Raw genomic sequence first — 46,469 nt, 5'->3', positions numbered from 1 at the left:
TTCGCGTCCCCGCGCCGTTAGAACTACGCTGACGGCGCGGGGACGCGAACTACAAAGTTCGCGCTACGTGTACACGAACCTGAAAACTGCTCTAATAAAAATTTGTGTCAATAGCCAGATGGCCCGTGATGCCTATTGCACCCCGAAGCTGGCCGTCAGGAAGCGGCCGTTGGCCAGGCGCAGGCGGGCCAGGTACCAGCCGGGAAGCAGCCGGGCGGTGCCAATGCTGCCCGTTGCGCCGGCCGCCAGCACGTTCGTGGCCAGGCATTGGCCGGTGAGGGTGTAGATGAGGAGCCCGGCCCCGGCGGCCTGCGCGGCCACGGCCTCGCCCAGGGCGTAGTGCAGGGGCTCGCCGGGGGCCAGCAAGCTGGGGTAGACGGCAAAGGCTTCGGCAGCTCCGGCAACCGCAACCGTGCGTACGGCCGAGAACTGACTGCTACCGTTTGCGTCTACCTGCCGCAGGCGGTAGTACACCTGCTTAGCGCCGTAGTTGGCGAGCTGCTCATCGGTGAAGCTGTACGTGTGGGCCACGGTGCTGGAGCCGTGGCCCGGCACCCGCTTCACAAGCTTAAAGGCCTGGCCATCGGTTGAGAATTCCACGTCAAAATGGTCGTTGTTTATCTCCTGGGCCGTGGTCCAGGTGAGCAGGGCTGCCTGCCCGCGCGCCACGGCCTGAAACGAAACCAGGGTAACCGGCAGGGGCGCGAAGGACTTGGCCTGCCCCAGGCCAAACTGGCCGAAAGTGCGCAAGCTGCTGCGTAGGGCATAGCCATCGGCCACGAGGCGGCCCGCGCCGTTGCCGGGGCTGAGGCTTCCGCCGCCGGCGCTCCAGTCGGTGGCACTGAGGCTGGTGTCCGGCCGCCGAAGCAGGCCGAACTCATTATCAACCAGGTTGGCAAACGGCATCAGGGAGGCCTGCAAGGCATACGTGCCGCTGGCCGGCTGCGCATCGGGCGTCAGCGTCCAGATGCCGGCCGGGTAAACGGCCAGGTAGCGCAGGGCGCTGGGCGTGGTTTCGGTGCAGCTCAGGCCGGCATCGGAGTCGGTTTTGAGGCTGAAGCGGGCATCGAGGAAGCTGGTGCCCGCGAGCTGGCTGCTGAGCAGGTCGAGGCGGGCATACTGGCCCGCCGTGCCCACGGGGAAAGCGTAGGTGGCGCTCACGCCATCGGCAATGCTGCGGCGCAGATTGCCCACTACGTAGCTGCCGATGCCGCTGGTGATGAGGCTGTTGGCTGCCGAATTGGTGTGCAGCCATTTGTACGAGCCCGTGGTGATGAGTCCGGCCGTGAGCGTGAGGCTGGTGGCCGTGCCGGCATCGCTTTGCAGCACTAGGCCGCCGGGGTTGTTCACCACGGCGCGGCCAAAAACGCCGCCGGCCAGGGCCTGGGCACTGCTGCCAACGAACGATACCTGGCTGGCGGGGTCCAGGGTGGTGGTGCCGGTATTCAGCCAGTCGCCGGTTATGGCGAGCTCGGCGGCGCTGCCCAGGGTTAGCTGGCCACCGGGCAGCACGCGCAGGGTGGCCACGGCCGCCCCGGGGCTGTTTAGCACGGGCATCAGCGGGCTGGCTCCCACCGTTACGTTGGTGGTGGCGGTGGGCACGGTGCCGCTGGCCCAGTTCTGGCAATCGAGCCAGTCGGGGCCGGTACCGGCGCCGGTCCACTGTCCGGCCGTGCCATTCAGGGGCCCATCGGTCACCACCGGGAACTTGCCGGCATTAATCAGGACGCTGCAGCTGGCGCTGCTGGTCGCCACGCTTATCACCTGGTAGCTCGTAGTGGCCGTGCTGTTGGGCATTGGAAGGTCGTAGGTGGCATCGGGTACGGAAATGGTCTGGTTGGTGCCGGCCGTGAGGTTGCGCAGCACAACCGTGAGCGGGAACTGGGCCGCCGCCAGCGTAGTGGGCTGCTGGGTGAGCCGGTCGAGGCCCGTGAACGTGAAGCGCAGCGCGTGCGCCCCAAGCTGCGGACATACCTGCTGGCTGCGGGATATGGCCTGCGGCAGGGTGGCAAAGCTCCAGCCGCTGGTATTGCCCTGGTTGTTAGCCTGCTGGCCGGTTTCGAAATAAGCGCCGCCCTGGGCCTGGCTGTCGCGCAGGTAGATGAAGCTGGCGCACACCGTGCCGGCGGGCGTGGCACTCGCCGGCTTGCTCCAGATGAAGGCCTGGCCATTGACGGTGCTTTGCAGGGTGATAACCCGGGTGCCCGTGCCGCTGGCCTGCACGCTGGCCGTCGCCGCAAACGTGGTGGTGGTGCCCCCCCCAAACCGGAAGGTTGAGCCCGGCTCCAGGGTCAGCTGGCTGGTGATGGTATTGCTGCCGGTGAGGAGATTGACGCCGGCCAGCAGCAGGGTGGCAATGGTGCTGTTGCCGCCCACTACGTGCAGGACGCCGGGGCCCATCTGCACGGTGTTGTAAGTGAAGCCGTTGCCGTTGAAAAACGTGCCGGTGCTGAGGAAAATGGTCGAGGTGCCCGCATCAAAGGCGAGCGAAGCCGGCTGGGTGATGGTCCAGTTGCCGGCCGTGATTTCTACGGTGGAGTTGCCCAGGCGCAGGGCGCGGGCGGCAGGGGCGGTGCCGGGCAGGGGGTTGCTCAGCAGGCTGCGCAACCGCACCGGCTGGTTGTTGGTGTGGAAGGTGCCGGCCAGCAGGGTCAGGCCCGCGCCCGCCGTGCGGGGCTGCTGCAACGCATCGGCCAGCCCCACGGTGGCCCCGGGCGCATTGATGGTGAGGGCCCCGCCGAAGGCCTGCCCCGCGCTGGTGATGATGGCCGCCCCCAGCACCAGGGTTTCGCCCAGCAGCTGCTGGCTCATGGCCGGGCTCCAGGCAAGGGAGCCATGCACGCTGAGCTTGTTGGTGCTGATGCCGCTGAACGTGGGCGAATTGGTGGCCGCCGCCCAGTTGAGGCTACGGCAGGCCGCCTGCACCGCATCGAGCGTTACTACCTGGTTGGGAGCGGTGAACGACTCGCCGTCAAAAAGCACATCGTCCAGCTGGTTGGGGGCGCAGTTGCCGCCCGCGCCGCCGCTGCTCAGGGCCCAGTGGCTCTGGGCGCTCCACGGGCCGGTGCCGCCCACCCAATACAGCGTGCGGGCCACCGGGGGGCTGGTAAACACGAGCCCGGTAGTGCTGCCGTTGTTGAGGCTTTGGCTGGCCGTCCAGGTGCTTCCGCCCGTGAAAGCGACATTGCGCAGGGCGGCGAACTGCAGCGCCATGTTGGGCAGGGTGCCACCGGTGGGCTTGCTGAACGTGGCCCCGGCGGTAGCGCTGGCCCCGCTTATGCTCAGGAAGCCGCCGCAGCCCCCCACGGCGTTGAGCTGCGCGTTGCGGGCAAAAGTCTGGGTGGTGCTGTTGAACGTGTAGGCGTGGCCCGGGGCCAGCACCAGCTGCTGGGTAAAGGCGTTGCTGGCATTGATATCGGCCGAGCCGGCGAAGATGAGCTCATTAAACGTGGCCGCCGCGCCGCCGCCCGATACCAGCGAGGGCAGCGACAGCGCCGCAGGGTCGGTGAAGGCCACGGTGTGGTATTGCTGGCCCAGCCCCGCCACAAAGTAGGCCGGCTGGTTGTGGGTGGCGTTGGTGCCAATGCGAATGGTGCTGGTGCCGGCGTTGAGCACGGCCCCGGCCGCCACGTCCCAGGTATAGGTGGTGCGCGCGCCCACGTCGCCCGTGGCGGAGGCGGGCGTCAGGGTGAGCGTGCTGCTGCCCAGGTTCACCACCACCGGTGTGGCGCTGACCGGCCCGCCCCCCGCCGTGCCCGTGCCGAACACCGACGACGTAGCGGCGAAGCCACTGGTGAAGCCCTGCGCGGCAACATCCTGGCCGTTCGTATTCAGTGTGCCGGCCTCTACGTAAAGGCGGCCGTTGGGCGAGGTGGCCCCGGGGGCCAGCGTCAGGGCATCGAGCAGTGTGTAGATGCTGCCCGGGGCCCGGAAATACAGGTTGCCGGTGAGTACCTGCTGGGCCATTAGCACCGTGGGTGCCGGGGTGCCGGCTTCGTAGCCGTAAAAAACCAGGTCGGCGGCCAGGTCCAGCGTCATGGTAGGGTTGAAGGCCAGCGAGCCCCCGATGCCCAGCTGCTGCGGGCCCGGGTTGGCCGCGTCACGGCTGAAAACCGGGGCATTGGCGCCCGTCCAGTCCAGGTCGCGGCAAAAGGCATTGGCGCCGTCCAGGGTCACTATCTGGCCGCTGGCGGCAAAGGAATTCGCGTCGAAATGCACGTTGGTAGCCAGCGAAGGCAGGCAGCTGTTGGCGCTGGCACTGCCGCCGCTGGTCGTTGCCCAGTGGCTGGCGTCGTGCCAGGCACCCGCGCCGCCCACCCAGTACAGGTCGGTTACTGCCACGGTGCCGAATGCTACCCCCTGGGTGTTGCCCCGGTCCAGGCAGGCCGTTGCCGGCATTGGCACGGCACTCCCGTTGAAGACAATATCCTGCACCGCCGCATAGCTGAGGCTGGTGCTGCCCCAGCCCCCGACCCGGTTAAAAACCGCCGCCTTGCCCGGCACGCTCGACTGCAGGCCGACCATGCCGGCGCAGCTGCCGCCCGATACCAATTGCGCCTTCCCGGCAAAGGATACTACCTGCCCGGCCGCCGCCCGCAGCACCACATCGGGGCCCACGGCCAGGGTGCCGCCAATGGCCGCCGCGCTGGTGAGGGTGGTATTGCCATTGATGAGGAGCTTATTAAAGACCGACCCCGCCACGCTAAGGGTGGCCGTGGCCCCGCCCGCCACTTCCACCACGTTGTAGGCCTGCTCGGTGCTGATGAAGGAGTAGCCGTTGGCCGTGGCCCGCACCGTAGTGCCCAGCCGCAGGATGCTGCCGCCCGCGTCAAAAGTCAGGTTTGCGCCCGACATCTCCCAGGTATTGACGGGCGACAGCAGGTTGAACGTGCTGCCATTCAAAAGGATGGTTCGATACAGATTGCCCGTGCTGCGCACGCCATAGCACGATACCTGGGCGTTGCCAAAGTCGATGGAGCCCGTATTAAGCAGCAGGCTGGGAATGGAGCCGTACTGCACCAGGTTGGCATCGCTGGTAAACAGCCAGCCGCCGGGCTTGCTATCGAAGCTCAGCCAGCCGTTGATGGGCACGGCCTGCAAATCGAGTACGTGGCCAGTAGAGGTGGCCAGCAGGCTGATGTTGGCGTCCTGCCGGCCCAGGCCAGTGGCCAGGCGCAGGTCGCCGTTCACCTCAACGGTGCCGCTGCCCACGAGGCGCGCGCCGCCGGTGGTGCCGCCCCGGCCCACCGCGTGCACGGCTCCGGTCCAGTCCATATCGAAGCAGGTGACGGTAGCACCGATGGTTATGGTCTGGTTGCTGGCCGTGAAGGAATTAGCATCGAAATAAACGTTGTCGGTGCTTTGAGGTACCTGGTCGTAGGTGGCGCCGCCGCCGCTGCTGCCGGCCCAGTGGTCCAGGTCGTTCCAGAGGCCGGTGCCGCCCACCCAATAGTAGTTGGCGGCGTGCGTGGCGGGGGCAAAGCCCAGCAGCAGCAGCAACAGCAGTAGCCCGCGCCCGGCCCGGCCCGGCCGGGTTGGTGCGAAAAGAGAGGATAATAGCATCGGAATGAAGGTGTGGTATTTAGGAAGGCAAAATGATGGCGTGGCCGGCTGGCAGGCCCATCGGGAAGGGCAAGCAGCCGCGGGTGCTCCGCAGCACGGTCCGCAAGGCCCACAAAAGTTTATAATCCAGTAGTTGGCAGTGCCGGGCGCAGCGCGGCCGGATAGTACCGTGCCGGCATCGGCAGTCCTTCGTGCTGGGTGGCCACGAGCGGCACCGGAAGCGGCGCCAGCAGGCGCGGCCCGAGCCCGGCCTGCGCGGGGATGGTGGCTACCGCCGGCGGCAATGCCGTGCGGCTCCAGCGGCCCAGCGGCAGCAGGCTAAACAACAGGCCCACCTGCCACAGCCACTTGCGCGAAGTGCTGGGGCGAAATTCTGGGCTGGCGGGGGTTTCTTCGAGCAGTATAGTTGGAGGCATAGCAGGGTTTTTTCCTGTCTGTAGCCACCGCTATACCAACTTTCATTATTACCGCTAAATAACTTATAGTTTGATAGTTACACGTATAAATGCAGGCCTGATGCTCCGTTTTTCAGAATAAATGTCTGAAAAACGGAGCATGGCCTTCCGGACTCAGGCGCCGCCGCTGCGGCGGGCTTCCAGCTCGGCCGACATTGCGAAGATGACCTCGCGCAATTGCAGGTCCACGGCTTCGACCATGGGCTGCAGGTCGTCGTAGGAAAAAAGACCCGCCCAGTTTTCCATCGCATCCATCAGCTCGATGGCGGGCTTAATGTGCAGGTGCCGCAGGCTGGGGCACATCTTATGGGCGGTGGCCTGCAGGCCGGCCAGGTTGCCCACGGCCAGCGCCGCGTGCAGGTCGCGCAGCGCCGTGCGGGTGCTGCTGATAAAGGTTTGCAGCATCGACGCGATAAACTTCTGGTCGCCCTGGCCCATGCTCTCCAGCAGCCGCAGGTCGTAGAGCTGGCGCTGGGGCACAGGGGCCACCTTTGGGGGGGCAGCGGGGGGCAGCGGGCGGCCGGGCGGCCGCAGCACCCAGTCGTAGACGAGCTGCAGGAGCTCATCCTCATAGAAGGGCTTGGTGAGGTAGTCGTCCATGCCGGCGGCCAGGCATTTTTCCTTCTCGCCGCTGGTGGCCGAGGCCGTGAGGGCGATGATGGGCGTGGTCTGGCCCATTTGCTCGCGCAGGTAGCGCGTGGCTTCGAAGCCGTCCATCACCGGCATCTGCACGTCCATCAGAATCAGGTCGAAGCGCTGCTGGCGGACGCACTCAATCGCAAATTCGCCGTTTTCCGCTTCGGTTACTTTGATATGGGCATTGAGAAGCAGCGTTTTGGCCATCAGGCGGTTGTACTCGTTGTCTTCCACCAGCAGGATGTGCTTGCCCCGCAGCTCCTGCGCATTGGGGCTGGTGGCCGACCGGCGCGGCGGCAGGTCATCGACGGTGCCAATGGGCAGCGCCAGGGCGAAGTGCATGGTGGTGCCCTGGTTTTTCTCGCTCTCAATCACAATTTCGCTGCCCATCAGCCGGGCCAGGCTGCGACAGATGCTCAGGCCCAGGCCCGTACCACCAAACTTGCGGGTAATGGACACGTCTTCCTGGCTGAATTCCTGGAAGATATAGCTCAGGTACGCCGGGTCGATGCCAATGCCGGTGTCGCGCACCGTGAATGCCAGCCACACGGCGCCTTTTTCAACGCCGGCCACCTCGCACTCAATGGTTACGGCGCCCTTGCTGGTGAATTTTACGGCATTGCCGGCCAGGTTCAGCAAAATCTGGTTGATGCGGTACGGGTCGCCGAGCACCACGTCCGGCACCAGCGAATCGATAACGATGTTCAGGGCCAGGCCCTTTTCCTCGGCTTTGTAGAGCAGGGTTTTCTCTACCTGGGCGCAGAGGCGGGTTACGTTGAAGCCCACCCGCTCGATGGTCATCTGGCCGGCATCGAGCTTGGTCAGGTCCAGGATGTCGTTGATGATAACCAGCAGGTTCTCGGCCGAAGTGGTGATGGCGTGCAGGTAGTTGCTTTGGCGCGTGGCCAGCGGGGTTTTGGCCAGCAGCTGGCTCATGCCCAGGATGGCGTTCATGGGCGTGCGGATTTCGTGGCTCATGTTGGCCAGAAACAGCTCCTTGGCTTTGGCCGAATACTCGGCCTGCTGCTTGGCTTCGCGCAGGTTCTGCTCCAGCTCCTTCATGTGCGTGATGTCGAGGCTGATGCCAATGGTGCCCATCACAACATGTTCCTGGTCGTAGAGCGGGGCGGCCCCGGTAAAAAGCCACTTCGTTTCGCCATCCTTGGTCACGATGGGCATCTCGTAGGAGCTGCTCATGCCTTGCTCGCGCAGCTGGTATTCCTGCTCTATGTGCGGCAGGGCGCCGTAGGGCATCAGCAACGAAGGCAGCGGGTTGCCGAGCAGCTCTTCGTTGGTGTAGCCAATCAGGTCGCAGTAGTTTGGGTTGGCGTAGAGCACCCGCTTCTCCAGGTCGGTTTCCACCAGGCCCAGCTGCATGTTGTCGATGATGGTGCGGTACTTGGCCTCGCGGAGCTGCAGGCCCTTTTTGACGTTGTAGCTCTCGGTAATGTCCTCAAATTTCCAGAGAAAACCGATGTCCGTATCCCCGTCCCAAACCGGCCCGAACTCGCGCTCCACCACGCGCCCGTTGCGCAGGCGAAACAAGTTGAGCTGCTCTTCCAGGCGGCGTGCTACCTGGGTGGCCATGTCCGGCGCGTTGGCCACCGACTGCGCAATGCAGCTTTGTATCTGCGCTTCCACCAGGTAATAGTCGGTGCCGATGAGCTCCTCGGGCGAAGCCGTGAGCTCAAAGAGCTGGCAGAAGGCCTTGTTGGTCAGCACCACCTTGTAATTCTCATCCACCAGCAGCACCCCGCGCTTGAGCTCCTTAAAGGTGGTGGTGAGGCGCAGGGCCGTGGTAGCCAATGCGTTCTGGACTTCCCGGCGCACCGTGATATCTGCGATGATACCCGTGAAAACAAGGGGCTCGCCTGCTTCATCGCGCTTGGTCACCAGGCCCCGGTTCAGCACCCATTTGTAGCTCCCATCGTGGCAGCGCACCCGGTGCTCGCAGGCAAACAGCTCCTTTTCGCCGCTTTGGCAGGAAGCCCACTCCTGGTTGATGCCGGCAATCTCGTCCGGGTGCACGTAGTCGAGGAGGACGATGCGCTCAATGACCTGGTCGCCGTAGCCGAGCATGCTCAGGCACTCGGGCGATACCGAGCTGCATTTGGTGGTGTAGTGGTACTCCCAGCTGCCCATGCCTATGCCTTCCATCACCAGTAGCTCGCGCACGGTGCTGCTCCGGGCTTCTTCCTCGGCCAGCTTGCTCAGGGTAATGTCCTCGATGCTGCCGCTGAAGTCCGTGCCGTATTCGTCCTGGCCCGAAATGGCCGAGTTGGCGCGACACCAGCGCAAGGGCTGGCCCGGCACCACGAGGCGGCACTCCAGAATGACCGGGGCACTGGCGGTAATGGCCGCCTGGTAGATAGCCGCGTTGGTCAAATAGTCATCCGGATGCACGAAGTCGCTCAGGTGCTCAATGTCATCGATACCGAAAAGAACCTTCAGATTGGGACTGCAATAAGTGAACCGGCGCAGGCCGTCGTTGTCCTGGCGCACGCGGTAGAGCACGCACGGCGCATTCTCGGCCAGGTTGCGAAAATGGGCTTCGCTCTCGGCTAGTTGCTGCTGGGTCTTGCGGTCGAAGGTAATGTCCCGCAGCAGGCCCACATACAGCCCAACGGCCTGCTTGTCATCCACGATGGGCTGCATTTTCAGCAGCAGCCAGCTGCGCTTGTGCCGGGGGCGGGGGTCGGGTATCTCAAACTCAAACGCCTCGCCCCGGGCAATACTCGCGGTCACGGTGGCCTCAATGGTTTTATCGGGCCGCAGGTCGGGCGGCAAATGCGCAATGGAGCAGCCCAGCAGCTGCGCCATTGTGCACTGGCAGTGCTCCAGAAAGCCCTCGTTGGCCCAGGTAATGATGCCCTGGGGGTCGGTGTGCAGCATGCCATCGAACACGCGCTGAGCCTGCTGCAGAAAGGTGGCATGGTCCCGGATGCCGGGCGGCAGCGTTGGCGTCACGGCCGCCTGCTGGGCGCGCAGCGCAGCAATTTCGGCATCGCGCTGGCGCAGCGTGTGCTCGAGCGTGGCACGGGTAGTCTTGGGGGGCATGGGCGCGGTCAGAAGAAATGGAAACGCGGGCCGGCTATACTTCGCCGTCCTGTATCATCTTGTAAATCGTGGACTTGCCCACGTCCAGGGTTTGGGCCACCTGCGGCACGTTGCCGTCGTACTTCTCCAGGTAGTGCCGCACAATGGCGCAGGTGTAGGCCCGCAGGGTTTTTTCCGAGCTCAGGAAACTGGTGTCGCGCCCGGCCGGGGCAAACATCACGTCGGCGGGCGAAATCTCGGGGCCGTTGCTGAGCACGGCGGCCAGCTCCACAATGGTTTTCAGCTCGCGCACGTTGCCGGGGTAGGCGTAGGCCCGCAGCTTGTCCAGCGTGTCGGGGGCCAGCACCAGGGCGGGCTTGCCATACTCGCGGCAAAACTCGTCCACGAAGTATTTGGCCAGGTACAGCGTGTCCTGGCCGCGCTCGCGCAGGGGCGGCAGCAGCAGCGGCAGGCCCATGATGCGGTAGTACAGGTCTTCGCGAAAATTGCTTTTCTGCACTTCATCGGCCAGGTTCTTGTGCGTGGCCGTGATGAGGCGCACATCGAGCTTGATGCGCTCGTTGCCGCCCACGCGCTGCAGCTCGCGCTCCTGCAGCACGCGCAGCAGCTTGCTCTGAATGGCGGGGTTCAGGTCCCCGATTTCGTCCAGAAACAGCGTGCCGCCGTTGGCCTCCTCAAACTTGCCGATTTTGCGGGCCACCGCGCTGGTGAACGCGCCCTTCTCGTGCCCAAACAGCTCGCTTTCCAGCAGCTCGGTGGGAATAGCGGCCATGTTCACGGCCACAAACGGCTTGCGGTGCCGCCCCGAGTTCATGTGGATGGCCTTGGCCACCAGCTCCTTGCCGGTGCCCGTTTCGCCGGTGATGGAAACGTTGACCGGCGTTTGGGCGGCTTTCTCCATCAGCCCAAAAATGCGCTTGATGGCCGGGCTGTTGCCCTTCATGATTTTGCTGAAATCGTACTTGGCCTGGAGCTGGCTTTCGAGGCTTTTCACGCGTTGGCGCAGGCCGTTGGTTTCGCGCAGCTTCTGCACGGCGTTCCAGAGAAAATCCTTGGTGTTGTCGTCCTTCACCAGGTAGTCGGACGCGCCCATCTTGAGCAGGTGCACGGCCGTCGCAATCTTGTCCTGCGCACTGATGACGATGAGTGGCACCTCGGGCCAGCGCAGCCGCAGGGTGCTCAGCAGCTTGTCGCCGCTGATGTCGGGCAGCGAAAAGTCGATGGTCACCACATCGGGCAGCAGGTGCATGTTGTCCAGGCATTCCTGCCCCGACGTCCAGAGGTGAACCGTATTTTCCGGGTTGAGGGAAAGGTGGTAGTGCAGCAGTTGCCCGTACCAGGGGTCATCTTCAACGATGAAGATGATGAAAGGTGATTCCATAATTGGCTTTGCCGGCTCAGTAAGGTGGCGCGATACGCCTTCAGGGTCAATTAGCTGCGGTATACACTAATCAGCCGGGCCGAAACCCCCCAACCTTATAAAAGGCCGGTACAGATGAAAGATGAAAGTACGTAATAAATATCCGTTAACTTAATGATAAAAGTTGGCGGTATTTATATTGAATTTATATTTTAATATAAAAATCGGTATTTGCTATTAAAGCGTTCAACGTAACAAAAAAAACGATGAATGTTATTTAAAACCCGATGAAAAAATTAAACATGATTTTTTCATGAAATCGGTTTATGTGTTTTATCCAAATGGGCACAAAGGTAGCATTGGGTGAGAAACGACGAAAGCGGCGGGCCTGCTTTGCTCAGCCTTACACCTCGTCGTCATAGAACATCTTCAGGGCCGCGTACTGGCCCAGCTGGTTAGCCACCAGGTCGGCGGGCGGCAGCTGGCTGAGCTGGGAGTGCAGGCCGGCTTTGGCGTTCTTGCGCACCATGCCGGATACTTTGAGGATGAGATAGTTGTATTTGCGGGCGATGACGGCCCAGTTGTAGCGGCGGTTGGCCACGCTCTGCATCTGCTGGCCCAGCTCCAGCCAGGTCACCATGCTGGTGCCTTTGATGTGCTGCATCAGTTCGGCTTTGGTGGCGAAGTAGATGGCTTTGTTCTCAGTGGTGGCCTTGTTGAACGAGGCGTGGAAGGCCAGCACGGGCCGGCCCAGGCTCATGGCCTCTACCAGCGAGGGGTTGGTGCCGCCGGCGCTGTGGCCGTGCACGTACACGGCGCAGTTGCTGCGCAGCACGTCGAGCTGCTGCTGGTTGTAGATGGGGTCGAGCAGGTGCAGGTTGGGGTAGGCCCCGTTGCCGAACTCGGCAAAAATGCGCCGGCCGTAGACGCTGTTCTTCCAGTTGCCCACGATGACGAAGGTGTAGCTGGGCAGGGCAGCAAAGGCCTCCAGCACCATGCTCACGTTGTTTTCGGGCTCTATGCGGCACACCTTGAAGGCGTAGGGCTTGGCCAGAAACGGGTACTGCGCCCGGGCCTCGTCGGTGATGGGCTGCGGGCGGGCGTGGTCGCCGCCGTATTCGATAACGCGGCTCCGCGTGCTGTAGGCGCGGGCCGTGTAGTCCTGAATGGCGTCGTTGTCGGAAATATCGGCGTGCGAGTACTTCACCGCCAGGTTTTCGGACCAGCGCAGAAACCGCTTGGCAAAGGGGCTCCACTTCTCGCGCCGCCACTCGATGCCATCGATGGACACAATGATTTTCTTATTGGTAAACCAGCGCACGAAGGGCAGCATCAGCGCCCCCGGCACGCCCAGCACCAGCAGCACATCGGCAAACAGCACGGCGTGCAGAATAGACAGACAATCGTAGATAATGCTTTGTACACCATTGGCTTGCAGGGGCAGGTACACCAGCTTGGCGCCTTCGTAGTGCGAGCGGCGCTCGGCCTTGGGGTAGGTTTTGCCGCTGCAATACACCGTGAGGTCGTGCTGCTCGTGCAGGTACTTGACGAGGTAGGCCGTCAGGGTCTCGAAGCCGCCGTAGCAGGCCGGCAGCCCCACGGTGCCGATGATGGCAACTTTCTTGTGCGTATTGGTGGACATCAGTAAAATTCGAACGGAGGAGGGAGGCAAAAGGACTTGCGATAGAAAAACGGGGCAGTGGGGCGGCGGTCAGGCCCCGGCCAGCGTGCCCGGCGCCATGGGCACCGGCGCGGGAGCCGGGGCCGCAGCCCCGGCCTGTTCGGCGCGGAACGTGGCGAGCACCTGCCCGGCAAAGCGGCTGGCGGCAAAGCTGGCGGCCCGCTGCCGGGCCGCGGCGGCCATGCGCACGTAGCAGGCACTGTTGTAGGCCAGCAGGCCCAGGGCCTGCTGCAGGGCCTCGAGGTGGCGGCCATTGATGGCAAATCCGGTGTGGGTGTGCACGTTCACTTCGGCCACGCCGCCCACGGGCGGCACAATCACGGGCCGGCCGTAGCTCATGGCCTCCAGAATGGTCATGCCGAAGGTTTCGACCCATTCATCGGGCCGCGAGAGGTTCACGACCACGGCGGCGCGCTGGTAGTGCGGGTGCATGTCGTGCGCCGCCGGGAAAAGCGTGAGGTTGTTTGGCACCGAAATCTGGTTCCGGTAGCTGGCCACGGCGGCGGGCGCGGCGTTCAGCACCAGCTCGAACCGCAGCGCGGGCATGGCGCGGGCCAGGGCAACGAATTCGGGAATGCCTTTATAGTCGCGCAGCGAGCAAGCCATGAGCACCACGAAGGGCTCGGGGCTGCGGTTGGGCAGGGGCGTCTGGCTGGCTTTGGCAACGAAGGCGGGCGCTAGGGCGTTGTGCACCACGGCCTGCCGGGCCACTGGCAGCGCCAGCGCCGTGCGCACGTGCTCCGACACGCACAGCACTTGGTGGGCCGTGCGGGCGGCCACCGCGCACAGCAGCCGCCGCAGCAGCGCGGGCCGCAGCGACACTTCGTGCAGGTGGTACACCACCCGTGCGCCCCGGCAGCGGGCCGCCAGCGCCGCCCCGGCCGGCAGCAGGGTGTTCACGTACACGGTGCTGTCGGCGGTGGCCAGCCGCAGCACTTTCCAGAACAGCAGCCCCTGCACCAGTACAAAGTTGAGCAGCGTGCGCCACGCGCTGGCCGACCAGCGGTAGGCCAGCGCGTGGGTGGTCACGCCGGGCAGGTCGCTCAGGAACCCCGGTGCGCCGGGCGTGGCCGTGAGCAGGTCGATGGCATAGCCGGCCTCGGCCAGCACTTCCAGCGACTGGCGCAGCACCAGCGGGCTGCCGCTGCGGTCGTTGAGCAGGTGAACGGCAATAATGTGGGGCTTTTTCATGCGGCTAGCACTTGTTGGTACACGCGGTGAAGCTGGTGGCCGCGCCGCTCCCAGGTGTGGTGCTGCGCCACGTGGCGGCGGGCCAGGTCGGCCTCGGCGGCTTGCAGCAGGGGGGAGTGGTGCAGGCGCGTGAGCTGGGCGGCAAAGTCCTCCACATTGGCCGCGAAGGAGCGGTAGGGCACTTTGAGGGTGGAGGCAGCCGGGGTAAGCTCGCCGGGGCCGTCGTTCTCGTAGCAGAGCACGGGCACGCCGTAGCTCATGGCCTCGGCCACCACCATGCCGGCCCCCTCGTGCGAAGGGAAAAAGAACACCGACGCCTGCTGGTACAGTGTGAGCAGCTCTTCGCGGGCCAGCCAGGGCCGAATTACCACGCAGTCGGTCAGCTGATTATCAGCGAGCAGCTCGTTCAACCGGCCTTCCTCCGGGCCGCTACCGATGAGCAGCAGCCGGGCCTCGGCGCGGGCGGCGGCGGGTAGGGCGTGGTAGAATTTGGCGAAGGCCAGAATCACCATATCAAAGCCCTTGAGCGGTACCATGCGGGCCGCAATCATGGCCGTGAAGCCGATTTTGAGCGTTGTTTCGGCGTTCAGCTCCCCTGCGGCGGCCGGCAGGTCAATGGCCACCGAGGGCATAATTTCAAAAGCCGAAGCGGGGCGGCCCAGGCGGTGACCGGCGGTCGAGTTCATGCACAGCACGCGGCGGGCGGTGCGGCGCGTCAGCCACAAAAAAGGGTCGAGGTGCCAGAAAAAATGCTTCAGGCTGCCAATGAGGCGGTCTTTGCAGAAGGCCACCGCGCCGTAGCGGGCCAGGTGGCTGGCCGGAATGGGCGGGTGGTGCCCGATGGGCCCCCACACCAGCGGCCGGCCCAGCAGCCAGAGGAAGCTGGGTGTCCAGTCGTTATGGAAGTTGAGGTTGTGCACCACGTCCACGGCCGGGCGGCGGGCGCGCAGCCACAGGGCCAGGCCCAGCTGCCACATATAGAAGTAGATGAGCGAGAGCAGCGGGCCTTTTTTCCACCAGCGCGTCCAGGCGGGCAGGTCGAAATAGAGAAACTCTACGCGGGCGGCCTGGGCGGCCACGGCGGGGTTTTCGGCCAGGTAGCGCACAATGTGCGGGCCGTTGTTGCGGCGCGTCACGGCCACCACTTTCTGGAAGCGGGCGGCCTGGAGGATGAAATTCCAGCCCATGCCGTCTTCCGAGCCTTTGTAGGGATTGACGGCGTAGGCGGTGATTAATACGGTGTTCATGCGAGTGCGTTGACTAATTCGGCGGCGGCGGTTTCGGCCGGTTCGCGGTAGGCGATGATGCGGGCCGGCACGCCCGCCACCACGCAGCCGGCCGGCACCGGGCGCGTGACCACGGCGCCAGCAGCCACCACGCAGCCCGCGCCAATGGTCACGCCGTCGAGCACGGTTACTTTGCTGCCAATCCAGCAGTTGGCTCCGATGCTGATGCCCTGGCGCACCACGCCCTGCAGGCGGATGAGCGTGTCGAACTCGGCGTGCCGGTGGTTTTCGGGGTGGCAGCTGAAGTACTGGCCGATGATGCAGTCGTCGCCGATGCTCAGGCCACCGCCGCCGCCCAGGTAGGCAAACTCGCCGATGCCCACCCGGCTGCCCACCCGGATAAACCGGCCCGGCTCGCTGAGCGAAGTCGAGACAATGACCTGACTGAAAGCGCCGATGCTCACGTTGTCGCCCAGCGTCAGCCCATCAGTACCCAGGCCGCTGAAGCGCACGTTATCGCCCGTTTTCAGGAACTTCCCAAAGCGAATGAGCCCCAGGTACTGAAACCGGACGCCCTGGCCCAGCATGGCCCCGCCGCTGGCCCGGCCGCGCAGCCACAGTTGGCCGCCGCGCAGCAGGCTCAGGGCCGTCTGGAAGCCGAAGCCCAGCAGCACGGCGCTGCTCACGCGGGGGTGCAGGGCAAAGTGCGGGTTGCGCCGGCGCACCCATTTTTCGAGGAGAGATTTCATGGTGGCCGCTTAAATTTCCTGCTGGATGTACTGGCCAATCAGGGCCAGCGTGGTGTCCAAATCCTGGTTTTCGATGGGCACGTAGCGCGAGTCGCGGTAGCGGGCCCCAAGCTGGCCAAACAGCGTTTTGTACTGCTGCGTGAGCTGGGTGATGGTGCTGGCCGAAAGCTCCTGCTTGCGGCGCAGAATCTCCTGCGGGTCGGCGTAGAGGAAGAAGTTGAGCCGGGGCTTATTCACCAAGGCGTAGAGCGCTTGCGTGAGGCGGGCGGGCAGGTCGATGTTGCTGCGCCGGCCGTCGTTGATGAAGTCGAAATAATACCGGTCGTAGAGCACGACGTGGCCGCGCCGGGTGTGCCGGAGCCAGATAACGGCCTGGCCAAAAACATAATCGACATAGTAGTAGGCAAAGCGGGCCAGCGACGAGCCCAGGCTGTAGTTCTGGCCCTGGCGGGGCAGGTTCTGCACGCTGCGCGCCTCGGCACCCTGCTTGCCATACTTCCAGGCGCTGATGATGGGCAGCACCGACGGCCGGTGGCGGATGACCACCACGCGCTTGCGCCACTTCTTTTCGAGCCGCTCCTTCACGTGCTCAATCACCGTGGACTTGCCCGCGCCATCGACCCCGCTGAAGGTGATGATGAGGCCGCCCGGCCGCCCAAACTCCACCGCCGTGCTCAGCAGGTAGCGTAGGCCGCGCGCCCAGCGGTGGAGCCGGCCATTGGCCTGGGCCTGGCGCAGGGTGAAGGCCAGGTGCTCGGCCTTGGCCGGCACGTACACGCTGGCCTCGGCCAGGCTGTGGAAGGTGAGGCCGTAGGCGGCGGTGAGGTGGGCCAGCAGCGCCGCCTGCTGCCCGGCGGCCAGCTGCTGGAAATGCCGCAAATGGTTCAGCGGCAGGTTGCTCTGGTTGAGCCAGTAGAACAGCCAGGTGTACACAAAATCGTCGCGTAGGCTGGGCACGGGCACGCCGGCCACGGCCCGCTCGGCCTGGCTCAGCACGGCCTCGGCATCGAGCAGGCGCAGCTCCATGCGCTCGAGCTGGTGCAGCAGGTCGACGGACAGCAGGGAGCCATCCTGAAACAGGCAATCGACGGACTGCATGTGCGCGGCCGGCCGCAGCACCGCCGATTGCGCCAGCGGATAATGGCGCAGGAAGTGCACGCCCGCTTCCATATCGGCTTCCTCCAGCAGCAGGTCGAGGTCGGAAGATGGGGCGGGGTAGTAGGCGTTGGCGGCGCGGGGCTTGAGCACCACGCCGGGCTGGCCCAGCAGCTGCACGTAGTCGAGCAGGTCGAAAATGGCCAGCTGGCGGTGCTCCATGGCGGGGGCCAGCTCCAGGGTGAGCAGGGCGTTCCAGCCGTTCAGCAGCCAGCTCACCTGCGGGTGCCAGGCCGTTTGGGCGTGGTAGAGCAGCGCCCCGGTTGCCACCTGGTGCAGCAGATACAGCTGCCAGGCCACGCCTAACTCGGCCGCCGGCACCGTGGCAAAGTGCCGCTGGGCCGTGGCCAGCGCCTGCGTCCGGATATCAACCGCCGACCGGCGCGTGGTGAGCAGGGCCTGCTGCACCTCAAAATGGAACAGGTCGTAGAGCAGCGAGGCTTCGGGCAGGGCCAGCTCCAGGTCGTAGATGGCCAGCTTCTCGGGCCCCAGCCAGCAGTTCCAGGGCGTGAAGTCGCCGTGGGCAAAGCCGACCGAGATTTCCTGGTTGGGGTCGAGGGTGGCGAGCAGGTGCCGGAGCTTGGTGCGCAGGCCGAAGGGCACCCGCGTTTCGCTCAGCTCCTGCAGCTCGGCTACCTGCCCGGTAATGCTTTCCCAGCAGTTGCTGGCGGCCAGGGGCTGCCGCGTGCCCGTGGTGGCCAGCAGTTCCTGGAGGCAGCTGGCGTGGGCCGGCCCGAAGCGCGTGGCGCGCCGGGCGCCGGGCACCTGCACGCTGCTTTGCAGCAGGTGGCCGGGCTCGTAATCGAGCACCCGGGGCAGGTCGAACCGGGTGAAGCCGCGCTGGTTCAGGTGGAGCAGGGTAGTGGTTTCGGCCTGCACTTTTTCGGCCGAAACGGGGCCCAGCGGCAGCTTGGCAAACACCAGCTGGCCGGGGGCCAATGCGTAGCAGCACACCGCCTTGCGGTTGGGGCCGGGCGTACCGGTAAACAAGGCAAAATCGGCCCGGGGCCACACCTGCTGGCCGGTTGCCGCAAACTGCCCCGGCAAACGCCGAAAAAACACCCCCTGCAGCCGGCAGAAAAACACCAGCCGCACGAAGGCGCTAAACAGCCGCGCCTTGGGCGATGCCGCGTTGTACAGCTCCAGAAACAGGGGCTGCCGCAGGGTGGTGGGCCACAGCCAGCGCAGGCTGCCGTCGGGGTTGGGGCAGCCCCGCAGGCGCACCCCGCCAGTGGCTACCGGAGCGTAGCCCAGGCGGGCCAGCAGCGCGGGCAAATCGGCCGGGTCGGTGGTGTGGTCGGAAACGGGTAGCGAATGAGTCATGCCAGCCCCAGGGCGAATGGGGTGCCAAAGAAAATATAATTTTTAAGTAACTGAAAATTAATGCTTTAATAATGGTGTCCTTGGCCTCATCTCCACCGTGTGGAGAGGCTTTCCAGCATCTGGAGTGGTAGTCTGGCGCGCTTCTTTTGCAACAAAGCAGGATGGGAGAGGCGGGCCTGACGATGGCGGACCTCATGCGATAGCAGCTGAGTGCAGCAGGGGAGCCCTGAAGCGGGGCCTGAAACGCGTGCGTTTCAGACGGCTCTTTGCGGGTGGGCAGCCTGCTGTTGGCGGCGAGGCGTTGGTGGCGAAATCCGGGAATTATTAATTTTTGAAGCCCGGCTGGGTCGATGCCTGGTCAACGAGCGTTGTCCCAGCCGGGCTTCAGCGTTCTGGTCACCCGGTTCTATTACCGATACGTCGCCTCTCTGAGGCTGCCGGCCGACGGTCTGCCAGTTGGGTTTAGTGAGCTGTGCTGGCAATACGCGCAGCAAAGTAAAGGAGCCAACTGCCCACGCTCCAGATGTTGGATGCTTACTCTATAAGATGGAGTTTTTGCAGGATAGATGTATTTATAAATAATTGATTTTAAAATACATATCAAATAAAAATCTTTTGGCACCCCGTTAGCCTTGCAGCCGGCAGGCCAGGCCCGCTGCTTCAGCTGGGGCGTGCTATGGTAGCCCGCCCCCAGGCACTTTCTCCTGGTATATCCCTCTCACTATTACAACTGAACATGCAAACCCAGGCCCACTTCCAAACCGTTCCCCTGAACCCTGGTCATCTTATGGCCGCTGAAACAATGCCTCCGGCAGCGCGGCCGCTATATGATTTTTCCGGGCTGGGCAAGCTGGCTAATAACCCCGCGTTTGTGCGGGAAATGCAGTCGATGTTTGTGAACAAGGTGCCCGGGCAGATTGCGCAGCTCAAAGCGACCATCGAAGATGAGGACTGGGTGACCATTGCTTACCACGCCCACAGCCTGAAATCCACCTTCGGCAACCTGCGCATCGAGCCCAGCACCGGCCTGCTTAAAGAGATGGAGCTCATTGCCTTCCAGCACCGCGACAAGCTGGAGCTGCTGGCCATTCTGCGGGTGGTGGCCACGACGACCGACGTGGTGGTGCGGCTTTTTGAGCAGGAGCTGCGCCTGGCGGCCTGACGGTATGAACCAGGAAAACATCATCATGCTGTGCCAGCAGGACTGGGACCTGAAGCTGGGGACCAACGCCCGCAACCTGGCCCGGGAGTTTGCCCGGCACAACCGGGTGCTGTACGTGAATATGCCCCTGGATGTCAGTGCGTTGGTGCTGGGTTTTCGGCGGCCGGCGGTGCGCCAGCGCTTTCGGGTGCTGCTGGGTTGGGCCCAGGGGCTTACCTACGTTGAGCCCAACGTGTGGCTGTGCACCCCCAATTGCCTGGCGCTGTCCATCAACTGGCTGGCCTCGGCCCGCTTGTTTTCGATGGGTAATAAGCTGAACGCGTGGCTGCTGGCCCGTAGCATTCGCAAAGCTGCCCGCACCCTGGGCTTCGATGCGCCCTACCTGTTGCAGGACGGCCTCATCTTCCAGGGCACCGAGTTGAAGCGGCTGCTCAGGCCCCGCAAGTTCATTTATTACCTGCGCGACTACATGGTGACGGTGCCGTATTTCCGGCGGCACGGGCCGGCGGCGGAAGCGCGGCTGTTGCAGCAGGCCGACGTGGTGGCGGCCAACTCGGCGTACCTGACCGACTACGCCCACCGCACCAACCCGCACAGCTACGACATTGGCCAGGGCTGCGTGCTGGCCCTTTACCAGGCCGAAACCCGGCACGAAGTGCCCGCCGACCTGGCCGCCGTGCCGCTGCCACGCATCGGCTACACCGGGTTTCTGACCACCGTGCGGCTCGACCTGGAATTGCTGCTGGCCCTGGCCCGCAAGCGCCCCGACTACCACCTGGTGCTGGTGGGCCCCGAGGACGCGGACTTCCGGCAAAGCGCCCTGCACGGGCTACCCAACGTGCATTTTCTGGGCAATAAAACGCCCGCGCAGCTGCCGGCCTACGTGCAGCATTTCGATGTGTGCATCAATCCGCAGGCCGTGAACGACGTGACGCAGGGCAACTACCCGCTCAAAATTGACGAGTACCTGGCCATGGGCCGGCCCGTGGTGGCCACCCGCACCCGCACCATGGAAGTGTTTGCCGACTACGCCTACCTGGCGGGCAACCAGTACGAGTGGCTGGCCCAGCTGGCGCAGGTGCTGGTAGCGCCCGACCCCGAGCGCGCCGCCCGTGGCGTGGCCCTGGCCCAAAGCCACACCTGGGCGGCCAGCGTGGCCAGGCTCTACGCCGCCGTGCGGGCCGTGAGCCCGGCCCCGGCGGCCCTGGTGCCGGCCCTGGCCCCGTCTTGCTAACCATTGTTTCCCCAACGCTTACCACCTTCGCCTACCCCCTTATGCCAAGCAAAATACGAGTACTGGAAACCATTCGGCAGGGGCAGGTTGGGGGCGGCGAAACGCACGTCCTGGACCTGGTGCAGGCCCTGGATAAGTCGCAGTTTGAGCCCGTGGTGCTCTCGTTCACGCCCGGCCCCATGATTGACCGGCTCATGGCCATGGGCGTCAGAACCCACGTCATCCACACCGAGCGGCCCTTCAACGTTGCCACCTGGCGGCGGGTGAAACGGCTGCTGCGCGAGGAGCGGATAGACCTGGTGCACGCCCACGGCACGCGGGCGCATTCCAACACGTTTTGGGCCGCCAGGCAGCTGGGCCTGCCCGTCATCTACACGGTGCACGGCTGGTCGTTTCACCTCGACCAGAAGCCGCTGGCCCGCAAAGCCTGTCAGCTGGCCGAGAAGCTGCTGATGCGGCAGGCCGGCACCACCATCTGCGTATCGGAAAGCAACCGGCGCGACGGGCTGAAATTCAGCGATATGACCCGCGCCGTCGTCATCAAAAACGGCATCAACCTGCACCGCTTCAACCCCAGCCTGCGCACCTACAACGTGCGCGCCGAGCTGGGCATTGCCCCCGACGTGGTGCTGGTGGGCTACATCGCCCGCATGACGGCCCAGAAGGACCCGTTCACCATGCTGCGGGCCGTGGCGGCCCTGCCGGCGGGCCTCAACGTGAAGTTTTTGCTAGTGGGCAACGGCGACCTGAAGGCCGGGGCGCAGCAGCTGGCCCGGGCGCTGGGCATTGAAGCGAAGGTCATTTTTACCGATTTCCGCCAGGACATTCCCGACGTGCTGCAGGCGCTGGATATCTACTGCCTGCCTTCGCTGTGGGAAGGCCTGCCCATTGGCATTCTGGAGGCGATGGCCATGGGTAAGCCGGTCATTGCCAGCAGTATTGAGGCCACCAAGGAAATTATTGAGCACGGCGTGAACGGGCTGCTCGTGCCCATTAAAGCGCCCGCGCAGCTGGCCGCCGCCATTCAGCAGCTGGCCAGCAGCCAGGAGCTGCGCCGCACGCTGGGCGCGCACGCCTACCAGACCATTCAGGCGGGCTTCACGGCCGAGGCCATGACCCGGCAGGTCGAGCAGCTCTACCTGCAGCAAGTGCCGCGCAGTGCGGGAGGGGAGCGAAAGCAGCGCCTTAATCCGGCATTTGAGCTGGCCATCGAATACAAGTGAAAACAGCTGACCGGCTGCCGGTTACCCGATTTTATAACCTTCTGCAAACATGAAAAAAACTTTACTGGTCGTCGACGACGAGCCTACTATCCAACTCATTCTGAAGCGCTATTTCGAGGATGAGTACCTGGTGGTGCCGCAGCCCAACGGCCAGGCGGCAATGCAATGGCTGGACGACGGCCACGAGGTGGACGCCATTGTGGCCGACTACGAGATGCCCGTGATGAACGGCCCGGCCTTTATCAAGCGCCTGCGCACCAGTGTCTTGCACCGGCACGTGCCCCTCATCATGCTTTCGGGCAAGGAAGAGAGCAGCAGCAAAATCCAGTGCCTGCGCCACGGGGCCGACGACTACATGGTGAAGCCCTTCAACCCCGAAGAGCTGGACCTGCGCCTGAAAAACATGATGCGCAAGCTCAGCTTTTAAGCCCCGCGACCGATGACCAAGGCCCTAAAAACCGTCGTTTACCTCTCGGCCGATGCCGAGGAAGCCGCCCGCTTCCAGCAGACCTACGCCGACGACCTGGTGGTGCTGCACATCGACAGCGCCGCCCGCATGGTGGCCCTGTGCCAGCAGCCCGAACGCGCTTTTGAGGCCATCATCGACGCCGCGCCCCTCACTTCCCGCCTGGGGCTGGAGCTGATGCGGCTGCTGAAAAAGGAGCTGGCCGTGGCGTGCCCCATTTTCTGGCTGGCTAACGCCGACCTGACCCCGGCCGCCCATACGCTGCTGCTGGGCATTGCGGAGGTATTGCCCCCGCATATGGCCCACAAGGAGCTGCTGGCGCGCATTTATTTCGTGAACCGGGCCGCCGCGCCCGAAGCGGCCAGCCACTACGCCTTCCGCAAAACGCCGGGCAAGCGCGCCTTCGACATTGTGTGCGCCGCCACGGCGCTGGTGCTGCTTTCGCCGCTGCTGCTGGTGGTGGCCGCGCTGGTGCGGCTCGAATCAAAGGGCCCGGTGTTTTACTTTTCGTACCGGGTGGGCACGGGTTACAAGGTGTTTAAGTTCTGGAAGTTCCGCTCGATGCGCCCGGATGCCGACCAGCTGCTGGCCTCGATGAAAAGCCTGAACCAGTACGCCGTGGCACCTGCTGCGGCCCCAGTGGCGGCGGCGGGGCTGTGCGCGGCCTGCGCGCTCGGCGGCACGGGCCGGTGCCAAAGCCTGCTCTTCAACGACACGGGCGCAGCGATTTGCGAGAAGCAGTACTGGCTCGATAAAAAGGCGCAGGGCGGCGCGGCCTTCGTGAAAATTGCCAACGACCCGCGCATCACCCGCGTGGGGCATTTCATCCGCAACACCAGTATTGACGAGCTGCCGCAGCTCTGGAACGTGCTGCGCGGCGACATGGCCATTGTGGGCAACCGCCCGCTGCCGCTGTATGAGGCCGAAAAGCTGATGACGGACCAGTTTGCGGCCCGGTTTATTGCGCCAGCGGGCATCACAGGCCTGTGGCAGGTGATGAAGCGCGGCAAGGGCGGCGAGATGTCGGAGGCCGAGCGCAAAGGCCTTGATAATGAGTACGCCCGGCACCACTCGCTGCGCAAAGACCTCGAAATTCTGCTGCGCACCATTCCGGCGCTGTTCCAAAAGGAGAACGTGTGATGAAGCCATTTGTGCTGCTGTTGCTGGGCCTGCTGGGGCTGGTGCTGCCGGGCCTGGGCCAGGCAGCGGCACCACCGCCGGAGGCGTGGCAAACTGCTTTTTTCGAGAATCCGGCGGTGGCGCTGCCGCTGCTGGTGGCCGCCGCCGTGCAGCACTCGGCCGCGCTCGAAGCCATTAAAACCGACCAGCGCATTACGCATGAAGACCTGCAAATGGCCCGCAAGGCCATTCTGAGCAGTATTATCCTCTCAAATAACTTCGGCTACGGCAACATTGCCAGCGTGACTGTGGCCGACCAAAGCCTGCTGCCCAACGCCGGCACCACCTCGTCGCAGACGCATTATTCCACGGCCATCAACCTGAACCTGCCGCTGGACCGGCTCCTGAGCCGGCGCAACCAGATAAACCGCCAGCAGCTGCAATACCAGAAGCTCGAGCACTTGCAGCAGGCCCAGGAAGACGGCCTGCGCCAGTCCATCATTGAGCTGTACCAAAACGTGCTGCTCGACCACAAAGTGCTGGCCCTGCGCCAACAGGCTTACTACTCGGCCCAGATAAACTACCAGCTGGCTGAGAAGCAGTTCAAGGCCGGCGAAATGCTGCTTGGCGAGGTGTCGCAGCTGAATGACCGATACATAAACGCCGCCATCGAGCAGCAAAATGCCCGCAGCCGGTACGAAACCGCCTTCATGGTCCTCGAAGACTTCGTCGGCGGCAAAATCTCCGTCCTGATGACCGCCCCCGCCAAATGAGCCCCACCGACATCCTGCGCCTCCTGTTGAAAAACTGGAAACTGCTGCTCGCGGTGCCGTTGGCGCTGGGCGGCTCGCTGTTTTATTTCACCCGCCACGAGGCCAAATCCTACGCTTCGGAAACCACTATTTATACCGGTATTGCCTCGGGCTACTCGCTCACGGGCAACTCGGAGAGCGACTATTTCCGAACCAGCAACGCCTTCGATAACCTGCTGTCGCTGATAAAATCGCGCGAAACCAAGGAGCAGGCCGCCTGCTACCTGCTGGCCAGCCACCTGCAACTGAAGGAGCTGGACGCCACCCAATTGAGCTGGGCCTCGCTCTCGCGGATGCGGGCACTGCTGCCAGCCGCGCTGCGCCGGCAGCTCACCGGCCCCACGCTGGCCGCCACCCAGCGCAACGTGACGGCCTACGCCAGCGCCAACGACACCAACGAGCTGTACCGCCTGCTGAACTCGCACGACCCCGTGTATTCGGTGGAGGCGCTGGGCAAGGTGAATGCCACCCGCATCAACAGCAGCGACCTGATAAAGCTGGAGTTGGAAACCGAGGACGCCGCCATTTGCCGGGCCACGCTGGCGCTCACCACGCAGGTGTTTCTGGCCGAGTACCGCAGCCTGCGCATGAGCCAGACGGCCGCCGTAATCCGCTACTACGAGGTGGAAAGCGAAAAGGCCCTGAAGCGCCTGAACGACGCGGAGGAGAAGTTCCTGGTCTTCAACCGCGACAACAACATCATCAACTACTACGAGCAGACGAAGTACATCGCCGGCGAGCGGGAGTACCTGTACTCCGACATCAACAAGATTGAGATGCAGTACGCGGGGGCCCTGGCGTCCCTGGCCGCCGTGGACAAGAAGCTGGCCGGCCGGGGCGCGTCGCTGCTCAGCAGTGCCGAATTGCTGCGCCAGCGCAAGCACCTGGAAAGCCTCAATACGGAAATAGCTAACCAGCAGCTGTTTGCCCGGCAGCAGGAAACCGATGCCGCGCCGCGCACCCAGCAGTTGCAGGTGCAGGCCGCCGAAACCGTGCTGGCCATCCGCACCACCCTCAACGACCATTATGCCCAGCTCAACTCCGTGGAGGGCATTCCCAGCAAGGGCCTGCTCGATGAATGGGTGAAAAACATGCTGGAAGCCACCGAAAACAAGGCCAAGCTGGAGGTGATGGGCCGCCGCAAGGGCGAGTTTATGGCAGAATACCACAAAATGGCCCCCCTCGGGGCCATGCTCAAGCGCATCGAGCGGGAAATCGACCTGACCCAGAAAACCTATTTCGCCCTGTTCACCAGCCTCAACGACAGCAAGGCCTCGCAGCAAAACAATGAGCTGACCACCAATCTCAAAATCGTAGCGCCGCCTTTTCTGCCCTCGCAGGACAAGGGCGGCAAGCGCCTAATGCTGGTGGCGGGCGGGGCGTTTGGCGGCTTTTTCTTTGTGGCGGCCACCCTGCTGGGCATGGGCCTGCTGGATAAATCGCTGCGGATGCCCGCGGTGGCGCAGGCACAGACCGGCCTGCCGGTGCTGGGCCTGCTGCCGGCGCACCCCACCCACCCCTTCAAAAAAACCAAAAAGCCCGCCCAAGCCTCCAAGCTCCGCGACCACAGCTACGAGCACGCCGCCGCCGAGCACCTGGCCCGGCAAGTGCTGCGCCGGGTGAGCGCCGTGCCCGCCCGGCCCTTTGTGGCCGGCGTGCTGAGCCCGTTGCGCCAGGAGGGCAAAACCACGGTCGTTCAGTCATTGGCTCACAGCTGCAATGCCGGCGGCCTGCCCACGCTGGCCCTCTACCCCGAAGGCACCGACGCCGGCCCGGCCAACGACTATACCCGCTACTACTCGCCCGCGCAAGCCACCCTGCACCGCTGGAACCTGGCCGAGCTCACCCAGCCCCGCGCCGCCGATGTGCAGCTGGTGCTCATCGAATTCCCGGCCCTGCTCGAAGCCACTTACCCCGTCACCCTATTCCCGGAATTGAGCCTGGTATTGCTCACCCTCAAAGCCAGCCGCAGCTGGAAACCCACCGACCAGCAAGCCGTGGCCGACCTCCGCGCCGCCACCGCCGCGCCAGTGGAAATCGTGCTCTGCGGCGTGGCCCGCTATGATAGTACGGACTTGATTATCCCCATCGAAAAGAGCAAAACTGCTTGAAAAACAGACTGTCATGCAGAGCACAGCATCTCGCGTGCCACCACTAATCCCTGACGATTGAATTACTGCCACACGCGAGATGCTTCGCTGCGCTCTGCATGACGGTCAATTAAGCTTACCAATCCCACTCCAATCCCCCATGAAAGCCCTGTCCCTCCCCATATCCCTCAGCCCCGCCCTGGGCCGCCAGCTTTTGCTGCCGGGGGCCGTGCTAGTGGCGCTGGGCACGGGCTGGCTGGCTAGCCGAATGGGCATTATGATACCCGGCCTGCTGGTGGGCCTGCCCCTTGCGGTGCTGTGTCTGGCGGCGCTGTTTCAGCATCCGCGCCTGGGCGTGGTGGCTTTTATCGTGTATTGCTTTCTGGTGATGACCATCAACCGGCACCTGAAGGGCGCGCCGTTTGGGCTGGGCATGGACGGTATTCTGGTGCTGGTGTGGCTGGCCGTTATCTTCCACCGCAACCGGGAAGTGGCCGACTGGTCGCGGGTGAACAACGACCTGTGCAAGCTGGGCCTGGCCTGGTTCGTCATCACGGTGTTCGAAATTGGGAACCCCGCCGGGGCCAGCATTCTGGGCTGGTACTATGAGATGCGCGGCACCACGTTCTACTGGTTTCTGAGCGTGCCGCTGGCCATGATGCTGTTCTATCGGGCCAAAGACCTCAAGCTTTTCCTCACGCTGGTCATCTTCTTCTCGGTAGCCGGGGCGCTCTACGGCCTCAAGCAAAAGGCCTTCGGGCCGGATGCGGCCGAGCAGTTCTGGCTCGATTCGGGCGCGGCCAAAACGCACATCCTGTTCGGGGTGCTGCGGGTGTTTTCGTACTACAGCGAGGCGGCGCAGTTCGGGGCGTCGCAGGCGCACGTTTGCGTGGTGTGCCTGGTGCTGGCGCTGGGCCCGTTCAAGTGGTGGAAGCGGGTGGTTTTCGGGATTGCCAGCGCCCTCTGCCTGGAAGGCATGCTGATTTCGGGCACGCGCGGGGCCATGTTCGTACTTATCGCGGGCGTGTTTATGTACCTCGTGCTCAGCAAGCAGGTGAAGGTGCTGGTGCTGGGCGGCGCGCTGGCCGTGGGCGCGTTTGGGGTGCTCAAGTACACCACCATCGGCAACGCCAACCCCAGCGTGGCCCGCATGCGCACCTCCCTCGACCCCAACGACCCCTCGCTGCAAGTGCGCCTGCGCAACCAGGCCAAGCTGCGCGAGTACCTGGGGCCCCGGCCCTTCGGCGGCGGCGTGGGCGTGATTGGCATGTGGGGCGAGAAGTACAACGCCGATAAATACCTCTCCACCATCGCGCCCGACAGCTACTTCGTGAAAGTGTGGGCCATGTACGGCATCGTGGGCTTCCTCATCTGGTTTGGCATGATGCTCTACATCCTGGGCAAAAGCTGCGGCATCGTCTGGCGCATCCGCGACCCGCTGCTGCGGCAAAAGCTGCTGGCCCTCACCGCCGGGTTCATGGGCATTCTGATGGGCAGCTACGGCAACGAAGTCATGAATCAGATGCCCTCGGCCATGATTGTGTACATCGGCTGGGCCTTCGTTTTTCTGGGGCCGGCGCTGGATAAGGGGTATGCGGAGCGTCATGCTGAACAGCCCGTCATGCAGAGCGCAGCGAAGCATCTCGCGTGCAATGATGACTCAATTAGTAGAATTAGTGGCGGCACGCGAGATGCTTCGCTGCGCTCTGCATGACGGCTTTTTACCCGACATCACTCCCAATCCCGTCCCCATGCAGCCCCTCGTTTCCATCATCACCGTCAACTACAACCAGCCCGGCATCACCTGCGAGCTGCTGGCCTCGCTGCGGCTGCTGACCTATTCCAACTACGAAGTGATTGTGGTCGACAACGCCTCGCCCACGCAAAGCCCGGACCCGATAGCCGCCCAATTTCCGGAGATAAACCTCATCCGCTCTTCCCACAACCTGGGCTTCGCGGGGGGCAATAACCTGGGTGTGGCAGCGGCCCGGGGCAAGTACGTTTTCTTCCTCAACAACGACACCGAAGTGGCCCCCGGCCTGCTGGAACCGCTGGTGGCGCTGTTCGAAACCAACCCGCAGGCCGGCATCGCTTCTCCCAAAATCCGCTACTACCACTCCGCCGGCCTCATCCAGTACGCCGGCTGCGCGGGCATAAACCCCTGGACGGGCCGGGGCCGCACCATTGGCAGCCGCGAGCCGGATGTGGGCCAGCACAACGGCTCCTTCGCCACCGGCCTGGCCCACGGCGCGGCCATGATGCTGCCGATGCGCGTCATCCGCGAGGTGGGGCTGATGCCGGAGCTGTACTTCCTCTACTACGAGGAGCACGACTGGTGCCAGATGGTGCGGCGCGCCGGATACGAATGCCATTACGTGGGCGCGGCCACGGTTTTGCACAAGGAATCGGTGTCGGTGGGCAAGGCCTCGGTGCTGAAAACCCACTACATGTACCGCAACCGGCTGCTGTTTATGCGCCGCAACGTGCGGGGCTGGCAGCTCTGGAGCGGGGTTCTGTTTTTCCTGCTGGTGGCCGTGCCCAGGCATTCGCTCTCCTTCCTGCTCAATGCCCGGCACGACCACCTGCGGGCCCTGTGGCGCGGCCTGCGCTGGCACTTGCAGCCGCATAATGTTCATCACAACCACTTTCTTTCCGTCTGAACGCCATGACTGTGGTATCTGATTTTCGGCCACTGCTGGTGCAGCGGCTGGCCCTGCTCCAGCAGCAGCAACCCGACTTGAGCAAGCTGGGCCTGGCCTTCGGCGTGGTGCGTGATTTGGGCGCGGGCCTGCTGAAGATGGCGGCGGCCCGCTTCTACCTGCATAATACCCAGCTCGGCAAACAGGTTTCGGTGAAGGGCCGGCCGCTGTTTCGCAACGCGGGCCGCGTCATTCTGGGCGACCAGGTACGCATCTGGTCTGATATTCAGCGGGCTAAAATCTTCGTGAGCCGGGGCGCGGTGCTGCGCGTGGGCGACAACTCACGCATCAACGGCGCGCACATTTCCGTCAGCATCGGGGTGGATATCGGCCGCAACGTCCGCATCGGGCCCAATGTCGTCATCATGGATGATGATTTTCACGATGCTGCCAGCCACTTTTCGGCTGGCAAAACCGGGGCCATCCGCATCCACGACAACGTCTGGATTGCCATGGGCGCCACGGTCCTCAAGGGCGTGACGATAGGAGAGGGGGCGGCCGTGGCCGCCGGCGCGGTGGTCACCAAAGACGTGGCACCCTACACGCTGGTAGGCGGCGTGCCGGCCAAACCCATCAAAAACCTGCGCCATGAATAGCCTGCTTTTCTGGGCCGGCCTGCCGCTGTACGTGGCCGCCGCCTACCTCCTGCTAAACGTGTTGTACCTGCTGGCTTTTGCGCTGGCGGGGCACCTGCCGGCTCGCCCGCGCCTCGCCAGCGCCGTAAGCGGCCCGCCCCGCCGCATGTGCGTGCTCATGCCCGCCTACCACGCCGATGCCGTAATTCGGGAAACCGCCCCCGCCGCCCTGGCCCACGCCTACGCCGGCCCCGCCGATGTCTGCGTCGTTGCCGACGGCCTGCAAGCCAGCACGGTAGCTGCGCTGAAGACCGACGGCGTGAACGTGGTCGAGGTCAATTTTGCCCAAAGCACCAAGGGCAAGGCCCTGCTCGCCGCCCTCACCGCCCTGCCCGCCGACCAATATGATGTGGCAGTGATTCTGGACGTGGACAATGTGATGGGGGCTGATTTCCTGACGCAGGTGAACGACGCTTTCGCGGCCGGCAACCGGGTGGTGCAGGGCCACCGCACCGCCAAAAATCTGGATTCACCATTTGCCGTGCTCGATGCCTGCAACGAGGAAATTAATAACCACATTTTCCGGTTGGGCCACGCCCGGCTGGGCATGTCGCCGTCGCTCATCGGCTCAGGCATGGCCTTTGAATACGACTACCTCAAAAGCCTGCTGCAGGACATCGGCGACACGCCCGGCGAGGACAAGGAACTGGACTTCCGCATCCTGCGCGACCGGGTGAAAATCGCCTACCTGCCGGAAGCGTTGGTGTATGACGAAAAGATTGGCAGCGCCGCCGTGTTCGGCACCCAGCGCACCCGCTGGATGGCCGCCCAGTGGGAGTTCCTGCTGAAGTATTCCGGCGAAGGCTTCCGGCAGCTGGGGCGCGGCAACTGGGAGTTTTTCGACAAAATAGTGCAGACCGCGCTGCTGCCCCGGGTGCTGCTGCTGGGCCTGCTCACGCTGCTGGTGCTCATGTCGTGGATACTGCCTTTTGGCCCCACGCCGGGCTTTTGGGCGGCGCTGCTGCTGGGCACCGGCGCTGCGCTGCTGCTGGCGCTGCCCCGCCGCCTCTACAGTAGGCAGGTGGCGCTGGCCGCCGCGCACCTGCCGGTGGCGCTGGGGGCCATGGCGCTGGCCCTGCTCCAGCTCAAAAAAGCCAAAACGTCCTTCCTGCCCACGCCGCACGCCGCCACGGCCAGCCGCCCCACTTAGCTCGCCTCATCATGCCCTGGGAAATCATCGCCCTGCCCGCCCTGCTTTGCCTCGGCTATGGCTTCTGGAAAGGCCTGCGCGCCAGCCAGGACGAGGAACCCCCGGTCTGACCGCCCTAGGCGGTCTGACCGGTTGTCGCCAGCACGTTCCGGTAGACAACGACAACAACCGGTGGCATAAACAACGACAACCGGTGGCATAAACAACGACAACCGGTCGCATAGACAACGACAACCGGCCGCAATAAACAACGACAACCGGTCAGACCGCCTAGGGCGGTCAGACCGGGGATATGCCTCCCGCTATCCCACCATTCTCAACTAACCCAATGGCCGCAACTCTTACCCCAGCCAGCCCGACTGCCACCCCAGCTGAGCCGCAAAAAGGCAGCTTTGCCAGCCGCATCAAGCGCGACCCGCGGCTGAAAAAGCTGGCCGCGTACCTGCTGTTTCAGCCGCGGCGGGCGCGGCCCCGCTGGTGGGTGAAGTGGCTTGCCAACCCCTTCGTGCACACTTATGGGCGCGGCTCGCTGCTGCGCCGCGTGCGCCGCGATTTGATTCCCTTCAATGCCTTCGTGCTGGGCGCCGATTCCATTATTGAAGACTATACCACGGTGGCTAACGGCATGGGCGGCATCGTGATTGGGGCGCGTACCCTGGTGGGTATCGCCAACGTGCTGATTGGCCCGCTACGCATCGGCAACGACGTGATTATTGCCCAGAACGTTGTGTTTTCGGGCATGAACCACGGCTACGCGGACGTGACGAAGCCCATCCGCTACCAGCAGTGTACGGCGGCCGAAATTGTGGTGGAAGACGACGTCTGGATTGGGGCCAACGCCGTGATTACGGCCGGCGTGCGCATCGGCAAGCACGCCGTGGTGGCCGGCGGCAGCGTGGTCACCAAGGACGTGCCGCCCTACTCGGTGGTGGGCGGCAACCCGGCGCGCATTCTACGCCAGTACAGCGCGGCCACGGCAATGTGGGAAAAACCCACCGGCCTGGCGCCGAATCTCGGCCGCTGAGCGGCGCGGCCAATCAATCATTCCACTAAAAATCATCGAACGATGCTAACCTTCCTTTTCTGGCTGTTTCTGGCCGTGGTGCTGTATACCTATCTGGGCTATGGGCTGATAGTCTGGGCCTGGGCGAAGCTGGCGCGTGGCCGCCGGCCAGCCCTGCAGCCTGCTTTCGAGCCCGAGGTCACGCTGGTAGTGCCGGCGTATAACGAGGCCGATATCCTGGCTGCCAAAGTCCGCAACTGCCTGGCCCTGGATTATCCGGCCGAGAAGCTGCAGCTACTGTTCATCACCGACGGCTCCGACGATAATTCGGGCGAGGTACTGGCGCGCTTTCCCACCGTGCGGCACCTGCACCTGCCGGCCCGGGGTGGCAAGTCAATGGCCGAAAACCGCGCCATTCGCTACGTGAGCACGCCCTGCGTGGTCTTCACCGACTGCAACACCCTGCTCAACCCCGAGGCCGTGCGCGAACTGGTGAAGCATTACGCCGACCCGCAAGTGGGGGCCGTGTCGGGCGAGAAGCGGGTGCAGGCCGACGGCAGCCCGTCGGGCGCGGGGGAGGGCCTGTACTGGAAATACGAATCGCTGCTCAAGCGCTGCGACTCGGACATTCACAGCCTGATGGGCGCGGCGGGCGAGCTGGTTTCCTTCCGCACCGAGCTCTTCAAGCCGCTGGAAGCGGATACCATTCTCGACGATTTCGTGCAGTCTATGCGCATCGTGAACGCCGGCTACCGCGTGGTGTACGAGTCCCGGGCCTATGCCATGGAGCCGCCGTCCTTTTCGCTGGGGGAGGAGATGAAGCGCAAGGTGCGCATCTGCGCGGGCGGCTGGCAGGCCATGAGCCGGCTGCCGGCGCTGCTCAACCCGCTGCGGCAGCCGGTGGTGGCGTTTCTGTACGTGTCGCACCGGGTGCTGCGCTGGAGCCTCACGCCACTGCTGCTGGCGCTGCTACTGCCGCTGAACGGCCTGCTGGCCATGCACCAGGGCGGCTGGTACGCCATCCTGCTGGCGGCGCAGCTGGGGTTTTATGCGGCGGCCGGGCTGGGCTGGCGCTTGGCGGCGCGGGGCCGGGCGGCGGGCCCGCTGCTGGTGCCGCTCTACTTCACGATGATGAACGTGGCTGTGTTCCAGGGCTTCTGGCGCTTCGTGCGCAAGGCCCAGCCGGCCGCCTGGGATAAGGCCCAGCGCGCCGCTGTAGCCACCGCGCAATAGGCACCCAAACAGGAGGTCATGCTTCAGGCAGCGGCCCCCGCTTATCACCGACCCAAAGCACGTCGCCTGGGTTTATATCAACCATAAACACTTGAAATAATGTAAGATAATCCGAATTTGGCCCGGACGCGGAAGCCGTGCTCCCGGTCGCCATCGTCGTTACCCTCACCACACTTTTTTAAATGAATTCACACTTTCCCTATCCAAATCATGCGTACCCTCACCATCATTCTCGCCATCCTGTTCTTCGCGCCAACTGCTAACGCCATCAACATTTTAGGCTTCGGAAAGCCTTCGGCCTATCAAAAGCATGTTCGTAGCTACATGAAGAACGGCCGCAGCATGCGTCGTCCGGCGGCCCACTAAGCCACCGATAAATAAGCCGCCCCAATCAATCGACTTTCCCTGAGCTGACAGGCTTGTTGCGTTCCAACGCGGTAAGCCTGTCAGCTCAGGGAAAGTTTCGGTCCGGCCCGGATAGCCGCAAAGCACTTTTTACTCTGATTTCCTGCCGCATGAAAATTCCCTTCCTCAACAAGCTCAAGCCATTGCTGCGCAACAACCAGGCGCTGTCGCTGGCCGGCAATCTGGTGGCGTCGGGGCTCACGGTGGTGTCGGTTTCGCTGCTGTTTCGGGCCTTGCCGGTACAGGAAATCGGGGCCTGGGTGTTCTTTATTTCTATTTTGGGCCTGGGCGATGCGCTGCGGGCCGGGGGCATCACCACGGCGTTTATTCGCTCGTATTCGGGCGCGGCGCGGGCCCGGGCGGCCGAGGTAGTGGGCTCGACCTGGGTGCTGGCCCTGCTCATCACCGGCACGCTGATTGCGCTGGCGCTGCTGGCCCGGCTGTGGCCCGGCCCGGTGGCCAATATCAGCCTGGCGCTGTTTATTAAGTGGTTTCCGGTCACGTTTGTGCTCACGCTGCCGTCGTTTTTGGCGGCGTGCGTGCTGCAGGCCCAGCTGCGGTTCGACAAGCTGCTCTACCTGCGGCTGCTCACGCAGGGCACGTTTATCCTAGGCATTATCACGCTCATGCTGCTGCACCAAACCACGCTGGAGCGGGTGCTGTACTGCAACCTCGCGGCCGCCGCGCTCACCAGCCTCGTGGCCCTGCTCATGGGCTGGACGCGCATCGGCGACCTGCCGGCCCGCACGGCGGCCTGCGTGCGGGAGCTGAGCCATTTCGGCAAGTACAGCGTGGGCAGCTACATCGGCTCCAGCCTGCTGCGCAGCTCCGATACGTTCATCATCAACTTCCTGCTCGGGCCGGCCCCGCTGGCGGTGTACAACCTGGCCCAGCGCTTCATGGAAATTATTGAAATTCCGCTGCGCAGCTTCATGGCCACGGCCATGCCCTCGCTCTCGGCCGCCTTCAACCAGGGCGATACCCCGGAAATGGCCCGCATTATCCGGCGCAACGCGGGCCTGCTCACCTGGCTGCTGCTACCCGTGATAGTGGCCACCGTGCTACTGGCCGACGTGCCGATTCGCCTCATCGGGGGCAGCAAATACGCCGGCACCGAGGCGGCCAACCTTCTCCGCATCGCCATTGCCATGGCCGTGCTTTTTCCCATCGACCGCTTCAGCGGCGTGGCCCTCGACGTGCTGAACAAGCCCCGCCTGAACCTGCTGAAGGTGCTGCTGATGCTGGCCGTGAACGTGGCCGGCGACTTCATCGGCATTCATTTCTGCCACAACATCTACGGCGTGGCGCTGGCCAGCCTGCCCACCATCGTGTCCGGGTTTGTGTTTGGCTACTTTCTGCTGAATAAGTCCCTGCCCATTGCCATTCCGGACATCCTGCGAGATGGGCTGCTGGAAATCCAACGCCTGTTCCGACGCCTGTCGGGCCGGGCCATGTTGGCACCCGCCCCCGAAGCAGCAGCCTGGGATATGAGTCGCCCCACGCCCACGCCCAACCGCTAATCGACTCTCCACATGCGTATTGCCCATCTTATTCTCACGCACCAGGGCCCCGCGCAGCTGGCGCGCCTGCTCGCTGCCCTGACGCACCCCAATGCCGATTGCTACGTCCACGTCGATAAAAAAGCCGATTTGGCGCCCTTCGCCTTCCTGCAAAACCAGCCCGGCGTGTTCTTCACCCGCACCCGCCTCGACGTGCAATGGGGCGGCTACAGCCTGACCAACGTGGTGCTGGCGGGCAGCCTCGAAATCCTGGCCCACCCCGCCCGATACGACTTCATCAATGTGCTGAGCGGCCAGGACTATCCGCTGAAATCGGCCGAGCAGATTCATCGGTTTTTTCAGCAGCAGGCAGGGCAGTCCTTCATCGAGTGTGAGCCGCTGGGCTCGGCCTGGTGGCAGGCCAACGCGCGCCGCGTGGAGCGCTATCACCTCACGGAATTTCCGTTTGCCGGGAGCCACGCCGTGCAGAAAGTCCTCAATGCCCTACTGCCCAAGCGGCGGTTTCCTTTGCCCTACGTGCTGCACGGCGGCAATATGGGCGGCTGGTACACGCTCAGCCGCGCCGCCGCTACCTACCTGCTCGCCTTCCTAGACCGCCAGCCGCGCCTGCGCCGCTTTGCCCGCCTCACTTGGGGCTCCGACGAGTTCCTGATTCACACCATCCTGTATAATTCGCCGCTCCGCCCCACCATTGTCAACGACAACATGCGCTACATCGACTGGGCCGGCGGCGGCCCCAGTCCCCGCACCCTCACCCGCGCCGACCTGCCGGCCCTGCTGGCCTCGCCCAAGCTCTGGGCCCGCAAGTTTGCGCTGGCGTCGGACCCCGCCGTGCTGGATGCGCTGGATGCCGCGCACCGCACCTCAGCGGCCCTATGGCCCATGGGCCCGGGGCTGGCGGCATAGGCCGGGCCCCCCGCTTGTACTTCAGCTGTGCGCTGAAGGGTTGTTCTTTGCCGTTCCGTTTTTTTCCTGCCGATGCCTTTTACCCTGTTTCACGTTGCGGCGGTGCTACCGCTGCTGCGCCACCACAAAACCCGGCTATCGGCTACGGGACTGATTATCGGCAGCATTGCCCCCGATTTTGAGAAGTTTCTGCGGCTGGGACTGCACAACGGGCACAGCCATACCTGGGCCAGTATTCTGTATTTCAGCTGCCCCATTTCGCTGGGGCTGGCGTTTCTGTTTCATGGCGTGGTGCGCGACCCGCTGATTGCGCACCTGCCCCGATTCCTGCGGCAGCGGCTGGCGCGGTTTCAGCACGGAGATTGGGGGCGCTACTTCCGCCGGCACTACGCGGTGGTGCTGCTGAGCATTATCATCGGGGCGGCCACGCATCTTGTCTGGGACAGCTTCACGCACCGCCGGGGCCAGCTGGTGCCGTACTTGCCGTGGCTGAAAGCGCACCTGCATATCGGGCCGTTTTCGCCGGCGGTGTTCGTGGTGCTCGCGGTGTTGACGTCCACCCTCGGGGCCGGGCTGCTGCTGCGGTTTGTGTGGCGGCTGCCCCAGCTGGCGGTGGCCACCGTGCCGGCCGGCACCATTGGGCGCTACTGGCTGCTGGCCAGCGGCACGGCCCTGGCGCTGCTGCTGCTGCGCCTGCTACTGGCCGATTTTGCCCTCGATAATTTCGAGATTGTCGTCACCGCGCTATCGGCGGCCATGACGGGGGTGGTGGTAGCGTCCGGGGCTTCGATGCGGCGGTAGCGTGCGGCACTGCGCAACGCGGCCTGACCCCGCGCTTATTTCTTGCCGGCGGCCAGCTCAATGGCCATCGTATAGGTACTGGCTTTGCCGAACGACTCGCTGATTTCGTCTACGGCGGCGCGGCTGCTCAGGCGCTTGGGTCTGATATTGAGGAAGGTGCCGTCTTCGCCCACCAGTAGGTAGGTGGGCACGTCCTGCAGGGCATAGGCCTGCGCCAGGGCTGAGCGCAGGCCACCGCCAAGGTGCAGCTGCACGCCGGGCAGCTTTTTGGCGGCCACCAGCTGGCGCCAGGCCTGCTCGTTTTCATCCAGCGCAATATTTATAAAGACAATGTTCTTGCCCTCGAACCGGTGCATCAGGTCCTGGGCATAGGCCAGGTCGCGCAGGCAGAGGCCGTTGGTGGTTTTCCAGAAGTTGAGGTACACCAGCTGGCCCACAAAATCGTGCAGGTGCACGGTGTCGCCGGTGGCCGAGGCCAGCGTGAAATCCGGGGCCGGCGCGCCAATGGCGAAGTCCTTGTGCTGGTTGAAATCGGCCAGCAAGCCGGGGTAAAACGGCGTTTTCAGGTCGTAGTTGCGAAAGTCGGCCAGCATGGTGGCGGCCTGCTTCACGTGCCCAAAGCGGAAGGATTCCTGCAGCACCCGGCCCAGAATAACGGCCCGCGACTGGCCGGTAAGCTTCTTGCTGGCCAGCGCGTAGCAGGCGGGGTAGAAGTCGGGGTCGGTGCGCTGGTGGTGGTCCTGGGCCACGGCAAAATGCACGTAGTTGAGCAGGAATTCGTGGTAGAGCTCGCTCTGTGCGGCGTTGGGCTCGTTGAGCAGGCCGGGCTCGCGCAGAAAATTGTAGTAGTTGGGGGCCATTTTCAGGCGGCCTTCGGTGTTCACTACCTGCTCGCGCAGGTCCTGAAACGTCAGCTTGTCGTTGGCGTAGGCGTACACCACTTCGGCGTGGGCATAGTTGTAGAAATCCTGCGTGAACGACTGCTTAGCCGCGTGGTCTTCCAGAAACTCGAACTCGTGCTTGCGGCGATACTCCAGAAAGGACAGGAACGGCGCTTCGTAGAGCTGAATATTGTCGGGTAGTACCTGGAAGCCGTCGTTTTCCACAAACTGGGCATCGGCTTCCACCAGGTAGTTGTTGGCGTTGGCGGCCTGTTGGCGGTGGCGCTGCTCGTCGGTCAGGCTGGCGCCGTTGCGCAGCTTGGTGGCCAGGCCCGTGGGCACGTTGTTGGCTTTAAATTTTAAGGTGCCGGCCATGTCGCTGCCCTTGAAGCGCACGTCCATGTCGGTGCCGGGGTCCAGAAAGAGCGGGGCCACGTCGTCGCCGTACACCAAATCGGCCTTGGTGGGGCCGCTCACGGGCACGGCCAACCGGAACTCGCCCTTGCTGCTCAGGCGAACGCGGAATAGTTTTTCCGCCGGCTCAAGCAGGTTCTCGCGCAGCGACACCACCACCGAATCGGTGGTAGCGCCGCTCACCCGGCCGGTGAGCACGGCCAGGCCGGCTACGGCGTTGCCGGCCTGGCCATAGCTCAGTAGCGGAGCAGTCAACAGGCAAGTAATCAGTGCTAAAAATGTGCGTAAATGTATAAATGCAGCCATGTAAATAGGGTGGTAAAAAGAAAGGGGGTAGTCATAAGGTGGCGGCCCGGCTTCCAATCGGAGGATTATGCGATGCCGCGACAGGTAGCGCTAATGCAGGCCAGCGGCTGAAACCGGGGAAGCGGGGTGCCCGCCGGTGGTCACGACCGGGCCTGCGGCCACCAGCAGCGGCCGCAGGCGGGTAGCCGCCGTGTCGAGCTGCTGCCGAATCTGGGCCAGGGCCATGCGCAGGGCCAGGGCATCGGACAGGCCGGGGGCGCTGCCCTGCGAATAGCCGTAGTACATCGCCACCCGCACCCTGGCCTGCCCGTGGCCTTCGTATTCGCCCAGTACTTTGCCTTGCAGGTCCCGGATTTGCACCCGGGCCGTGAGGGTGGTCTGGTAGGTTTCCAGCGGCAGGCCCACAAGGCTGGGCGTGAGCATGGTAAGCAGCTGAACCACTTGCAGCACACGGCCGGTACGCTTCACCTCAACTTCGGGCACCTGCAGCAGGGCCGAGCCCAGGCTGGTCATGCTGGTTGGCTCCGCCACGTTGCGGTAAATCTCGTTTTGGAACAAGCGCAGCCGGTCATCGTGCGATGTGCTGTCGGCGTTGCTCAGCGCATCCGTTGCCACAACGGGCTCCAGGGGTGGCAGCAGGTGGGTATTGACAGCCGAAGGCAGGTGCTGCAGCACGTGGCCGGGTGCCACACAGGCCACCGCGGCAAAGGCCAGCAAGCTGCAACGAAGAAAAGCTGTGATTTTCATGGCAGGAGATGACAAATTCCAAAGCACCGTGGTAGACCAGTGCCGGGTATTTCCGATGTTAGCAGCTAAAATTCAATGTATTAAGTAGTTAATAATTGGTAGTCAGACAGAAACCAATGGACTGATTTTTAGATAGCTGAAATCTGATTACTGACTACTTAATACCGACTACCTCCTTAGTAGCGCAGCAGCTTCAGGAGCTTGGTGTAGAGCTCGGCTTCTTCGAAGGGCTTGGCCAGGCAGTCGTTCATGCCGGCGGCGCGGTAGCGCTCGTGGTCGGCGTGGAAGGCGTTGGCCGTGAGGGCCAGGATGGGCACGGCGGCCCGCGCCGGCTCGGGATGGGCCCGAATGATGGCCGTGGCGTCCAGGCCGCTCATGCCGGGCATCTGAATGTCCATCAGTACCAGGTCGAAGGGCTCCTGGGCAAACCGGGCCACCCCGCTGGCGCCATCCTCGGCTTCGGTCACCACCACGCCCCATTCCTGCATGGTGCACCGGGCCACGAAGCGGTTGATGTCGTTGTCTTCCACCAGCAGCACCCGCAAGCCGGCCAGCACGCCGGTGTCGAAGGCTTCCGCCAGGCTTTCTGCGGCCGGCACCACGGCCTTGGCCAGCGTGAGGCTGAAGGCGAAGGAGCTGCCCACGCGGGGGGCGCTGGTTACCGTCAGCTCACCGCCCATCTGCTCTACCAGGCCTCGGCTGATGCTCAGGCCCAGGCCCGTGCCCCCAAAATGCCGCGCCGTATCGGCGTAGGCCTGGGTGAAGCTTTCGAAGATGCGTGCCTGCACTTCGGGGAGCATGCCCAGGCCCGTGTCGGTCACGCGAAACCGCACGGTGAGCGTGTCGGCGGTTTCGCCCAGTAGCTCGCTCTGTACTTTCACCCGTCCGCCCGCCGGCGTGAATTTGATGGCGTTGCTCACCAGGTTCAGCATAATCTGGTTCAGGCGGTGGGCATCGGCCTGCACCATGGGGTAGGGGCAGGTGGCGCTCAGCGGCTTCCCCTCGAAGCGCAGGCCCTTTTCCAGGGCCTGCAAGGCCAGCGGCTGTAAGGCATGCGTCACCGAATCACACAGATTAAACGATTCCAGATTCAGCTCCAGCTTGCCGGAGGCGATTTTGGCCATGTCGAGCACATCGTTGAGCACCGCCAGCAGGTGCTGCCCCGAACGGCGGATGATGCGCAGGTACTCCTGCTGCTCGGGGCTGAGGGACGTTTTAGCCAGCAAATTGGCCACGCCCAGCACGCCGTTCATGGGCGTGCGGATTTCGTGACTCATGTTGGCCAGGAAGTTTTCGCGGGCCAGCACGGCGGCCTCGGCGGCTTCCTTGGCCCGCTTTAGCTCCTTGCTGGCCAATACCCGCTCGGTAATATCGTGGCCGTGCGATACAATGTAGGGCTCCTGGCCAGGCTCGCGCACCACATAGTTGTGGTAGTGTAGGTAGCGCAGCTGGTCGCTGCCGCGGGGATGCACCGGTAACACCCCCGCTGCCTCACCGGTGCGGGCAATCTGCTCCAGGTAAAATGAAAAGCCCTCGCGGTCTTCCTCCGTCATGTGCACGGTTACCGACGTGCCGACCATCTTGGCCGCATCTTCGCACAGCAGGCGGGCCAGGGCCGGATTCGCGGTGATGACTGTGCCCTGCATGTCACAGGTGCCGATGAGGGCCTGGCTGTAGTTCATCAGGTCGCGGTACTGCTTTTCGCTGCGCTCCAGGGTTTGCCGGCTATGCTTCAGGGCCGTGATGTCAGTGCTCACGCCCAGTACGTGCACTGTGCCATCGGGCCGGTGCAGGGGGCGCTTCACGGTATAAAACCAGTGGGTGGTGCCATTGAGCAGGGTGTGGGGCTCTTCGACGGCTATTTGCCGGCCCGTGGCCAGCACCTGCGCGTCGGCGGCCGCGTACCCGGCCAGCTCCCGGGCCAGCACGCTATCCGGGGGCACGGCGTCGGGCCTCGCCATGCCGGAGCTGGCCATCAGGCTCTGCATGGCCGGGTTCTGAAAAACCAGTTTCTGCTTCGTATCCCGCACAAAAACCAGGGCGGGAATGGTGTCGAGCACCTGCTGGGTAAACTGCTGATGCTCGGCCAGCTGCCGCCGCACGTTTTCGCGCTCCGAGATGTCGGAAAAATACAGGTTGACGTAGCCTTCCCGCGGAAACGGCATCACGGCCACGCTGTATAGCGACTCGCCCATCGATACTTCGAGCTGCTGGGCCGTGGCCTGCGCCAGGGCGGCGGCGGCGGCGCAGCGCAGCTGCTTCTGCAGCCGCACCTGCTCGGGCCGCGACAGGCGCAGGCCCACGCGCCGGGCGGCCGGGTTGGCATAAAGCTGCTGCTGGTTGGCCCCGATGCGCACAATCGGGCTGGGGTTTTCGTAGAGAATATTGGAAATCGACTGCAGGGCTGCCAGCTGCTGCTGCTGCTCACTCACGTCGCGCAGCGTGAGCAGCCAGGTACCGGCCGGGCCCGCATCAGCCGCCGCCGGCCTTAGCTCACAAGCCAGCACCGCGCCGCCCTTGAGCCGGAGCAATCCCGGCCGGCCCTGGGGCAGCGTGTGCGGCGCGTGCTCGGCCCAGCGCACCAGGTCGGCGGGCGCGGCCACCAGGGGCTGCACCTGGGCCGCCAGGCCGCGCAAGGGCTGGCCGTGCCAGGCGGCCGGCGCATCGGCCAGCCCCAGCAAGCTGAAAAACCGCTGGTTGGCCAGCACAATGGCCCCCGTGGCATCCAGCAGCAGCAGGCCTTCGTGCAGCCGGTTGGCGAGCTGATCCACCAGCTGCTCGCCCTTGCGGGCCTGCGCCAGGGCCGCCGTGAGCTGCTGAATGCGCTGCTCGGCGGCCGCCAGCGCCGTGCGGCAGGATGGGGCCGCAGCCGGGGGGCAAAAGGTAGGTTTCATGGAGCAAAAAGTTGGGTTGGCGAACGCACCTTTAGCCCGGAGTTACCGCCGGTAAGCAGGTGGCCGATGAGGGTGCAAAGGGCTGCCCTGCCCAGGATGAGGCAGGGGAAAAGCATAGGAAAAATTCGTGGATAACGCCGCGGGGCCACTGGCCCGGCGGCCGGCCATCAGCCGATAAACGCCTGGAGCAGCGTCTGTAGGCGGGTATTGACGACGGAGAGCGCGGGCAGCGGATGCTGGGTCCTGATTGCGCCGAGCACCCGCTCCACTTCGGGCGCTTCGGCCAGGTCAAAGTCCATGCTCCATTCGGCAAACTGGCGCCTGGGTAAGAGGCCTTCGCTCACCGTTTCTACCTGCGTGTGCCGGGAGTCGCACTGAATGCGGGCATACAGCTCCCGAATCTCGGCTTCGGGCCCTTCTATCACCTGCACAAAAATGCCCTCGCTGTAGAGCAGCAGCCCCGTAATATTCTTGCGGGAATTGTGGAGGCGGGCCAGCGCGAGCATCTCCCGCAGCTGCGCCTCGCTGGGGCGATAGGTGGCCCGGCTGCGGTACAGGAGCTGGTACACGTTGGTATCCAGCAGCACCACAAGCTGGGCGAAGGTGATGTCGCCCCGTTGGTAGCGTGCCAGCTGCTGCCGCGCGTAGCGGTGCGATGCCGGCGGCGGAATATTGGCCGTGAGGGCTACTATCCAGGCCACCGCGCGGCGGCGCTGGTCGGCGCTATCATCGAAGTCGGAGGGCGAATCAGGCATGCGGAGCAGGGGCAAAGGGGGTGTTTTCGAATGGCAGGAGCGTGGTTTAGGTAATATACTGGTGGAAACAGTAACGGTTGGGCAATTGAGTGCGCCTGGGGTCAGCTCAGGCTACGGCCAGGGCCAGCTCGGGGCGGCGGCGGTGCAGCCAGAGCTGCTCGCCGGGCGAGAGCCGGGCGTGGTAGTGCAGGCTGCCGAAAAAGATGAGGAACTGATAGAACAGGATGCCATAGTTCGTCATGCCAAAAATGCCGAACTCGGTGAAGGAATTGATGAGAATGGGGATGAGCAGGCCCGCCCCCAGCAGCCGCACCTGCGGGTCGGCCTGCCGCACGAAGGCCCGGATGGTGAAGCCCAGCTGGAGCATGGCAATGGTGAAGCCCACCAGCCCCAGGTTCAGCAGCACCTGAATGAAGGTGTTGTGGGCCATCTGGGCGGCGTAGGTGTGCACGCTCTGGAAATACTCGCCGTAGCTGATGCGCATGAAGCCGTAGCCCAGCAGCGGCTCGCGGGGCAGCGCCTCCGTGAGCAGCGCGTGCCAGAAGGGCAGCCGGCCGGTCATGCTCAGCACTTCCTCCAGCCCGCCCTGCTTGATGAAGAGCAGCGGTACCAGGGCCACTACGCCCAGCAGCACGGCCGCATTGGCAGCCCACTTAATACGCGGGTTGCCCGCCTGCCTGATATGGAAAAACAGCACCAGCACAAACCCCACCAGCGACGAGCGCGACCCGGTGAGCACCAGCGCCAGCAGCAGCAGCCCGATTTTAACCACCGTGAGCACCGTGCGGTGGTGGCGCTGCAAGTCAAACATGAGGCAGGCAATGCCCACCACGCACAGCATGCCCAGCTCGTTGGGATTCATAAGGTAGCCGCCCAGGCGGGCCTCCTCGCCGCCGTGGGTGAGGCGGTAAAACACGTCGGGCGCTACCAGCGCACCCACCAGAAACACCAGCAGAATCACGAACACGGCATTGCCCAGCACGTGGTAAAAGCGCACCTGGCTATCCGGGAAAAACTCCTTGAGCAGCAAAAAGCACTTCACGAAGTAGTAGGCAAACACGAGGCTTTCCATGTCCATCATCCACTGCAGAAACGAGTAGCCGGGGTTGCGCGACCAGAGCAGCGAGGCCAGCCCCAGCGCCAGGTAGGCCCCGTAGAGCAGCGGCACCGGGCTGTTGCGCCAGCGAAACGAGTCCACCGCGCCCCGGCGGATTATCAGCGAATACGCGCCGATGACGGCGGCCGTCATGCCCAGGCGGGTCACCAGCTTCAGGATACGGGTGACGCCAATGTCATCGTTCCAGGCAAAAAAGCCGGCGAGCTTGATGAGCACAATCAGGGTGAGCAGCCCGCCCATGGTGCGCAGAAACACCCGGTGCGGCGCGGCGGAAGGTAGAGGTTTGGCCATAAATAAGTTAGGCCGCGAGGGCTTCCTGGTACATTTGTTCGTAGGCGGGCAGCAGGTTGGGCCAGCTGAAGGCGGTGCGCACCATGCGGCGGCAGCGCAGGGCCAGCGCCTCGGTTTCGGCCGGGGCAGCGGCCCATTGGGCGTACAGGCGGTGCAGGGCATCGGTGAGCAGGGCCGGGCTGGCGGTGGCCAACACTTCGCCGCAGCCAAACTCGCGCACGTAGCTGCCCAGGTTGGTGGCCTCGGTCACCACGCACGGTATGCCCAGGGCCACGGCTTCGAGCACGGCGGTGGGCAGGCCCTCGTAGTGGGAGGTGTGAGCAAATACATCGAGCTGGCCCAGCAGGGCAATTTTCTCATCGCCGTAGCGGCTGCCCAGCAGCTGCACCGAGCCTTCCGGGGCTTCGGCGGCCCAGTCGGCCACCAGTTGGCGGTCGGGGCCGTCGCCAATTACCCACAGCTCGGCCTCGGGCACCAGCCGGGCAAATTCGGCGAAGCCGGCCAGCAGGCAGTCCAGGCCCTTGTGGTTGTCATCGAGCCGGCCGCAGAAGCCCACCCGGAAGCGGCCCCGCGCGGCCGGAAACAGGGGCAGCACCGCCTGGGGCGGCTCAAAGCCGTAGGGCATCAGGCTGGTGCGCACGGTGTGGCTCATGTGCTCCACGCCCGTTACCTCGCTCAGGCCCAGGCAGTGGACCCGTGCCGAGTGCCGCAGCAGGTAGCCCTCAAACAAAAATGCGTAGGCCAGCTTGGTGAGCCAGCTTTTGCGCCGGGCCGCCGGGCTGTAGCTGCCGTGCGGCGTGAGCACATACGGGATGTCGAGCGCCGTGAGCCGCCGCGCCAGCGTATAAAACGCCGGAATAAACGCCCCGTGCAAATGCACCACCGCCGAGCCGCGGCTCAGCTCGTCCAGAGCTGCCAGCAGCGCTTTGGCCACCCCAAACGGGTTGCGCTGCGCCGGAAACAGCCGGGTCGCAAACTCGCGGGCCGGGTAGTTTTCGCTGAGGTCGGCGGTGATGCCCCACACGGCCACATCGGCCCCGGCGCGCTGCTGCTGGGTGGCCAGCGCGTGCACCACCTTGTTCACCCCGTTCATGCGTTCGGGGTTGGCTTTGCCGAGGATTAAGTGAATGATTTTCATGGTAGTTACTAAGTGACGAGCAGTAGGCTTGGGTGCGCGCTGTTCGGCGTGGCAATTCGTTTGGCAGTGGCTAAGGCCAACGCGGTGCCAGAACTTGTTAATCGAATTAATGTATTGATATTCAGTAAGTATTGATATAGATTTGATTGAAATAGCTCCACTTTTCAGAGTATCGTCTGAAAAGTGGAGCTATTTCAATCAGCCCCCACAATTGTTGTTTTTCAGGAGCTACGCAAAGCAGATTCACTGAGCCCCGACGGGCGACATATTGTTGGTAAAGGATTGTTAGCCAAGATGTAGATACGCAACGCCTTGCATCTTTACACCCCATACTGCTTATCACCTGACCACCGGCGCGGTGCGGCGCAGGGCCAGCGCCCAGTAGCCGCCCAGCACCAGCTGGGCCAGCAGCCAGCCCAGCACCACGCCGCTGGCCTGGTAGTGCCCCGTGAGCCAGCGCACCGATAGCAGCGAAGCCACGATGCTGAGCACGTAGCCCACGAAATAATGGCGCGAATCGGCCTGCAGGCGGATGGTGAGCCGGAGCGGGTACACCAGCAGAATCACCACGTAGAGCAGACAGCACCAGCGCAGCAAATCAGCGTACTGGCTGCCGCCCGCCGGACCGAAGCGCGCCACCAGCGGCCCGGCCGCCAGGGCCAGCAGCGCCAGTACCGGCACGGCCGCCAGCAGCATCTTGCGGGCCAGCGCCGCCCGCTGCTTGCCAAACAGCTGGGGCGCTTGGTAGAAGCTCTGGCTGAGGCGCGGCAACGCATAATTCTCCACCGCCTGCAGCCCCAGGTTGAAGATGCCCATGGCCGTTTGGGCCAGCCGCAGCACGCCCAGCATGGCCGGCGAGCCCGCCCAGCCCGCAAACACCAGCAGCACGTTGGCCGAGCCCCACTGGAGCAGCGACGTGGGCAGTAGCCAGCGCGCCTGCCGCCAGTGCCGCCGCCCAAAGCGGCGCAGGCCGCGCAGGCTGGGCCACGCGCCCAGCACCCGCCCGCCCAGCAGCAGCGCCGGCACGGTGGTGAGGCCCACGGCCCACATCACCTGGGCCAGCGTGGCCGGTT

The 46,469-nt window shown here is 64.0% G+C and carries 33 protein-coding genes (1 of these 33 running past the window's edge); 17 read left to right on the top strand and 16 right to left on the bottom strand.

Annotated features, from left to right (window positions below):
- Positions 1-132 precede the first annotated feature (132 nt).
- From HBN54_RS09790 to HBN54_RS09750, 9 genes are all read right to left on the bottom strand, one after another.
- Positions 133-5,562: a beta strand repeat-containing protein gene (locus tag HBN54_RS09790; protein ID WP_168673003.1), complete on the bottom strand. Its 5,430-nt coding sequence runs from the start codon at positions 5,560-5,562 to the stop codon at positions 133-135.
- 119 nt (positions 5,563-5,681) lie between these two features.
- Positions 5,682-5,978, bottom strand: a complete 297-nt coding sequence (locus tag HBN54_RS09785) for a hypothetical protein (RefSeq protein ID WP_168673002.1) — start codon at positions 5,976-5,978, stop codon at positions 5,682-5,684.
- 153 nt (positions 5,979-6,131) lie between these two features.
- The gene (locus HBN54_RS09780; protein WP_168673001.1) at positions 6,132-9,710 is read right to left on the bottom strand and encodes a PAS domain S-box protein; all 3,579 of its coding nucleotides are present in this window, start codon (positions 9,708-9,710) and stop codon (positions 6,132-6,134) included.
- Between the two features lie 34 nt (positions 9,711-9,744).
- Positions 9,745-11,091, bottom strand: a complete 1,347-nt coding sequence (locus tag HBN54_RS09775) for a sigma-54-dependent transcriptional regulator (RefSeq protein WP_168673000.1) — start codon at positions 11,089-11,091, stop codon at positions 9,745-9,747.
- A gap of 382 nt (positions 11,092-11,473) precedes the next feature.
- Entirely contained in the window at positions 11,474-12,712 is a 1,239-nt protein-coding gene (locus HBN54_RS09770; RefSeq protein ID WP_168672999.1) for a DUF1972 domain-containing protein, read from the bottom strand.
- A gap of 69 nt (positions 12,713-12,781) precedes the next feature.
- Positions 12,782-13,942, bottom strand: a complete 1,161-nt coding sequence (locus tag HBN54_RS09765) for a glycosyltransferase family 4 protein (RefSeq protein ID WP_168672998.1) — start codon at positions 13,940-13,942, stop codon at positions 12,782-12,784.
- On the bottom strand, positions 13,939-15,189 hold the full coding sequence (locus HBN54_RS09760; RefSeq protein WP_168672997.1) for a glycosyltransferase family 4 protein: 1,251 nt from the start codon (positions 15,187-15,189) through the stop codon (positions 13,939-13,941). Before HBN54_RS09760 ends, HBN54_RS09765 begins: the two co-directional genes overlap by 4 nt.
- Positions 15,186-15,917, bottom strand: a complete 732-nt coding sequence (locus HBN54_RS09755; RefSeq protein WP_168672996.1) for an acyltransferase — start codon at positions 15,915-15,917, stop codon at positions 15,186-15,188. The genes HBN54_RS09760 and HBN54_RS09755 overlap by 4 nt, the downstream gene beginning before the upstream one ends.
- Positions 15,918-15,926: 9 nt before the next feature.
- The gene (locus tag HBN54_RS09750) at positions 15,927-18,395 is read right to left on the bottom strand and encodes a nucleoside/nucleotide kinase family protein (RefSeq protein WP_168672995.1); all 2,469 of its coding nucleotides are present in this window, start codon (positions 18,393-18,395) and stop codon (positions 15,927-15,929) included.
- A gap of 787 nt (positions 18,396-19,182) precedes the next feature.
- Between HBN54_RS09750 and HBN54_RS09745 the strand changes: the two genes are divergently transcribed.
- The 17 genes from HBN54_RS09745 to HBN54_RS09665 all read left to right on the top strand — a co-directional run bounded on the left by HBN54_RS09745 (position 19,183) and on the right by HBN54_RS09665 (position 36,853).
- Positions 19,183-19,557: an Hpt domain-containing protein gene (locus HBN54_RS09745; protein ID WP_168672994.1), complete on the top strand. Its 375-nt coding sequence runs from the start codon at positions 19,183-19,185 to the stop codon at positions 19,555-19,557.
- Between the two features lie 4 nt (positions 19,558-19,561).
- Positions 19,562-20,791 (top strand): glycosyltransferase, encoded by a 1,230-nt coding sequence (locus HBN54_RS09740; protein WP_168672993.1) that lies wholly within the window; start codon positions 19,562-19,564, stop codon positions 20,789-20,791.
- Positions 20,792-20,832: 41 nt separating this feature from the next.
- Complete coding sequence (locus tag HBN54_RS09735; RefSeq protein WP_168672992.1) at positions 20,833-22,014, top strand: glycosyltransferase family 4 protein; 1,182 nt, start codon at positions 20,833-20,835, stop codon at positions 22,012-22,014.
- 49 nt (positions 22,015-22,063) lie between these two features.
- The gene (locus HBN54_RS09730; RefSeq protein WP_168672991.1) at positions 22,064-22,441 is read left to right on the top strand and encodes a response regulator transcription factor; all 378 of its coding nucleotides are present in this window, start codon (positions 22,064-22,066) and stop codon (positions 22,439-22,441) included.
- A 12-nt stretch (positions 22,442-22,453) separates the two neighbouring features.
- Entirely contained in the window at positions 22,454-23,620 is a 1,167-nt protein-coding gene (locus HBN54_RS09725) for a sugar transferase (RefSeq protein ID WP_168672990.1), read from the top strand.
- Positions 23,620-24,372 carry a TolC family protein gene (locus HBN54_RS09720; RefSeq protein WP_168672989.1) on the top strand — a complete coding sequence of 251 codons (753 nt, stop codon included), beginning with the start codon at positions 23,620-23,622 and terminating at the stop codon, positions 24,370-24,372. The genes HBN54_RS09725 and HBN54_RS09720 overlap by 1 nt, the downstream gene beginning before the upstream one ends.
- Entirely contained in the window at positions 24,369-26,522 is a 2,154-nt protein-coding gene (locus HBN54_RS09715) for a GumC domain-containing protein (RefSeq protein WP_168672988.1), read from the top strand. The genes HBN54_RS09720 and HBN54_RS09715 overlap by 4 nt, the downstream gene beginning before the upstream one ends.
- A 139-nt stretch (positions 26,523-26,661) precedes the next feature.
- Positions 26,662-28,215, top strand: a complete 1,554-nt coding sequence (locus HBN54_RS09710; protein ID WP_168672987.1) for an O-antigen ligase family protein — start codon at positions 26,662-26,664, stop codon at positions 28,213-28,215.
- 37 nt (positions 28,216-28,252) lie between these two features.
- Positions 28,253-29,161: a glycosyltransferase family 2 protein gene (locus HBN54_RS09705; protein ID WP_168672986.1), complete on the top strand. Its 909-nt coding sequence runs from the start codon at positions 28,253-28,255 to the stop codon at positions 29,159-29,161.
- Positions 29,162-29,166: 5 nt separating this feature from the next.
- Positions 29,167-29,796 (top strand): acyltransferase, encoded by a 630-nt coding sequence (locus HBN54_RS09700; RefSeq protein ID WP_168672985.1) that lies wholly within the window; start codon positions 29,167-29,169, stop codon positions 29,794-29,796.
- Positions 29,789-30,985, top strand: a complete 1,197-nt coding sequence (locus HBN54_RS09695) for a glycosyltransferase (RefSeq protein ID WP_168672984.1) — start codon at positions 29,789-29,791, stop codon at positions 30,983-30,985. Before HBN54_RS09700 ends, HBN54_RS09695 begins: the two co-directional genes overlap by 8 nt.
- A 328-nt stretch (positions 30,986-31,313) precedes the next feature.
- Positions 31,314-32,009: an acyltransferase gene (locus HBN54_RS09690; protein WP_168672983.1), complete on the top strand. Its 696-nt coding sequence runs from the start codon at positions 31,314-31,316 to the stop codon at positions 32,007-32,009.
- A gap of 42 nt (positions 32,010-32,051) precedes the next feature.
- Positions 32,052-33,221 (top strand): glycosyltransferase family 2 protein, encoded by a 1,170-nt coding sequence (locus tag HBN54_RS09685; protein ID WP_168672982.1) that lies wholly within the window; start codon positions 32,052-32,054, stop codon positions 33,219-33,221.
- 210 nt (positions 33,222-33,431) lie between these two features.
- On the top strand, positions 33,432-33,587 hold the full coding sequence (locus HBN54_RS09680; RefSeq protein WP_168672981.1) for a hypothetical protein: 156 nt from the start codon (positions 33,432-33,434) through the stop codon (positions 33,585-33,587).
- 149 nt (positions 33,588-33,736) lie between these two features.
- Entirely contained in the window at positions 33,737-35,146 is a 1,410-nt protein-coding gene (locus tag HBN54_RS09675) for a lipopolysaccharide biosynthesis protein (protein ID WP_168672980.1), read from the top strand.
- 12 nt (positions 35,147-35,158) lie between these two features.
- On the top strand, positions 35,159-36,052 hold the full coding sequence (locus tag HBN54_RS09670; protein ID WP_168672979.1) for a beta-1,6-N-acetylglucosaminyltransferase: 894 nt from the start codon (positions 35,159-35,161) through the stop codon (positions 36,050-36,052).
- A 72-nt stretch (positions 36,053-36,124) separates the two neighbouring features.
- Positions 36,125-36,853 (top strand): DUF4184 family protein, encoded by a 729-nt coding sequence (locus tag HBN54_RS09665; protein ID WP_168672978.1) that lies wholly within the window; start codon positions 36,125-36,127, stop codon positions 36,851-36,853.
- A gap of 35 nt (positions 36,854-36,888) precedes the next feature.
- On the opposite strand, the gene HBN54_RS09660 is transcribed toward HBN54_RS09665, so the two are convergent.
- The 7 genes from HBN54_RS09660 to HBN54_RS09630 all read right to left on the bottom strand — a co-directional run.
- Complete coding sequence (locus HBN54_RS09660) at positions 36,889-38,403, bottom strand: TlpA family protein disulfide reductase (protein ID WP_168672977.1); 1,515 nt, start codon at positions 38,401-38,403, stop codon at positions 36,889-36,891.
- 141 nt (positions 38,404-38,544) lie between these two features.
- The gene (locus HBN54_RS09655) at positions 38,545-39,201 is read right to left on the bottom strand and encodes a hypothetical protein (RefSeq protein ID WP_168672976.1); all 657 of its coding nucleotides are present in this window, start codon (positions 39,199-39,201) and stop codon (positions 38,545-38,547) included.
- 176 nt (positions 39,202-39,377) lie between these two features.
- Positions 39,378-42,095, bottom strand: coding sequence for a PAS domain-containing protein (locus tag HBN54_RS09650; protein ID WP_168672975.1), 2,718 nt, complete (start codon positions 42,093-42,095; stop codon positions 39,378-39,380).
- A gap of 167 nt (positions 42,096-42,262) precedes the next feature.
- Positions 42,263-42,850 (bottom strand): BLUF domain-containing protein, encoded by a 588-nt coding sequence (locus HBN54_RS09645; RefSeq protein ID WP_168672974.1) that lies wholly within the window; start codon positions 42,848-42,850, stop codon positions 42,263-42,265.
- A gap of 106 nt (positions 42,851-42,956) precedes the next feature.
- Positions 42,957-44,258, bottom strand: a complete 1,302-nt coding sequence (locus tag HBN54_RS09640; protein WP_168672973.1) for an O-antigen ligase family protein — start codon at positions 44,256-44,258, stop codon at positions 42,957-42,959.
- A gap of 7 nt (positions 44,259-44,265) precedes the next feature.
- The gene (locus tag HBN54_RS09635; protein WP_168672972.1) at positions 44,266-45,396 is read right to left on the bottom strand and encodes a glycosyltransferase family 4 protein; all 1,131 of its coding nucleotides are present in this window, start codon (positions 45,394-45,396) and stop codon (positions 44,266-44,268) included.
- Between the two features lie 339 nt (positions 45,397-45,735).
- A protein-coding gene (locus HBN54_RS09630) for an MATE family efflux transporter (protein ID WP_168672971.1) crosses the window boundary here: on the bottom strand, positions 45,736-46,469 show its 3' portion. Its footprint extends 541 nt past the window's final position; the window shows 734 of its 1,275 coding nt (coding positions 542-1,275); the start codon falls outside the window, past its right edge — the gene reads right to left on this strand; its stop codon occupies positions 45,736-45,738.

This window comes from Hymenobacter artigasi, assembly GCF_012275535.1.
Classification (GTDB): domain Bacteria; phylum Bacteroidota; class Bacteroidia; order Cytophagales; family Hymenobacteraceae; genus Hymenobacter; species Hymenobacter artigasi.
The sequence above is the reverse complement of the archived record's forward strand: the minus strand, read 5'-3'. Positions and strand labels throughout refer to the sequence as shown.

Excerpts from the sequence above, each read along its gene's own strand:
- HBN54_RS09790 (WP_168673003.1), bottom strand. The coding sequence starts at position 5,562 with ATGCTATTATCCTCTCTTTTCGCACCAACCCGGCCGGGCCGGGCCGGG.
- HBN54_RS09785 (WP_168673002.1), bottom strand. The coding sequence starts at position 5,978 with ATGCCTCCAACTATACTGCTCGAAGAAACCCCCGCCAGCCCAGAATTT.
- HBN54_RS09780 (WP_168673001.1), bottom strand. The coding sequence starts at position 9,710 with ATGCCCCCCAAGACTACCCGTGCCACGCTCGAGCACACGCTGCGCCAG.
- HBN54_RS09775 (WP_168673000.1), bottom strand. The coding sequence starts at position 11,091 with ATGGAATCACCTTTCATCATCTTCATCGTTGAAGATGACCCCTGGTAC.
- HBN54_RS09770 (WP_168672999.1), bottom strand. The coding sequence starts at position 12,712 with ATGTCCACCAATACGCACAAGAAAGTTGCCATCATCGGCACCGTGGGG.
- HBN54_RS09765 (WP_168672998.1), bottom strand. The coding sequence starts at position 13,942 with ATGAAAAAGCCCCACATTATTGCCGTTCACCTGCTCAACGACCGCAGC.
- HBN54_RS09760 (WP_168672997.1), bottom strand. The coding sequence starts at position 15,189 with ATGAACACCGTATTAATCACCGCCTACGCCGTCAATCCCTACAAAGGC.
- HBN54_RS09755 (WP_168672996.1), bottom strand. The coding sequence starts at position 15,917 with ATGAAATCTCTCCTCGAAAAATGGGTGCGCCGGCGCAACCCGCACTTT.
- HBN54_RS09750 (WP_168672995.1), bottom strand. The coding sequence starts at position 18,395 with ATGACTCATTCGCTACCCGTTTCCGACCACACCACCGACCCGGCCGAT.
- HBN54_RS09745 (WP_168672994.1), top strand. The coding sequence starts at position 19,183 with ATGGCCGCTGAAACAATGCCTCCGGCAGCGCGGCCGCTATATGATTTT.
- HBN54_RS09740 (WP_168672993.1), top strand. The coding sequence starts at position 19,562 with ATGAACCAGGAAAACATCATCATGCTGTGCCAGCAGGACTGGGACCTG.
- HBN54_RS09735 (WP_168672992.1), top strand. The coding sequence starts at position 20,833 with ATGCCAAGCAAAATACGAGTACTGGAAACCATTCGGCAGGGGCAGGTT.
- HBN54_RS09730 (WP_168672991.1), top strand. The coding sequence starts at position 22,064 with ATGAAAAAAACTTTACTGGTCGTCGACGACGAGCCTACTATCCAACTC.
- HBN54_RS09725 (WP_168672990.1), top strand. The coding sequence starts at position 22,454 with ATGACCAAGGCCCTAAAAACCGTCGTTTACCTCTCGGCCGATGCCGAG.
- HBN54_RS09720 (WP_168672989.1), top strand. The coding sequence starts at position 23,620 with ATGAAGCCATTTGTGCTGCTGTTGCTGGGCCTGCTGGGGCTGGTGCTG.
- HBN54_RS09715 (WP_168672988.1), top strand. The coding sequence starts at position 24,369 with ATGAGCCCCACCGACATCCTGCGCCTCCTGTTGAAAAACTGGAAACTG.
- HBN54_RS09710 (WP_168672987.1), top strand. The coding sequence starts at position 26,662 with ATGAAAGCCCTGTCCCTCCCCATATCCCTCAGCCCCGCCCTGGGCCGC.
- HBN54_RS09705 (WP_168672986.1), top strand. The coding sequence starts at position 28,253 with ATGCAGCCCCTCGTTTCCATCATCACCGTCAACTACAACCAGCCCGGC.
- HBN54_RS09700 (WP_168672985.1), top strand. The coding sequence starts at position 29,167 with ATGACTGTGGTATCTGATTTTCGGCCACTGCTGGTGCAGCGGCTGGCC.
- HBN54_RS09695 (WP_168672984.1), top strand. The coding sequence starts at position 29,789 with ATGAATAGCCTGCTTTTCTGGGCCGGCCTGCCGCTGTACGTGGCCGCC.
- HBN54_RS09690 (WP_168672983.1), top strand. The coding sequence starts at position 31,314 with ATGGCCGCAACTCTTACCCCAGCCAGCCCGACTGCCACCCCAGCTGAG.
- HBN54_RS09685 (WP_168672982.1), top strand. The coding sequence starts at position 32,052 with ATGCTAACCTTCCTTTTCTGGCTGTTTCTGGCCGTGGTGCTGTATACC.
- HBN54_RS09680 (WP_168672981.1), top strand. The coding sequence starts at position 33,432 with ATGCGTACCCTCACCATCATTCTCGCCATCCTGTTCTTCGCGCCAACT.
- HBN54_RS09675 (WP_168672980.1), top strand. The coding sequence starts at position 33,737 with ATGAAAATTCCCTTCCTCAACAAGCTCAAGCCATTGCTGCGCAACAAC.
- HBN54_RS09670 (WP_168672979.1), top strand. The coding sequence starts at position 35,159 with ATGCGTATTGCCCATCTTATTCTCACGCACCAGGGCCCCGCGCAGCTG.
- HBN54_RS09665 (WP_168672978.1), top strand. The coding sequence starts at position 36,125 with ATGCCTTTTACCCTGTTTCACGTTGCGGCGGTGCTACCGCTGCTGCGC.
- HBN54_RS09655 (WP_168672976.1), bottom strand. The coding sequence starts at position 39,201 with ATGAAAATCACAGCTTTTCTTCGTTGCAGCTTGCTGGCCTTTGCCGCG.
- HBN54_RS09650 (WP_168672975.1), bottom strand. The coding sequence starts at position 42,095 with ATGAAACCTACCTTTTGCCCCCCGGCTGCGGCCCCATCCTGCCGCACG.
- HBN54_RS09645 (WP_168672974.1), bottom strand. The coding sequence starts at position 42,850 with ATGCCTGATTCGCCCTCCGACTTCGATGATAGCGCCGACCAGCGCCGC.
- HBN54_RS09640 (WP_168672973.1), bottom strand. The coding sequence starts at position 44,258 with ATGGCCAAACCTCTACCTTCCGCCGCGCCGCACCGGGTGTTTCTGCGC.
- HBN54_RS09635 (WP_168672972.1), bottom strand. The coding sequence starts at position 45,396 with ATGAAAATCATTCACTTAATCCTCGGCAAAGCCAACCCCGAACGCATG.